Origin of the sequence: Desulfofundulus thermobenzoicus, from assembly GCF_009428905.1 — a bacterium.
Classification (GTDB): Bacteria; Bacillota; Desulfotomaculia; order Desulfotomaculales; family Desulfovirgulaceae; genus Desulfofundulus_A; species Desulfofundulus_A thermobenzoicus.
On sequence record NZ_WHYR01000025.1, the window covers coordinates 1 to 53,731 of the forward strand.

The 53,731-nt window shown below is 55.7% G+C and carries 55 protein-coding genes, 1 tRNA gene, 1 riboswitch and 1 other annotated feature; of the genes, 53 read left to right on the forward strand and 3 right to left on the reverse strand.

What is annotated here, in order from left to right; all coding sequences use genetic code 11:
• Together GFC01_RS10120 and GFC01_RS10125 are read left to right on the forward strand one after the other, a co-directional pair.
• Positions 1-594: MerR family transcriptional regulator (locus GFC01_RS10120; RefSeq protein WP_243137438.1), on the forward strand; the 594-nt coding region annotated here is incomplete at its 5' end.
• Positions 595-643: 49 nt separating this feature from the next.
• Positions 644-1,489, forward strand: coding sequence for a zinc metalloprotease HtpX (locus GFC01_RS10125; RefSeq protein ID WP_152946856.1), 846 nt, complete (start codon positions 644-646; stop codon positions 1,487-1,489).
• 232 nt (positions 1,490-1,721) lie between these two features.
• Here the strand turns inward: GFC01_RS10125 and GFC01_RS10130 are convergent, their stop codons facing one another.
• Entirely contained in the window at positions 1,722-2,846 is a 1,125-nt protein-coding gene (locus tag GFC01_RS10130; RefSeq protein WP_341473890.1) for a PRK06851 family protein, read from the reverse strand.
• A gap of 365 nt (positions 2,847-3,211) precedes the next feature.
• Positions 3,212-4,645 (reverse strand): type I glutamate--ammonia ligase, encoded by a 1,434-nt coding sequence (gene glnA / locus GFC01_RS10135; protein WP_341473891.1) that lies wholly within the window; start codon positions 4,643-4,645, stop codon positions 3,212-3,214.
• Between the two features lie 393 nt (positions 4,646-5,038).
• On the opposite strand from glnA (GFC01_RS10135), the gene GFC01_RS10140 reads away from it, so the two are divergent.
• The 28 genes from GFC01_RS10140 (at position 5,039) to GFC01_RS10275 (ending at position 31,061) form a co-directional block, all read left to right on the forward strand.
• Entirely contained in the window at positions 5,039-5,635 is a 597-nt protein-coding gene (locus tag GFC01_RS10140; RefSeq protein WP_152946858.1) for an ANTAR domain-containing response regulator, read from the forward strand.
• 231 nt (positions 5,636-5,866) lie between these two features.
• Positions 5,867-7,186, forward strand: a complete 1,320-nt coding sequence (glnA, locus tag GFC01_RS10145) for a type I glutamate--ammonia ligase (RefSeq protein WP_152946860.1) — start codon at positions 5,867-5,869, stop codon at positions 7,184-7,186.
• 323 nt (positions 7,187-7,509) lie between these two features.
• The gene (locus GFC01_RS10150) at positions 7,510-9,090 is read left to right on the forward strand and encodes an FMN-binding glutamate synthase family protein (protein ID WP_152946862.1); all 1,581 of its coding nucleotides are present in this window, start codon (positions 7,510-7,512) and stop codon (positions 9,088-9,090) included.
• Between the two features lie 236 nt (positions 9,091-9,326).
• Positions 9,327-9,908 (forward strand): ANTAR domain-containing response regulator, encoded by a 582-nt coding sequence (locus GFC01_RS10155; RefSeq protein ID WP_152946864.1) that lies wholly within the window; start codon positions 9,327-9,329, stop codon positions 9,906-9,908.
• A 111-nt stretch (positions 9,909-10,019) separates the two neighbouring features.
• Positions 10,020-11,351 carry a type I glutamate--ammonia ligase gene (gene glnA, locus GFC01_RS10160; protein WP_152946867.1) on the forward strand — a complete coding sequence of 444 codons (1,332 nt, stop codon included), beginning with the start codon at positions 10,020-10,022 and terminating at the stop codon, positions 11,349-11,351.
• Between the two features lie 307 nt (positions 11,352-11,658).
• The gene (gene glnA / locus GFC01_RS10165) at positions 11,659-12,990 is read left to right on the forward strand and encodes a type I glutamate--ammonia ligase (RefSeq protein ID WP_341473892.1); all 1,332 of its coding nucleotides are present in this window, start codon (positions 11,659-11,661) and stop codon (positions 12,988-12,990) included.
• 306 nt (positions 12,991-13,296) lie between these two features.
• On the forward strand, positions 13,297-13,743 hold the full coding sequence (locus GFC01_RS10170; RefSeq protein WP_152946869.1) for a 4Fe-4S dicluster domain-containing protein: 447 nt from the start codon (positions 13,297-13,299) through the stop codon (positions 13,741-13,743).
• Between the two features lie 107 nt (positions 13,744-13,850).
• A complete protein-coding gene (locus tag GFC01_RS10175) occupies positions 13,851-15,158 on the forward strand; it encodes an NAD(P)/FAD-dependent oxidoreductase (RefSeq protein ID WP_152946871.1) in 1,308 nt (435 codons plus the stop codon).
• The gene (locus GFC01_RS10180) at positions 15,139-16,278 is read left to right on the forward strand and encodes a class II glutamine amidotransferase (RefSeq protein WP_152946873.1); all 1,140 of its coding nucleotides are present in this window, start codon (positions 15,139-15,141) and stop codon (positions 16,276-16,278) included. Before GFC01_RS10175 ends, GFC01_RS10180 begins: the two co-directional genes overlap by 20 nt.
• Before the next feature lie 105 nt (positions 16,279-16,383).
• Positions 16,384-17,898, forward strand: a complete 1,515-nt coding sequence (locus tag GFC01_RS10185) for a glutamate synthase-related protein (protein WP_152946875.1) — start codon at positions 16,384-16,386, stop codon at positions 17,896-17,898.
• A gap of 4 nt (positions 17,899-17,902) precedes the next feature.
• Positions 17,903-18,754 carry a GltB/FmdC/FwdC-like GXGXG domain-containing protein gene (locus tag GFC01_RS10190; RefSeq protein WP_152946877.1) on the forward strand — a complete coding sequence of 284 codons (852 nt, stop codon included), beginning with the start codon at positions 17,903-17,905 and terminating at the stop codon, positions 18,752-18,754.
• Positions 18,755-18,875: 121 nt separating this feature from the next.
• A complete protein-coding gene (gene ilvN, locus GFC01_RS10195; RefSeq protein WP_341473893.1) occupies positions 18,876-19,394 on the forward strand; it encodes an acetolactate synthase small subunit in 519 nt (172 codons plus the stop codon).
• Between the two features lie 84 nt (positions 19,395-19,478).
• A complete protein-coding gene (locus GFC01_RS10200; RefSeq protein ID WP_341473894.1) occupies positions 19,479-19,748 on the forward strand; it encodes a CopG family ribbon-helix-helix protein in 270 nt (89 codons plus the stop codon).
• 9 nt (positions 19,749-19,757) lie between these two features.
• Complete coding sequence (locus GFC01_RS10205; RefSeq protein ID WP_152946946.1) at positions 19,758-20,108, forward strand: type II toxin-antitoxin system PemK/MazF family toxin; 351 nt, start codon at positions 19,758-19,760, stop codon at positions 20,106-20,108.
• A gap of 53 nt (positions 20,109-20,161) precedes the next feature.
• Complete coding sequence (locus GFC01_RS10210) at positions 20,162-20,881, forward strand: gamma-glutamyl-gamma-aminobutyrate hydrolase family protein (RefSeq protein WP_152946879.1); 720 nt, start codon at positions 20,162-20,164, stop codon at positions 20,879-20,881.
• 41 nt (positions 20,882-20,922) lie between these two features.
• Entirely contained in the window at positions 20,923-22,080 is a 1,158-nt protein-coding gene (locus GFC01_RS10215; RefSeq protein ID WP_152946881.1) for an amidohydrolase, read from the forward strand.
• A 425-nt stretch (positions 22,081-22,505) separates the two neighbouring features.
• Positions 22,506-22,916 (forward strand): response regulator, encoded by a 411-nt coding sequence (locus tag GFC01_RS10220; protein ID WP_152946883.1) that lies wholly within the window; start codon positions 22,506-22,508, stop codon positions 22,914-22,916.
• Between the two features lie 208 nt (positions 22,917-23,124).
• Positions 23,125-24,255, forward strand: coding sequence for a thiamine phosphate synthase (locus GFC01_RS10225; RefSeq protein ID WP_152946885.1), 1,131 nt, complete (start codon positions 23,125-23,127; stop codon positions 24,253-24,255).
• A 253-nt stretch (positions 24,256-24,508) separates the two neighbouring features.
• Positions 24,509-25,516 (forward strand): thiamine-phosphate kinase, encoded by a 1,008-nt coding sequence (gene thiL / locus GFC01_RS10230; protein ID WP_152946887.1) that lies wholly within the window; start codon positions 24,509-24,511, stop codon positions 25,514-25,516.
• 96 nt (positions 25,517-25,612) lie between these two features.
• Positions 25,613-26,095, forward strand: coding sequence for a tRNA (adenosine(37)-N6)-threonylcarbamoyltransferase complex ATPase subunit type 1 TsaE (gene tsaE, locus GFC01_RS10235; protein WP_152946889.1), 483 nt, complete (start codon positions 25,613-25,615; stop codon positions 26,093-26,095).
• Complete coding sequence (tsaB, locus tag GFC01_RS10240; RefSeq protein WP_152946891.1) at positions 26,076-26,780, forward strand: tRNA (adenosine(37)-N6)-threonylcarbamoyltransferase complex dimerization subunit type 1 TsaB; 705 nt, start codon at positions 26,076-26,078, stop codon at positions 26,778-26,780. Before tsaE ends, tsaB begins: the two co-directional genes overlap by 20 nt.
• A gap of 13 nt (positions 26,781-26,793) precedes the next feature.
• On the forward strand, positions 26,794-27,246 hold the full coding sequence (gene rimI, locus GFC01_RS10245) for a ribosomal protein S18-alanine N-acetyltransferase (protein WP_243137440.1): 453 nt from the start codon (positions 26,794-26,796) through the stop codon (positions 27,244-27,246).
• Between the two features lie 29 nt (positions 27,247-27,275).
• Positions 27,276-27,422: a hypothetical protein gene (locus tag GFC01_RS10250; protein WP_152946893.1), complete on the forward strand. Its 147-nt coding sequence runs from the start codon at positions 27,276-27,278 to the stop codon at positions 27,420-27,422.
• Between the two features lie 71 nt (positions 27,423-27,493).
• A riboswitch (cobalamin riboswitch) is annotated at positions 27,494-27,679 on the forward strand.
• A gap of 174 nt (positions 27,680-27,853) precedes the next feature.
• Entirely contained in the window at positions 27,854-28,108 is a 255-nt protein-coding gene (locus tag GFC01_RS10255) for a hypothetical protein (protein WP_152946895.1), read from the forward strand.
• Positions 28,109-28,195: 87 nt separating this feature from the next.
• Entirely contained in the window at positions 28,196-28,939 is a 744-nt protein-coding gene (locus tag GFC01_RS10260; protein WP_152946897.1) for an energy-coupling factor ABC transporter permease, read from the forward strand.
• Positions 28,940-28,942: 3 nt separating this feature from the next.
• On the forward strand, positions 28,943-29,254 hold the full coding sequence (locus tag GFC01_RS10265; RefSeq protein ID WP_152946899.1) for an energy-coupling factor ABC transporter substrate-binding protein: 312 nt from the start codon (positions 28,943-28,945) through the stop codon (positions 29,252-29,254).
• 98 nt (positions 29,255-29,352) lie between these two features.
• The gene (gene cbiQ, locus GFC01_RS10270) at positions 29,353-30,135 is read left to right on the forward strand and encodes a cobalt ECF transporter T component CbiQ (RefSeq protein ID WP_341473895.1); all 783 of its coding nucleotides are present in this window, start codon (positions 29,353-29,355) and stop codon (positions 30,133-30,135) included.
• Positions 30,132-31,061, forward strand: coding sequence for an energy-coupling factor ABC transporter ATP-binding protein (locus GFC01_RS10275; RefSeq protein ID WP_152946901.1), 930 nt, complete (start codon positions 30,132-30,134; stop codon positions 31,059-31,061). The genes cbiQ and GFC01_RS10275 overlap by 4 nt, the downstream gene beginning before the upstream one ends.
• 91 nt (positions 31,062-31,152) lie before the next feature.
• Here the strand turns inward: GFC01_RS10275 and GFC01_RS10280 are convergent, their stop codons facing one another.
• The gene (locus GFC01_RS10280) at positions 31,153-32,070 is read right to left on the reverse strand and encodes a polysaccharide deacetylase family protein (protein WP_194174892.1); all 918 of its coding nucleotides are present in this window, start codon (positions 32,068-32,070) and stop codon (positions 31,153-31,155) included.
• Positions 32,071-32,306: 236 nt separating this feature from the next.
• On the opposite strand from GFC01_RS10280, the gene GFC01_RS10285 reads away from it, so the two are divergent.
• From GFC01_RS10285 to GFC01_RS19385, 23 genes are all read left to right on the forward strand, one after another.
• Complete coding sequence (locus GFC01_RS10285; RefSeq protein WP_341473896.1) at positions 32,307-33,269, forward strand: L-lactate dehydrogenase; 963 nt, start codon at positions 32,307-32,309, stop codon at positions 33,267-33,269.
• A 332-nt stretch (positions 33,270-33,601) separates the two neighbouring features.
• Positions 33,602-33,676: transfer RNA gene (locus GFC01_RS10290), tRNA-Arg, on the forward strand.
• A 953-nt stretch (positions 33,677-34,629) separates the two neighbouring features.
• Positions 34,630-35,445 carry an IclR family transcriptional regulator gene (locus tag GFC01_RS19995; protein WP_341473897.1) on the forward strand — a complete coding sequence of 272 codons (816 nt, stop codon included), beginning with the start codon at positions 34,630-34,632 and terminating at the stop codon, positions 35,443-35,445.
• A gap of 326 nt (positions 35,446-35,771) precedes the next feature.
• The gene (locus tag GFC01_RS10300; protein WP_152946906.1) at positions 35,772-36,386 is read left to right on the forward strand and encodes a 4Fe-4S binding protein; all 615 of its coding nucleotides are present in this window, start codon (positions 35,772-35,774) and stop codon (positions 36,384-36,386) included.
• The gene (locus GFC01_RS10305; RefSeq protein WP_152946908.1) at positions 36,386-37,828 is read left to right on the forward strand and encodes a hypothetical protein; all 1,443 of its coding nucleotides are present in this window, start codon (positions 36,386-36,388) and stop codon (positions 37,826-37,828) included. Before GFC01_RS10300 ends, GFC01_RS10305 begins: the two co-directional genes overlap by 1 nt.
• An 81-nt stretch (positions 37,829-37,909) precedes the next feature.
• On the forward strand, positions 37,910-38,761 hold the full coding sequence (locus GFC01_RS10310; RefSeq protein ID WP_152946910.1) for a beta/alpha barrel domain-containing protein: 852 nt from the start codon (positions 37,910-37,912) through the stop codon (positions 38,759-38,761).
• Positions 38,762-38,816: 55 nt separating this feature from the next.
• Complete coding sequence (locus GFC01_RS10315; RefSeq protein WP_152946912.1) at positions 38,817-39,599, forward strand: 2-keto-4-pentenoate hydratase; 783 nt, start codon at positions 38,817-38,819, stop codon at positions 39,597-39,599.
• 69 nt (positions 39,600-39,668) lie between these two features.
• Positions 39,669-40,565: an acetaldehyde dehydrogenase (acetylating) gene (locus tag GFC01_RS10320; RefSeq protein ID WP_152946914.1), complete on the forward strand. Its 897-nt coding sequence runs from the start codon at positions 39,669-39,671 to the stop codon at positions 40,563-40,565.
• Positions 40,546-41,571 (forward strand): 4-hydroxy-2-oxovalerate aldolase, encoded by a 1,026-nt coding sequence (dmpG, locus tag GFC01_RS10325; protein WP_152946916.1) that lies wholly within the window; start codon positions 40,546-40,548, stop codon positions 41,569-41,571. Before GFC01_RS10320 ends, dmpG begins: the two co-directional genes overlap by 20 nt.
• Positions 41,572-42,036: 465 nt before the next feature.
• Complete coding sequence (locus GFC01_RS10330; protein ID WP_152946918.1) at positions 42,037-43,239, forward strand: iron-containing alcohol dehydrogenase; 1,203 nt, start codon at positions 42,037-42,039, stop codon at positions 43,237-43,239.
• A gap of 90 nt (positions 43,240-43,329) precedes the next feature.
• The gene (locus GFC01_RS10335; protein ID WP_341473898.1) at positions 43,330-43,791 is read left to right on the forward strand and encodes a 4Fe-4S dicluster domain-containing protein; all 462 of its coding nucleotides are present in this window, start codon (positions 43,330-43,332) and stop codon (positions 43,789-43,791) included.
• A 13-nt stretch (positions 43,792-43,804) separates the two neighbouring features.
• Positions 43,805-45,688, forward strand: a complete 1,884-nt coding sequence (locus GFC01_RS10340) for an aldehyde ferredoxin oxidoreductase family protein (RefSeq protein ID WP_152946920.1) — start codon at positions 43,805-43,807, stop codon at positions 45,686-45,688.
• A 268-nt stretch (positions 45,689-45,956) separates the two neighbouring features.
• Positions 45,957-46,190: a MoaD/ThiS family protein gene (locus GFC01_RS10345; RefSeq protein ID WP_152946923.1), complete on the forward strand. Its 234-nt coding sequence runs from the start codon at positions 45,957-45,959 to the stop codon at positions 46,188-46,190.
• 120 nt (positions 46,191-46,310) lie between these two features.
• Positions 46,311-47,213 carry a molybdopterin-binding protein gene (locus GFC01_RS10350; RefSeq protein ID WP_152946924.1) on the forward strand — a complete coding sequence of 301 codons (903 nt, stop codon included), beginning with the start codon at positions 46,311-46,313 and terminating at the stop codon, positions 47,211-47,213.
• Between the two features lie 277 nt (positions 47,214-47,490).
• Positions 47,491-47,799, forward strand: a complete 309-nt coding sequence (locus tag GFC01_RS10355) for a hypothetical protein (protein WP_341473899.1) — start codon at positions 47,491-47,493, stop codon at positions 47,797-47,799.
• An 80-nt stretch (positions 47,800-47,879) separates the two neighbouring features.
• Positions 47,880-48,650 (forward strand): sulfite exporter TauE/SafE family protein, encoded by a 771-nt coding sequence (locus GFC01_RS10360; protein ID WP_013821756.1) that lies wholly within the window; start codon positions 47,880-47,882, stop codon positions 48,648-48,650.
• Between the two features lie 158 nt (positions 48,651-48,808).
• The gene (larC, locus tag GFC01_RS10365) at positions 48,809-50,011 is read left to right on the forward strand and encodes a nickel pincer cofactor biosynthesis protein LarC (protein WP_341473900.1); all 1,203 of its coding nucleotides are present in this window, start codon (positions 48,809-48,811) and stop codon (positions 50,009-50,011) included.
• Positions 50,012-50,421: 410 nt separating this feature from the next.
• On the forward strand, positions 50,422-50,658 hold the full coding sequence (locus GFC01_RS10370; protein ID WP_243137442.1) for a hypothetical protein: 237 nt from the start codon (positions 50,422-50,424) through the stop codon (positions 50,656-50,658).
• Between the two features lie 78 nt (positions 50,659-50,736).
• Positions 50,737-51,342, forward strand: a complete 606-nt coding sequence (locus GFC01_RS10375; protein WP_152946926.1) for a class I SAM-dependent methyltransferase — start codon at positions 50,737-50,739, stop codon at positions 51,340-51,342.
• Positions 51,343-51,856: 514 nt separating this feature from the next.
• On the forward strand, positions 51,857-52,444 hold the full coding sequence (locus GFC01_RS10380; protein WP_194174893.1) for a Spo0B domain-containing protein: 588 nt from the start codon (positions 51,857-51,859) through the stop codon (positions 52,442-52,444).
• Between the two features lie 61 nt (positions 52,445-52,505).
• Positions 52,506-52,581, forward strand: a sequence feature (ribosomal protein L21 leader region).
• Positions 52,582-52,590: 9 nt separating this feature from the next.
• Positions 52,591-52,902 (forward strand): 50S ribosomal protein L21, encoded by a 312-nt coding sequence (rplU, locus tag GFC01_RS10385; protein ID WP_152946930.1) that lies wholly within the window; start codon positions 52,591-52,593, stop codon positions 52,900-52,902.
• A gap of 175 nt (positions 52,903-53,077) precedes the next feature.
• Positions 53,078-53,344, forward strand: coding sequence for a 50S ribosomal protein L27 (gene rpmA, locus GFC01_RS10390; RefSeq protein WP_152946932.1), 267 nt, complete (start codon positions 53,078-53,080; stop codon positions 53,342-53,344).
• A 183-nt stretch (positions 53,345-53,527) separates the two neighbouring features.
• Positions 53,528-53,731 (forward strand): hypothetical protein (locus GFC01_RS19385; RefSeq protein WP_243137444.1); only part of this gene is annotated, 204 nt, incomplete at its 3' end.

Genomic DNA, 53,731 nt, shown 5'->3' on the forward strand with positions numbered 1-53,731 from the left:
CCCGGGGCCGAGGTCTCTCTGTCACCCCAGGAAATATTTCCACGGAGGTGTAAAGCCTGGTCATGGGGAGGCCGCTTAACAAGAAATGGTACAGTGTATCAGGAATTGTTAAGTTATTTGAACCAGGTGATTCCCTTTGGGGAGTTAAAGCTTTACAAAATAGGTGAAATAGCCAAACTGGCGGGGGTGAGCAGACGGACCATAGACTATTACACCAATCTGGGCCTGTTAAAACCCGTACGGTCGGAAACAAATTACCGGTATTATTCTCAAGAAACCCTTTACAGGTTAAAGGTTATTGAAGATATGAAAAGGCAAAGGTTTACCCTCGAGGAAATAAAGGAGCAAATGGACCTCCTGGACGACCGGTTATTCGCAATGGGCAGGGAAAGGGAGGGCGGAATGCCCGGGGCCGGTTTTCTTAAGGTTCAGCTGAAGGAACTGGAAAACCAGCTTGACCAGTTGCATTCCATGGTGGCCAATCCGGATATCTCCGGTCAGGGCGCTTTGACATTAAGGCAGGTGCTGATCCGGAACCTGGCGCTTATCCAGGCGTTACTCCTTTATGTCAACGAAATAATGCCCCTCTTGTGAATAAATACGGAACCATCTTTTGGATTAAATGGGGGAGGTAGAATTTGGAATGAACACTCTGAAGGTCTGGGTGTTAATGGGCGCCCTGTCCATTCTGCTGGTATTGCTGGGCAACGCCATCGGCGGCCAGGCCGGGGCGATGGTATTCCTGTTCCTGGCGCTGGCGATGAACTTCTTCGGATATTTTTACAGCGATAGGATAGCCATTGGCATGACCGGATCATACCCGGTTTCCGAGGCCGAGGCACCCGAGCTTTACGCCATGGTCAGGAGGCTTTCCCAGCGGGCGGGTATTCCCATGCCCCGGCTCTTTGTCACTCCTTCGGAACAGCCCAATGCCTTTGCTACCGGGCGCAATCCCGCCCATTCGGCGGTGGCCGTGACGGAAGGGATTATGCGGCTGTTGAACAGGTCCGAGGTAGAGGGTGTGCTGGCCCACGAAATTGCCCATATCAAAAACAGGGATGTGCTGGTGGGTACCATTGCCGCCGTTCTGGCCGGCGCCATCACCATGATGGCCAACGCCTTCCAGTGGGCGGCCATATTCGGGATGGGCAACAGCGACGATGAAGAAGAAGGCGGCAGTATGGCGGGCGGTTTTCTCATGGCCATTCTGGCCCCCGTAGCGGCCATGATTATTCAGATGGCCATTTCCCGCTCCAGGGAATATCTGGCCGACGCCACCGGCGCCCGCATCGCCGGTACGCCCGACGGTCTGGCCAACGCCCTGGAAAAGCTGGAGTGGGCGGCCCGGCAAATCCCCATGAATGTTAACCCGGCCACTTCCCACCTGTTTATTGTCAACCCCCTTTCCGGCACTTCTCTGGTAAAACTGTTCAGTACCCACCCGCCCATTCAGGACAGGGTGGCCAGGCTCCGGAAAATGAAAGTTTAACGGGTTATTACCCGGGTTGATTTACCGGGCAGTGATGGTCAGCCTGCCCGGTCCATTTTTTATGTCCCTCATTAGGTTCAGTTTCCCCGGGTGGAGTTGACAATGTTCGACCGCTTCCAGCAAAACGTCGTCGAGCTGGTCAAAAACGGAGATATCGACTACGGTATGGCATTTGAATCTGGCATTCCGAATCCTCGTTAAACTGACGGGTACGGGTATGTTACCTGCAATTCTATCCCTGCCGCCCGTTCACCTCTTCCGCCAGCTCCAGGATCCTGTTCAGTACCTTCTGTCTTCTGGCCTCGATGTCTTCAAAGTTCATGTAGGGGATATAATAGGTTTCCATTTCGTCGTGGGTTTTCTTGGCCCGGTGGATGAAGTCGGTGGCTTCCTCCATGCAGCGCCGGTACATTTCCCGGGCGGTATCCCTTTCGGCCAGCAGCAGTTGTTCGGCCACCGGCTTCACACAGGTCATGGTGTCAATGACCACGTCACCGTTCTGGGGTTTATAATAGTGGGGCTCCACGGAGTTGACCACGGCCATGTCCAGGGCGGGAAAGACCAGGTGTTCAATGCGGGACGGGTCCAGGGCGCAGTGGTAGGCCTCCACGTCAAAGCCGCGCATTAAAGCGGCGTCCATGATCCGGCGTACCAGGGTGGTTTTGCCGGTGCCGTCGTCGCCGTTGATAATATAGCGTTTCTTCAGATGACCCACAATGGTGTCCAGGTAACTGACCGCACCGTCGGGAGTATTGCCGGTGGCAAAGAGGTGCCGGGCTTTGGGGTTGTCGGTCTGGCGTGGTTTGCCGATGAAAATGTCATGGGTCAGTTCCAGGGAAAGGCGGTCAAAGGCGCCCACGTTAAATGCCCCGGTATCCCGGTAATAGCTGCGCACTTCTTCCAGGAACAAATGTGCTGCCGCCAGGTAGCGGTAGGCCCGTTTGAACAGCCGGCCCACCTCCTGGTTTAAAGCCATGATTTCCTTCTTGTGTGCCCGCAGGCCTTCCTCGTTCCAGTGATCCCCCAGGTGAATGATTTCATCCACTGCCCCCGGGTTTTTGGGATCCACCATGTGGGGGGCGGTGCCGTCCAGCAATGCCACCCGGATGGCCCGGATGACCACGCCATCCAGGGAACCGTTATCCGAGGAGCAGCAGTGAAATTCCACGTCGTAGCCCCGTTCCAGCATTTCCTCGCCGATCTTGCGCATGAAGGTGGATTTGCCTACACCCGGGCCGCCTTTGATGACGAAAATGCGGGTGGCGTCCGGTTCAATGATGTAGTCGTAAAAGGAATAAAAGCCCTGACAGGTATTGTTGCCCGGAAAAACCTTTTTCAACCTGCCCTTTGTGCCCACTGACCGCAACCTCCTTTTCCGGAAAGGCTGGCAGAAGGAAGACGCCAGTGCGGCGAACCCTTTACCAGGCGCCCTCCCCCCAATCCTTGCTGTGCCGGCCCCGGTTTGCTCACTAGTGATTATATCGGGCCGCGTCCCTGAATATGACAACATATTGCCGGAATGGTGCTGTTTGGACAAAATTCGTCAGGTATAAAGGCCTCCCGGCCATGATGGCGTGGATTATTTCGCCGGTTTCAACCAGGGCTTAAAGGGAGGGATAAAAGGTGACCCGGGGTTTGCGGGTGAGGGCGGATGTGCCGGAACGGGTATTCAAAAAAGCAGGGAGCGGGGAAAACCCGCTCCCTGCTTTTGGCATTCATTTTTTAGATGTCGAAGTAGAGGTAGAACTCATAGGGGTGGGGTCTGGTGCGCACTTCGTCGATTTCCTTTTCCCTCTTATAATCGATCCATGTTTCAATGACGTCCGGGGTAAAAACGTCGCCCTTGAGCAGGAAGGCGTGGTCCTTTTCCAGGGCATTGATGGATTCTTCCAGCGAACCGGGGACCTGCGGGATTTCCCGGGCTTCTTCCGGTGGCAGTTCATAAATATCCTTATCCAGCGGCTGGCCGGGGTCAATGCGATTCTCAATGCCGTCCAGGCCGGCCATGAGCATGGCGGCAAAGGCCAGGTAGGCGTTGCAGGAGGGGTCCGGCGGCCGGAATTCAATGCGCTTGGACTTGGGGCTGGGCGAGTACATGGGGATCCGGATGGCAGCCGAACGGTTGCGCTGGGAATAAACCAGGTTGACCGGTGCCTCATAGCCGGGAACCAGCCGTTTATAGGAATTGGTGGTGGGCGCACAGAAGGCCATTAATGCCGGCGCATGTCTTAAAAGCCCGCCGATAAAATACAGGGCCGTCTGGGAAAGCAGGGCGTAGCCCTTGGGATCATAGAACAAATTTACGCCGTCTTTCCACAGGCTGATATGGGTATGCATGCCGCTGCCGTTGTCGCCAAAGAGGGGCTTGGGCATGAAGGTGGCCACCTTGTTATGCTTCCGGCAGACGTTTTTAACGATGTACTTGTACATCATCAACTTGTCGCCCATATTGACCAGGGAGTCGAATTTCATGTCTATTTCCGCCTGCCCGCCGGTGGCCACTTCGTGGTGATGGACCTCCACTTTAATACCTGCTTTTTTCATGGTTAACACGATTTCGCTGCGCAGGTCCTGCAGGGAATCGTGGGGGGGAACGGGGAAATAGCCCTCTTTGTAACGGGGTTTGTAGCCAAGGTTGGGGTTTTCCTCCCGCCCGGTGTTCCAGGCCCCTTCATTGGAATCGATAAAATAATATCCATAATGCTGGTTCTGGGCAAACCTCACGTCGTCCAGAATGAAAAATTCCGCTTCCGGCCCATAGTAACTGGTGTCGGCAATACCGCTTTTCTTTAAATAATCCTCCGCCTTTTTGGCCACATAGCGGGGGTCCCTGGTGTAAGGTTTTTTGGTCATCGGATCAAAAATGTCACAAATCATTGAAAGAGTGGGTACCTGGCAAACGGGGTCCAGGACCGCTGTGTTGGGGTCGGGGATTAAAATCATGTCGCTCTCGTTAATTTTCTGGAACCCCCTGATGGAAGAGCCGTCAAAGCCGACGCCTTCCACGAAAATGCTGTCCATCAGGTCATCCATTTCCGTGAGTTCTTCGGCAGGCATGGAAAAGTGTTGCCACAGGCCCGGCAGGTCGTTAAATTTTAAATCGATTATTTCAATATTGTTCTCTTTGATAAATTGCAGTACCTCATCAGGCTTCACAAAAACTCCTCCTTGAATGTGGGAATGGAGGGAACGATAGTTCCCAAGGGCAACTCCTTTGCAAAGGAAAAACAAAAAAGACGCTTTTACCGCCAGGTCTTCCTCGACCTGTGAAAAGACGCCTTTGTCGATGGGTATATGTAGCTTTAGCAATAATATGGGAAAACCGGGAAAATGATAGAAATCTGACTGACCCGCGGGGTTGCCCGGCGGTACCCTCCCCTTTGACGGCCTCCTCTTCCGGGCAGGGAGCGATCCCCTTCACTGTTTATTTTTTATCACAGAGGATTATGTTCTGTCAATAATAAATTAGCCTGCTCCCGGGGGTTACCCTTTTTATGTATACCCGTGTTATAATGAAAGTCAATGACGAGAAACGGGGTGTGGTCTTGCATGTTCAGGACCCGCATAATCATAGCCCACAGCGATAAAGATTTTACCCGCCGGTTAAAGGAGATTTTACGCCATGCCGGTTATATGGTGGTGGGGGATGCCGGGGATGGACGGGTTTTATTGCAAATGGTTTTTCAAACCACACCGGATCTGGTGATCATGGAAGACCAGCTGCCCGGTGGGGAGGGGATCAGCGTACCCGGAATTATCGAGGAGCACCGGGTGGCGCCGGTGGTTCTGACTACCGGTGCGCTGCATTACAATCCAGCGGAACTGGTCCGTGTTCCCGGGGTGTACGGTATACTGCCCGGACCGCTTCTGGAGGAAATGGTGGTTCCCACCATCGAAATGGCCCTGGCCCTCTTCGAGCGGGTTATGCGCCTGGAGAAGGAGATCGGTGCATTGCGCCGTACCCTGGAGGAACGTAAACTGGTGGAGCGGGCCAAGGGATTGCTTATGGAAAAAAAAGGTTTGGGAGAGAGGGAGGCGTACAAATACCTGCAAAAGTTGAGTATGGATCGCTGCCTGTCCATGGCACGGGTAGCCCGGGAGCTGATCGGCCGTCTGGAAAAGAAGAACCGCGACCCTCTGTCATAAATTCCTTCCGGCTCCGGGGGTTCGCCTGTTTCCAGGAAACTGGTTCTTGTTTTTAAAAACCGGGAATGTATGTATACAGTATTTCCTGTGAATAAATCCTTGATTTTTGTCGCTCTCCTGCTATAATTAACCTTGTACAGTTAGGTGCAGGGCAACGGCGTCCTGATTCAGATCCACGCCTGGTGGATCTGAGTTGGGGCGTTTTATTTTTTGACGAGGGAGGGATTGACCATGCCCACCCTGACCGGGGAAGACGTGCTCCATAAGGCGCGGGAATATAATGTTAAATTCATCCGTCTGCAGTTTACCGACATCTTTGGCGTATTCAAAAATATAGCCATTACCGTGGAGGAACTGCCCAGGGCACTGGAGGGCCGGGTTATGTTCGACGGTTCTGTGATTGAGGGGTTTGTCCGGAACCGGGAATCGGACATTTACCTTTTACCCGACCCGTCCACCTTTGTCATTTTTCCCTGGCGACCCCGGGAGGGAGCGGTGGCCCGTCTCATTTGCGATATCCTTGCTCCCCAGGGTGAACCCTACGGCGCCTGTTCCCGGGCCGTCTTAAAACGAGCGCTGGCCCGGGCCGGCCGGATGGGCCTGGAATTCCGGGTGGGTGCCCAGGTGGAATTTTTCCTTTTTCATACCGATGCCCAGGGCAAGCCCACTGTGGTTACCCACGACCGGGCCGGTTTCTGCGATTTAACGCCGGTGGACCTGGGTGAAAACGCCCGCCGGGATATGGTACTCACCCTGGAAGAGATGGGTTTCAATGTTTCTTCATCCCATCATGAGATTGCGCCGGGGCAGCACGAGATCTTTTTAAAAGAAGACGATGCCCTGGCTGTGGCCGATACCATGGCTACCTTTAAATTTGTGGTGCGTACCATTGCCCAGCGCCACGGCCTGCACGCCTCTTTCATGCCCCGGCCGCTGGCCGGTTGCAATGGTTCCGGTATGCACCTGCACCAGTTTTTATGGCGGGACGGGCAAAACGCCTTTTACGACCCGGCCGGGGAACACGGCTTGAGCGAGCTGGCGTACCGGTATATCGCCGGGTTGATTGCCCACGCCGGCGGTTTGACGGCCATCGCCAATCCCCTGGTAAACAGCTACAAAAGGCTTCTACCCACCGACCTGGCGCCGGTGCTGGCGGCCTGGTCGGAGGAAAACCGCAGCACCATGATCCGGGTGCCGGCCCAGCGGGAAGGGGGTACCCGGGTGGTTTTACGCAGTCCCGATCCCACCGCCAACCCTTACCTGGTTCTGGCGGTCTCCCTGGCGGCGGGACTGGACGGCATCGGGCGGGGTTTAATGCCGCCCGCCCCGCTGGCCGAAAATCACGCCCCGGTAAAAGAACTGATTCGCCGGATGGGGCTTCCCCGCAACCTGTTCGAGGCACTGCAGGCCCTGGCTAAAGACCCCGTCATCAGGGAGGTGCTGGGACCCCAGATTACCGGCCGTTTCCTGGAGGCCAAGGAGGATGAATGGGAACGCTACCAGTCCCAGGTGCACCAGTGGGAACTGGATGAGTACCTGACATACTTTTAGTCCGGTCCGGTGGGTCCAGGGCTAAAAGCCCGGGCACATGCGTTGAATAGCCAGTGTGTCAGAGAACCGTCCCCTGACACACTGCTGACACACTGACACATGACACATAAGGAGGTGGTGCCTGCCGAAGGTATATATCCATTGATTCCCCTTTGCGCTGTTCCCGAGCAACCACCGGAGAAAAGGGCGCCGGCCGGTCCAGATAGAAAGAAAAAGGGCACCGGTGAAAAGGCGCCCGGAGAAAGCCGGCCGTCAGGCAAACCAGGGCCGGCTCCCAAAGACCACATTATTGATTTTACCTTATTTTTCAGGAGGATGGAACCATGAGTTTTAGCAAGGGTATTAATGCCAGCGCGGCCACCATGACCCGGCTGCGCACCGGCGAGAGCCAGTGTCCTTTCAGCGGTATGTGTGTCACCTGCCTGGACGGCTGCCCCGGATTGTGCGAAGTGGGCAAGTCGGCCGTGCGGGGCAAGGAAGTGCTTTATCCCCAGCCCTTCGGCAAGACCACTTCCGCTTCCCAGAAGGATTATCCCGTGGACTACTCCCATTTCAACATCCTGGGTACCGCCGTGGGCGCCCACGGAATCGAAGCGGATCCCGATAAGGCCATTTTCCCGGCGGTGAATCTGGAAACCGCCGTGGGTGCCGGCGGCGACCTGAAACTGCGCCTGCCCATTGTGGTGGCCGCCATGGGTTCCACCAACGTGGCCGCCAACAACTGGGACCACCTGGCCGCCGGGGCGGCCATTTCCGGCGTGGGCATTGCCATTGGGGAAAATGTCTGCGCCATGGACCCGGATGTGGAAATTAAAGGCGGCCGGGTGGTGCATTCGCCCAACCTGGCCCGGCGGGTAAAAGACTTTCAGGACTGGTACAACGGCAGTGGCTTTATTGCCGTGCAGGCCAATGTGGAGGATACCACCCTGGGGGTGCAGGAATACGCCGTTGAAAAGCTGGGCGTGGAGGCCGTGGAACTCAAGTGGGGCCAGGGAGCCAAAGATATCGGCGGCGAAGTGAAATTAAACACCCTGGAGCGGGCCTTGCAGTTAAAGAGCCGCGGCTATATCGTCCTGCCCGATCCCACCGATCCCAGGGTGCAGGAGGCCTACCGCGCCGGTGCTTTCAGCGAATTCGAACGCCACTCCCGCATCGGCATGGTGGAATACGAATCCTTTATGGCCCGGGTGGAAGAGCTGCGCAGAGCGGGGGCCAAATATGTATTCCTGAAGACCGGAGCCTATCGCCCCGTCGACCTGGCCCGGGCGGTGAAATATGCCTCCGACGCCAGACTGGACCTTCTGACCGTGGACGGGGCCGGCGGCGGTACGGGCATGAGCCCCTGGCGGATGATGAACGAGTGGGGCGTACCCACCGTATACCTGCAGGCGCTGCTGGTGAAATACCTGGATAAGCTGGCGGCCAAAGGTGCCTATGTCCCGCCTGTGGTCATGGCCGGCGGCTTCGCCCTGGAAGATCATATGTTCAAGGGTCTGGCCATCGGCGCTCCCTATGTAAAGGCCATCGGCATGGCCCGCTCCGCCCTGTCGGCGGCCATGGTGGGCAAGACCGTTGGCGAAGCGGTGAAATCCGGCAAGGTGCCTGCTGAATACAAAAAATACGGTGAAAACCTGGAGCAAATCTTCATTGCGGCCAGTGAATTAAAAGAAAAGCTGGGTGCCGAAGCCTTTGCCCGCCTGCCCGTGGGGGCCATCGGCGTCTACACCTACTTCGAACGGCTGGCCCAGGGTCTGCGGCAGTTTATGTGCGGTGCCCGCAAGTTTGCCCTCTCCTATATCACCCGGGACGATGTGGCCGCCCTCACCAGGGAAGCGGCGGAAATCACCGGCATCAGGTATATTATGGACGTGGATGCCGAAGAGGTGGAACAGATTCTGGGTTAAAAACAAAAAAATCCTGTTGCCATGGGCAGCAGCAACAGTTATAATAAATACATCTCAGGTGGATATCCTATGGGTACAATGGTGTGCCCGTTTTAATGACAGGCAATGATGCCCTCGGCAGGCCTTTTACGGCCCCAAGAGGGCATTTTCTCTTCCCGGGAAGGGTGATAGATAGCTTCCAGGCAATCCGCAACGGCCGGCGGATTTTGTGAGGAACAATACAGGAGGAAATCTCCATGGCGGAACAGAGAATTGTGCTGGTCGACAGCGATGCCACCTGGAGAAAAACCATAAAAGGCATGCTCACCAAACTTGGTTACTGGGTGGTGGGAGAAGGGGCCGATGGGCTTTCCGCTCTGAAATTAATCCGCAGCCGGCAGCCGGACCTGTTAATTATCGATGCCGGCGTGCCGGGGATGGATGGGCTGGAAGTGGCGCGCATTCTCCATGAAGATAAACTGGCCCCGGTGATCGTACTGGTCAGCGCCATGAGCCCCGGTCTTCTGGATAAGGCCCGGGAGGCCCGGGTAGCCTCCCTGTTAACCAAACCGGTGGATGAAACTACCCTGTGGTCCGCTGTGGAACTGGCCCTGGCCAATTATCAGGAGATTGTCAAGCTGGAAAAACAGGTGGAGGAATTAAAGGAAACCCTGGAAACCCGCAAACTGGTGGAACGGGCCAAGGGGATTCTGATGGAAACCATGGGACTTTCCGAAGCCGAGGCTTTCCGGCGTATGCAGAAACAGAGCATGAACAAGCGCATTTCCATGCGCCAGGTGGCCGAGGCGGTGATTCTGGCCCACAACTTAAAAGTGTAAGTGCGGTATGATGATGTACCGGTTTGGGCAATGGCGCCCCTGCAGGAGAAAGATGAAGAATCTTCTTCCAGGGCGCCTTTTTAGTTTTAATCAGTGGAAGGTGGTTGCTTTATGGATGCGGCAGTAAAAAACGAAGTGATAAGCAGAGCCAGGGAACTGGGGGCAAAGTTCATCCGCCTGCAGTTTACCGATATCCTGGGCGTGCTCAAAAACATGGCCATCACCGTGGAACAGCTGGAAAAGGCCCTGGATGGAGAGTTGATGTTCGACGGTTCCTCCATTCACGGTTTCACCCGCATTGAGGAATCGGATATGTACCTGCGCCCCGATCCCAAAACCTTTGCCGTTTTCCCGTGGCGTCCCCGGGATGGGGCCGTGGCCCGGCTGATGTGTGATATTTACAATCCCGACGGGACCCCTTATGCGGGCTGTCCCCGCAACACCTTGAAAAGGGTGCTGGCCGAAGCGGCGGAAATGGGCTTTACCATGAATGTGGGGCCGGAGCTGGAATTTTTCCTCTTTCATGTGGATGCCGAAGGGCGTCCCACCCTGCGCACCCACGACAAGGCCGGTTATTTCGACCTCAGTCCCGTGGATCTGGGGGAAAATGCCCGGCGGGCCATGGTGCTCACCCTGGAGGAAATGGGCTTTGAAATTGAAGCTTCCCACCACGAGGTGGCTCCCGGACAGCACGAGATCGACTTCAAATATGCCGATGCCCTGGATTGTGCCGATAAAATCGTGACCTTCAAGTTTGTGGTGCGGACCATCGCCCAGCGGCACGGCCTGCATGCCACGTTCATGCCCAAGCCGGTTTTCGGCATCAACGGCAGCGGTATGCACACCAACCAGTCCCTGTTCCGGGGCAATGAGAACGCCTTTTATGATCCTTATGCTCCCGACGGGCTCAGTGATATTGCCCGGTACTATATCGGCGGCCTGATGAAACACGCCCGGGCCATAGCGGCCGTTACCAACCCCACGGTGAACTCCTACAAGCGCCTGGTACCCGGCTATGAGGCTCCCGTCTATATTGCCTGGTCGGGGCGTAACCGCAGTCCCTTGATCCGTATTCCGGCCAAGCGGGGTATGTCCACCCGTATTGAATTGCGCAACCCCGACCCGTCCTGCAACCCCTATCTGGCCCTGGCGGTGTGCCTGGCGGCCGGGCTGGACGGCATCAAAAACCGCATTGAACCGCCGGCGCCCTGCGACCGCAACATCTATGAAATGACGGCCGCCGAGCGGGAAGAACTGGGCATCGGCAGCCTGCCCGCCAGCCTGGAGGAAGCCTTGCGGGAACTGGAAAGGGATGAGGTCATCCGGAAAGCCCTGGGCGAAGATGTCTACGCCAAGTTTGTGGAAGCGAAACAAAAGGAATGGGACAATTACCGTATCCAGGTGCATCCCTGGGAGGTAGAGGAATACCTGAGCAAGTTTTAACTGGCCAATAATTTTGGGTTACCATCCTCCATCAACCCTGTCCGGTCTTTTGACCGGCGGGGCATTTTTTTCCGGCAAAAAATTTGACAAAAACCACTTTCTTTTTGGTATTCTTATGTTATACTATGATCTAGCTTTGATTATCCGCCGGAGGTGGCGGTCTGCACAATTTTTATCAGGGTACGAGGAAGTACCAGTTACCGGGGCAATGGGGCCCACGTGCAACAGGTTGGTATAACGCCCTCCTGGCAGCGTGGCCTTTTTTACTTCAAGCGGACCCCGGGGAAAGGGAGAGGTGTTCAGGTAAGTGGCTCAGTTGACTAACGATGACGTGCGCAACCTGGCCAGGGAACTGGGGGTAAAATTTATCCGCCTGCAGTTTACGGACATCTTCGGCGTGCTCAAAAATGTTTCCATTACCGTGGAGCAACTGGATAAGGCCCTGGACGGGGAGCTGATGTTTGACGGTTCCTCCATCGAGGGTTTCGTCCGCATCGAAGAGTCGGATATGTATTTGCGGCCGGACCCCGCCACTTTTGTAGTTTTCCCCTGGCGCCCCCGGGATGGTGCCGTTGCCCGGTTGATCTGCGACATTTACAATGCCGACGGTACCCCTTTTATTGGTGATCCCCGTTATGTACTGAAACGGGTTATCGGTGAAGCAAAGGAAATGGGCTATGGCATGAACGTGGGACCCGAGGCGGAATTTTTCCTCTTTCATGTGGACAGTGACGGGCGGCCCACCACCATGACCCATGACCGGGCGGGGTACTTCGACCTTACCCCGGTGGACCTGGGAGAGGATGCCCGCCGGGATATGGTGCTGACCCTGGAACAGATGGGCTTTGAAATCGAAGCATCCCACCACGAGGTGGCCCCCGGGCAGCATGAAATTGATTTTAAATATGCCGATGCCCTGGACACGGCCGACAAGGTGGTTACCTTTAAATTCGTGGTGCGTACCATCGCCCAGCGGCACGGGTTGCATGCCACTTTTATGCCCAAGCCCATCTTCGGCATTGCCGGATCGGGTATGCACTTAAACCAATCCCTGATGAAGAACGGGGAAAACGCCTTTTTCGATCCGGGTGCACCCATGCAGTTGAGTGAAACAGCCCTTTTTTACATTGGCGGTCTGATGAAGCACGCCCGGGCCATTACCGCGGTAACCAACCCCACGGTAAACTCTTACAAGCGCCTGGTGTCCGGCTATGAAGCCCCGGTGTACATTGCCTGGTCTTCCCGGAACCGCAGCCCGCTGATCCGGGTGCCGGCCAAGCGGGGGAATTCCACCCGCATCGAGCTGCGCAGCCCCGATCCGGCCTGCAACCCCTACCTGGCCCTGGCCGTATGTTTGAAGGCCGGCCTGGACGGCATTAAAAACCGTATTGCCCCGCCGCCTCCCTGTGACCGCAATATCTACGCCATGACCGAACGGGAGCGGGAAGAACTGGGCATCGGCTGCCTGCCCCAGAATCTCAAGGAGGCCATGGATGAGCTGGTGCGGGACGAGGTTATCCGGGAAGCGCTGGGCCCCCATGTCTTCGACCGCTTTATGGAGGCCAAGCAAATTGAATGGGACCGTTACCGCACCCAGGTCCATCCCTGGGAGCTGGAAGAGTATCTCACCAAGTATTAAGATTACCGGCAGGGCATTTTTGCCTGCTTGATGATATTTCCCGGGACTGCTGCCGTGATGGCCGTCCCGGGGTGCGGAGCGGCGGGGAAAGGACCGCCTGCCGCCCGTGGTTTGACCAAAATAACCCATAAAAATAACCTGTACCGGTCCAATGACGTACCGGTGGATGTGGGCAACGGAGCCCGCGCGCAGGTCACGCCTTCAACGGGGAAAGTGATTTCTTTAAACTGGACTTTACCCTCGACAGGCCTGCCGCGGGCTTTTTTTTACTCTTTTTGACTAGCCTTGCGGGAAGGAGAGACGGAAATGCCTCGAGTTGTGGTTAAGCCGGAAGTTTGTATTGGATGTCACCTCTGTGAGATCTGGTGTGTGGTGGCCCACTCCCGCAGTAAAAACATCCTTAAGGCCTTTCTCCACGAGAGGCCGCGGCCGGTGCCCCGGGTGGTGGTGGAAGAAAACCTGCCGGCCACCCTGCCGGTGCACTGCCGGCACTGTTTTGAGCCGTCCTGCGTGGACGCCTGTATCAGCGGGGCACTTTACAGGGACCCCCTTACCGGCCGGGTGGAGCACGATGCCCGGCGCTGCGTGGGCTGCTACAGCTGCGTCATGGCCTGTCCTTACGGCGCGGTGGCCATTGATGAAGTCAACCGCAAAGTGGCCAAGTGCGATCTGTGCACGGAACTGGGGGAACCGGCCTGTGTAAAACAGTGCCCCAACGGGGCGCTGGTTTATCAGGATTCGTTAACCAGTTAACATCCACTCCCGGCCAATAAGTTAAAAACACGTACCCGGTACATTTGACTTATTGGGAAAGGCGGTTGGTGGCGGTACACCAAGGAAGGTTAGCAAGGAGGAAGCTTATGGAGAGGTTTGATTATTTGATCATCGGTAACTCGGTGGGTGCCGTCGGTTGTATGGAAACCCTGCGCTCTTTTGACCGGGACAGCTCTGTGGCTGTGATTGGGGAAGAACCGCACCATGTTTATTCCCGGGCCCTGTTGCCCTATTACCTGGACGTGGAAGTGCCAGTGGAAAAAATGCTTTACCGCCCCGCCGGCTTTTATGAGCGCCTGGGGGTAACCCCCATACTCGGCCGGCGGGCGGTGAGCCTGGATGTGGCCGGCCGGGTGGTGCGGATGGATGACGGGCGGACCATCGCCTATGGCCAGTTGCTTCTGGCCACCGGCGGGCGGCCCGTTGTGCCCCCCGTACCGGGAATGGATCCGGATAAGGAAAACATATGCAACTTTGTGGCCCTGCAGGACCTCCAGCGCATCGGACGACTGCTTCCGGCGGCCGGGCGGGTGGTGGTCCTGGGGGGCGGCATTATCGGGTTAATGGCCGCCGAGGCACTGCATAAAAAAGGTCTGCAGGTCAGTGTGGTGGAACTGGCTCCCCGGGTGCTGGCCCCGGTGCTGGATGAAACGGCTTCCCGTCTGGTGGAGGAAACCTTCCGCCGTTCCGGGGTGGCCATTTATACCGGCACCACCTTCAAAGAAGTTATGGGCGGGGAGCGGGCCACCGGTGTGGTGCTTACCGACGGCACAACCCTTTCCTGCGACCTGCTGGTGGTGGCCGTGGGCGTGGTGCCCCGGACTGATCTGGCGAAGGAGGCGGGCCTGGCGGTGAACCGGGGTATCCTGGTGAGTAAGCGGATGGAAACCTCCGCCGCCGGCGTGTATGCCTGCGGGGACTGTGCCGAGGTGTACGATTTCCTGCTGGGTGACCGGCGGGTGCTGCCCCTGTGGCCCAATGCCTATGCCGGCGGCCGGGTGGCTGCATACAACATGCTGGGTATGGTGCGGGAATACGACAATGCCACCGCCATGAACGCCATGCATTTCCTGGATCTCAACCTGATCACCGCCGGCCTGAACACCATGGGTGAAAAGGACGGTTTCCAGGTGATCAGCAGGCATGACGGCAACTCCCGCAGCTACCGGCGTTTTGTGCTGAAGGACGACCGGATCTACGGGTTCACCCTGGTGACGGGCATTGCCCGGGCGGGCATTTTCCTTAACCTGATGCGCAAAGGTTGTGCAGTCACTGCCTTTAAAGATAAGCTGCTGGAAGAAAACTTCGGTTACGTGGACACTCCGGAAGCCACCAGGTGGGACTTACTCAGCTACGAGAAAGAGGTGGAACGGCATGCGGCCGCAAGTCAGTGAGCGTTACCTGCCCGAAAAGGATTCCCAGGCCTGTGGACTGTTTGGCGTAATGAATACGGCCGGGGAAAGGTTTGGCGGAGAAATGGCCATCAACGCCATGGTGAACATGAAGTGCCGGGGCAACGGCCTGGGGGGCGGCTTCGCCGTTTACGGCCTGTACCCGGAATACAGGGAATATTACGCACTGCACATCATGTTTGAGCGGCAGCGGCTGGAGGCCAAGGAAATGGTGGATGAGTTTCTGGCCTGTCATTTCCACGTGGTTTACGATGAAGAAATACCCACCAACAAACAGGCCACAGTGTTGAATCCACCGCTGGTCTGGCGCTATTTCGTCTCACCCCGCCAGCATCCGGAAGAGGATAACGGCCTGTCCGACGACGAGTTTGTGGTGGAAAAGGTGATGTTTATCAACACCCGCATCGAAGGCTCCTACGTATTCTCTTCCGGTAAGGACATGGGCGTTTTCAAGGGGGTGGGTTTCCCCGAAGAAATTGCCGATTATTTCATGCTGGACCGGCTGTACAAGGGATACATCTGGACCGCCCACAGCCGCTTTCCCACCAATACGCCGGGATGGTGGGGTGGGGCGCACCCCTTTTCCATCCTGGACTGGACGGTGGTGCACAACGGGGAGATCTCTTCCTACGGCACCAACCGGCGCTATCTGGAAATGTTCGGCTACTACTGCACCCTGTATACGGATACGGAAGTGATGGCCTATGCCGTGGACCTGCTCATGCGCCGGCAGGGACTGCCCATTGAGGTGGTTTCCCGGATCTTCGCCCCGCCCATGTGGGACATCATCGAGCATATGGACGAAAACCGCCGGCAGCTCTACCGGACGCTGCGCATGTCCTACGCCCCCCTTTTGATGAACGGTCCCTTTACGGTCATAGTGGCCCACCATAACGAAATGTTCGGCCTGACCGACCGCATCCGGCTGCGGCCCATAACCGCCGCGGCCGCCGGGGACCTGGTCTTTCTTTCGTCCGAAGAAGCGGCCATCCGGGCGGTGGCGCCACGGCTGGACCTGGCCTGGACGCCCCCCGGCGGAGAGCCGGTGGTGGCGCGGCTGCATACCAGCGACCACCTGGCCAGCCTGGCCCGGGCCGTGTAACACCCGTAAGTTAATGACCGGTGCCAGGCACCAGATTTATTAACTTAATGGCGGGCGTCTTCCGCCGGGTCACCAACAAGATCACATGATGAGGGTGAGATAAACATGTATTCCCATCTGCTACCCGAATTTCTGGTTGAACGGCGCAACGACCGGTGCATCAAGTGCCGGGTCTGCGAGCGGCAATGTCCCAATGAGGTGCACCGGTATGATCCGGAACTGGATCTTATGTTCAGTGACGAAAGTACGTGTGTGGGCTGCCAGCGCTGTGTGGTTTTCTGTCCCACCGGCGCCCTGACCGTATACCCGCACCCCACCACCTACCGGCCCCATGCCAGCTGGACCAGGGAAAAGATGCAGGATTTAAAAAAGCAGGCGGAAACCGGGGGGGTTATTTTAACCGGCAGCGGCAATGACAAGCCCTTCCGCATTTACTGGGACCACCTGGTTTTAAACGCTTCCCAGGTAACCAACCCGTCCATCGATCCGCTGCGGGAGCCTATGGAACTGCGCACTTACCTGGGGCGCAAACCGGACACCCTGCAGGTGGAAATGTGCGGCGATCATGTTTCCATTGTATCCCAGCTCTCACCCAATGTGCCGGTGGAAACACCCATTCTTTTTTCGGCCATGTCCTACGGCGCCATCAGCTACCAGGCCTTTGTATCCCTGGCCATGGCCGCCAGAGAAGCGGGCACCCTGTTCAACACCGGTGAAGGCGGCCTGCCCCGGGAAATGCGGGAAAAGTTCGGCAGGAACGCCGTTGTGCAGTGCGCCAGCGGCCGCTTTGGCGTGGACCCGGAGTACCTGAATGCGGCGGCCGCGGTGGAGATCAAGATCGGCCAGGGGGCCAAGCCGGGTATCGGCGGGCACCTGCCGGGAGAAAAGGTGGCGGCCAACATTGCCCTGACCCGGATGATTCCCGAGGGCACCGACGCCCTTTCTCCGGCGCCGCAGCATGACATATACTCCATCGAAGACCTGTCCATGCTCATCTACGCCCTGAAGGAGGCCACCAACTACGAAAAGCCGGTTTCCGTGAAAATTGCCGCGGTGCATAATGTGGCGGCCATTGCCTCCGGGATAGTGCGGGCCGGGGCGGACATTGTGGCCATTGATGGTTTGCGGGGCGGTACCGGTGCGGCGCCCAAGATTATCCGGGATAACGTGGGCATTCCCATCGAGCTGGCCCTGGCCGCCGTTGACCGGCGGCTGCGGGAAGAGGGCATCCGGCACAAGTGCTCCATCATCGCGGCCAGCGGCATCCGCTGCAGCGCCGATGTGATCAAGGCCATTGCCCTGGGGGCGGACGCGGTGTACATCGGCTCGGCGGCACTGGTGGCCATGGGCTGTACCCTGTGCCAGAAATGCTACACCGGCAAGTGCGCCTGGGGCATCTGCACCCAGGATCCCTACCTCACCCGCCGCTTGAACCCCGAAATTACCAGCCAGCGTCTGGTGAACCTGCTGCGGGGCTGGAGCCACGAGATAAAGGAAATGCTGGGCGGCATGGGTATCAATGCCATTGAAAGCCTGCGGGGCAACCGGGAACACCTGCGGGGTGTGGGGCTGGAAAGCTGGGAACTGGATGTACTGGGAGTAAAAGGAGCGGGGGAGTGATAGTATGGCGGTAACCTATGCCCGGTTTGGACTGCGGGAAATGTTTCTGGGCGGGGTCAGGTCCCTGGAGGAACTGAGAAGTCGCCTTACGGTAAAGGGATCGGAAGCGAAAATTGACGCCCGGGATCTGGTGCACAAGGAAATAAACGACCTGATCCGGGAAGCAGCCCTGGGTGGTGCGCGCAAGATCACCCTGTATAATGTTTGTGGTCAGCGTTATATCGGCACCCGCCTGTTCCTGCCGGAAAGGGAGGATAAAATAGAGATTCATGTTTATTCCACGCCGGGCAACGACCTGGGGGCCTTCCTGGCCGGGCACCGCATTGTGGTACACGGCAATGCCCAGGACGGGGTGGGCAACACCATGGACGACGGGGAAATCGTAGTCCACGGGCGGGCCGGTGACATTGTGGGCATGTCCATGCGCGGGGGTAAAGTATTTATCCGGGACAGCGTGGGCTACCGGGCGGCCATTCATATGAAGGAATACACCGGCAAGGTGCCGGTCCTGGTCATCGGCGGTACGGCCCAGGATTTCTTTGGCGAGTACATGGCCGGGGGTGTGGTCATCCTGCTGGGCCTGAACCTGCAGCCGGGGGAGCGGCACCATGCCCACTACATGGGTACGGGCATGCACGGCGGGGTGATTTACCTGCGGGGGGAAGTGGCCCCCTACCAGCTGGGAAAGGAAGTGGGCGTGCTGGAACTGGACGACAGCGACCGGCGGGTGCTGGAGAGACATGTGGGTGAATTTGCCGCCCACTTCGGCCAGGACGCCGCCGGCATCCTGGACGCCCGGTTTGTGAAGCTGCTGCCCGTTTCCAAAAGACCCTACGGCCGGATTTACGCCTATTAGGTTATGGTATTATTTGCAGCGCCTGGCATCTGGCGGCGCTGTTTTTTATTTCGTATATATGTTCACGGTAGGGTGATATATGTTAAAATAAAGCTATTCCAGTAGAACGGGGGGATAGGGTGTGAGACATACCTTAGCGGTGCTGGTGCTGAATAAGCCGGGGGTGCTGGCCCGGATTTCGGGCCTGTTGAGCCGGCGGGTGTTCAATATCGAAAGTATTGCCGCCGGATATACCGAGGAGCCGGACATCACCCGTATTACCATTGTGGTCAACGGGGACGACCGGGAACTGGACCAGGTGGTCAAACAGCTGTCCAAACTGGTGGATGTGATCAAGATCCAGGAACTGCAGACCAACGAATCCATAGAACGGGAGCTGGCCCTGATCAAGGTGAAGGCGGATCCGGCCCGCCGCTCCGATATAGTCGATATTGTGGAGATCTTCCGGGCCGGCATTGTGGATATCAACCGGGAGACCATGGTCATTGAATTAACCGGTGATGAAGAAAAGATTAATGCCCTGTGCGCGGTTCTGGAAGATCACGGCATCGTGGAAATGGTACGTACGGGCAAGATCGCCCTCCGCCGTGGTCCGGGGGCGGCCAAGCATCATCCGGGTCCGGTAAATAATGTTTTGTAACAGGTAAGTATTGACATATTCCCTGTAAAAAGGTATATAATATGTTGTAATAAAAGACTTGTGGTCGAAGGGGAGGATCTGGCCGTGGCCCAGGTAAAAAGGATCATGATTAGCCTGCCCGACAACCTCCTGGCCGAGGTAGACGGGATTGTGGCGGCGGAAAGGCTGAACCGCAGTGAATTAATCCGGGAGGCCATGCGTCTTTATATTGCTGAACGCAAGCGCCGGCAGTTGCGGGAACAGATGAAAAAGGGCTACCTGGAAATGGCCAGTATCAACCTTGCCCTGGCGGTGGAACAGTATCGCCTGGAAGCAGAAGTGGTACGACAGTATGAGAGGGCGGAGGTAAAATAGCACATGCCCATGCATGTCCGCCGCGGTGACATTTTTTACGCGGACTTAAGCCCCGTGGTGGGTTCTGAACAGGGGGGAACCAGGCCGGTGCTGATCATTCAAAATGATATCGGTAACCAGTACAGCCCCACCACCATTGTGGCGGCCATTACTTCCCAGATTGCCAAGGCCAAACTCCCCACCCACGTGGAAATGCCCGCCAGGCCCGGCGGGCTGGAAAGGGATTCGGTCATCCTGCTGGAACAAATTCGCACCATTGATAAGAGCCGCTTAATGGAAAAAGTCACTTCCCTGAGCAGTGAAGCTATGCAAAAAGTGAACCAGGCCATTGAAATCAGCCTGGGACTGGTGGAAATTTAAAAACCGGACAGGCACCTGCCAAAGGTGCTTTTCTGTTATTGGGGGTGGCATTGATGTCGCCCGTTATCGGCATTACCTGTGCCTGGGACGAACCGGCCGGCCGTTATTTTTTAAGCCGTTACTATACCGCGGCGGTGGAAGAGGCCGGGGGAAGGCCTGTATTGCTCCCCCACCCGCCGCCAAAAAGGAGCGGCATGGTTTTACCGGCCTTTCTGGACGGGCTGATTCTCTCCGGAGGTGGTGATGTGGACCCCTCATACTTCGGGGAAGAACCGCTGCCCGGATTGGGCGAGATTGCCCCGGAGCGGGACGCCTTTGAAATGGAACTAACCCGCCGGGCGCTGGCCGCCGGTCTGCCACTTCTGGGCATTTGCCGGGGTGCCCAGGTATTGAATATTGCTGCCGGGGGAGATATTTATCAGGATATAAAAAGCCAGGTTCCCGGGTGCCTGCAGCACGGCCAGCAGGGTCCCCGCTGGTTTCCCAGCCATAATATAACCATAGAGGGAGGTACCCGGTTGGCCCGGATTCTGGGCAGCGGAATCCGGCGGGTCAACAGCTTCCATCACCAGGCTGTCCGGCGGGTGGCCCCCGGTTTTAAGGTGGCCGCCCGGGCCACCGACGGCATCATTGAAGCCATTGAATACAGTGGTCCTGCCTTTGTGCTGGGAGTGCAGTGGCATCCCGAAACCATGTGGGAACGGGATGGAACCGCCCTGGATCTTTTTAAGGCCCTGGTGGAGGCAGCGGTTAATTTTTCAGGCGGCGCTTAAATCCAATGACTAACGACCATTTTTTAAGGGAGCTGATATTTATGCTGGCCATAACCGGCGGCCGGGTAGTGACCATGGCCGGGCCCGTGTATGATCCCGGGATGGTGCTGGTGGAAGGGGGCAGGATTGTCTCCGCCGGCCCGGCCACGGGGGTGCCGGCCGGGGCGCAGGTAGAGGACGTTACGGGGATGTGGGTATTGCCCGGATTTATTGATGCCCACTGCCATGTGGGCATCTTTGAGGAGATTTACCGGGAGGAGGGGGACGACACCAACGAATTCACCGATCCGGTCACTCCCCACCTGCGGGCCATCGATGCCATAAATCCGGCGGACCTGGGTTTTAAGGACGCCCTTTCCGGCGGGGTGACCACCCTGGCTACCGGTCCCGGCAGCGCCAACATCCTGGGCGGGGAAATGCTGGCCATGAAAACCTGGGGACGGGTGGTGGATGCCATGGTCCTGCAATCTCCAGTGGGGTTGAAGGCCGCCCTGGGGGAAAATCCCAAGCGCAGCTACGGCAAGGAGAAAAAAATGCCGGCCACCCGGATGGCCTCGGCGGCCCTTTTGCGGGAGAGTCTGGCCAAAGCCCTGGACTACGGTCGTAAACTGGACGCGGCCGCAGGTGGTAAGGGGGAAAGGCCGGACCGGGATTTGAAAATGGAATCCCTTTTGCGTGTATTGCGCCGGGAAATCCCCCTGCGTGTCCATGCCCACCGGGCCGATGACATTATGACCGCCCTGCGCATAGCCCGGGAATTTAACCTTAAGCTGGTGGTGGAACATTGCACCGAGGGACATCTGGTGGCCGGGGAACTGGCGGATTACGGAGCCATGGCCGTGGTGGGACCGGTGATTACCAGCCGGGTTAAAGTGGAGCTCAAGGGCATTTCCCTGCAAACGGCCCGGGTGTTGTCAGAAGCCGGTGTGACCATGGCCATTATGACCGATCACCCGGTGGTGCCTATCCAGTATCTGGTCCTGTCGGCCGGGTTGACCACCCGGGGCGGATTGTCCGAGGAAAAGGCCCTGGCGGCCATTACCCTGGACGCGGCCCGTATACTGGGCCTGGAAAACCGTCTGGGCAGCCTGGAACCGGGCAAGGACGCCGATATCACCATCCTGTCCGGGCATCCTTTCGACACCCGGACCAGGGTGGTAAAAACATATGTTAACGGTTATCCGGCATATCAATACTAATACAGGATAAACGCCCCATTTCCAGGCGGGTAACCGTTCATAAAACGGCTTCGGCAAATAGCAAAAGCAAGTCCTGTCAAAGGGAACGATGTTGTAGTAACCGGTGCGGGTCATGGGAGCAAGCGGGACAATATCGTGCCTGAAACGGACTGACAGAAATTATTACCCGGCAATTTCTGTAATAGTCATATCCTGTAGAACAAATGACCTGTTTCGACTGTGTAAATGATCCAATAGCGGCTTCACCTTACCGGCTTCAGACGGTCATAATTCCCCGCCGACAAGATTCGCCATCTTTTTTATGAAAATATATGGATCCTGCGGGAGGATTCAATTCCTTTGCGTCGAATGTATTACTCCTGAATAACGAGGAAAGATCATACTTCAATGTCAATTGATGTCTTTATTTGTCGGAGGTGCGGGGGTTGAGGAGAGATTGTCTGGATGTGCTGGTGGTGGATGACCAGCCAGGTGTCCGTTACCTGCTGGATATTTTGGTAAAAGAGGCCGGCCACCGGGTTCATACGGCCGAGAACGGGCTGGAAGCCATAGAGAAGGTGCGCCAGATCCGGCCCCATCTCATTTTTATGGATGTGCGCATGCCCCTCATGGGCGGACTGGAGGCTTTGGGACGCATCAAGAGAATAGTTCCCGAGGCGGAAGTGATAATTATGACCGCTTATATTTCCGATGAGACGGTGAACCAGGCGCTGCAAAAAGGGGCATTGTGTTGTATGGCCAAGCCCTTTGATATTGAAAAGGTCAAAAACCTGCTGCGAGACTTTGCCTGGCAAAGGGACAGGGAATATTTCCTGGCCGGCAGTTATGTCATTTAAAAGGACCCGGGGGCAGGAAAAGGTAACGGTTTTTTTTTTACGTAAACAGGTTATACTGCATACATTAAAGTGGTAATACCACGGTTTGCCTCCCTGTTCTACGGAACAGCGGGATTGCCTGGTACAGGGAAAGAAACCGGATAATTGCCGGTTTGAATACCAATCATTAAGTTATAAGGTTGGTATTTCTTTTGGAGGTTTGTCGCCGATGAACAAATATTACCGCATAATGGATGCCAACTTCAACCGCGCCCGGGAGGGGTTGCGGGTGGTGGAGGAGGTGGCCCGCTTCATCCTGAATGATCCCGGCCTGACCATGGAAGCCCGCGAATTGCGCCACCGGCTGAGCCTTGCCCAGCAATTCTTTCCCGGGGGAGGGGTTGCTTTTTTGCATGCCCGGGATGTGGCGGCCGATGTGGGTGCCGCTGCACCCCCGGCCGGGGAGGAAGAAAGGGATGTCATTCAGCTGGTGCTGGCCAACTTTAAGCGGGTACAGGAAGCGGCCCGGGTGCTGGAGGAATACGCCACCCTTTGTGATGGGGAAGGCCCGTTTAAAGAGATCCGTTACCGTGCTTACCGCCTGGAACGGCAGGTGGTGGAGCGGCTCCGGCAACTGGGGCCGGAGGATTCCGTTCCGCCGGAACGACCTGTGCCTGTACCGGCAGGGGGGTACCACTGTCACCGGAGTAGAGCTGTTTGCCGGATTGATTGTTCCCTTTATGTAATCACCGGGGATAAGTTCGGCCATGGTCGGCCCATTGTGGAAGTGGCCGTGGCGGCCATTGACGGTGGGGCCACCGTGTTGCAGTTACGGGAAAAGGACTTCACGTCCAGGCAACTGGTGGACGTGGGGCACCAGCTGCGCCATCTGACCAGGCAGCGGGGCGTGACCTTTATAGTCAACGACCGGGTGGACATCGCCCTGGCCGTGGATGCCGACGGTGTGCATCTGGGACAGGACGACCTGCCCGTTGGTATGGCCCGGCGCATTTTAGGACCGGGAAAAATCATCGGCATTTCCACCCACAGCCTGGAACAGGCCCTGGAGGCACAAAGACAGGGGGCCGATTATATCGGCGTGGGGCCGGTTTATGAAACCCATACCAAGGATGATGTGCTCCCCCCCGTGGGGGTGGATCTGGTCCGGCAGGTGTCGGCCCGGGTAAGCATTCCCAAAGTGGCCATAGGCGGGATCAAGGCCCACAATGTGGCCGAAGTGATGAAAGCAGGAGCCGATGGAGTGGCGGTGGTGACGGCGGTGTGGGCCGCCGGGGATGTATCCGGCGCCGCCCGGGAACTGCTTTCCCGGGTGCGGGAGGCGGGGGCTGGTAACCGGTGAAGGTAACAGTTCGCCGCTGGTCCGATGGCTTGCTCGCCGTGGTACTGTCAGCGCGGGGCACTGGAGTGAGCGTGGACAATACGGCGACAAAGTGGTTTTATTGATTATTTATACAGAACGCTGACATTACGGGCATCATCTTTCCGATGCCCCTTTTGTTTGGAACGCTTGATTTACCGCAGCCCGGCCAATTTTTCTTTTTCTTGTGCCGTGATTTTTTTTGGAGTATAATCCATCAGAGGAAGGGATAATCTTGAAGCTCCACGAGTTGGGGGAATTTGGCCTGATTAAGCGTTTGTCCGGGGATTTGCTCAGCCGGCCGGCGGAAGTGATCCGTGGGGCGGGGGATGATGCGGCTGTTTTGCAGCTGGACGGCTCCCTGTGGACCCTCTTGACTACGGACATGCTGGTGGAAGGGGTGCATTTTTCCCTGGAATGGGCCAGCCCCGTGCAGGTAGGGATTAAGACCGTAGCGGTAAATGTCAGTGATATTGCGGCTATGGGCGGCTGGCCGGCCCACGCGGTAATCTCCCTGGGATTGCCTGAAAGATCAACAGTGGAGGAAATTGATGAACTTTACCGTGGTATCCGGCAGGCGGCCGGGGAGTATGGTGTGAACATCGTTGGTGGAGATACGGTGAAAAGCCCGGACCGGCTGGTGATCAACCTGACCCTGCTGGGATATGTGGAAGCCGGCCGGGCGGTTTTCCGCAGCGGTGCCGGGGTGGGGGACCGGATTTATGTTACCGGTGGCCTGGGGGCTTCGGCGGCCGGTTTGTTTCTCTGCCGGCACCCGGCGTTGCCCGTGGATCCGGCGGTGGCGACCTGCCTGCGCCGTGCCCACCTGGAGCCCCGGGCCAGGCTGGCGGCCGGGAGGCTGTTGTCTGCAGCCGGGGTTACGGCCATGGATGATATCAGTGACGGCCTGGCCGGGGAATTGATGGAAATTTGCCGGGCCAGCGGTGTGGGCTGCCTGGTGCGGGAAGAGGCTATCCCGGTGGATCCCCGGGTGCGGGCGGTAGCCGACCTGGCCGGGGTGGACCCCCTGCAATGGGTGCTATCGGGGGGGGAAGATTTTGAGCTCCTTTTTACCGTGCCCCCCGGACTGGCCGGGCCGGTGGAAGTAAAACTGGCCGCCGCCGGAGAGAATTGTTACTGCATTGGCGAAGTGATTCCATCCGGCAGTGGTCTCTTGCTGGAAAGGGCCGGTGGACGGGTGGTTCCCCTGCAGGCCCGGGGTTACGATCATTTCGCCGGATAGGGTATTTGCCGGCCGGTCCCGGGCCGGGGATTTTACCGGGTGTCGGTTTTAAAAACCGGTATTCTATAACGTCTGAATGGAGATTGGTGTTGATCGATGGAACTGGTATGGCAAACCCGTTCCGCCGGGGAAACGGAAGATTTTGGCCGCCTGCTGGGCAATCTGCTGGCGCCGGGCGATGTTTTATGTTTGTACGGTGATTTGGGTGCGGGCAAGACGACCCTGGCCCGGGGAATAGCCCGGGGGCTGGGTGTCGGTGGTCCGGTGACCAGTCCTACCTTCAATCTGATCCATGAATACGACGGGCGGCTGCCCTTTTATCATATGGATGTCTACCGCCTGAGCGGGACGGAGGATATGTTCGACCTGGGCTATGAGGAATACTTTTACGGCCGGGGAGTGACCCTGGTGGAATGGGCCGAACGGGCAAGTGAAGTTTTGCCCGGGGAGCGGCTGGACATTTATCTGGAGGCGTATTCCGGTGAACCGGACTGGCGGGAAATACGGTTGTTTTCCCGGGGGAAACGTTATGAGGAACTGGTAAAGGAGCTGGATGCCCTTGTACGTACTGGGCATTGAGGCAGCCACACCGGTGGCGGCGGTGGCCGTGGTGGATGGGGAAAAGCTGCTGGCCGAACGGATGGTGCATAACCAGCGCACCCATTCGGTGAATCTTTTGCCCATGATCAAGGCGGTGCTGGAAGATGCAGAAGTAAAATATAACGTGTTGTCCGGTATTGCCGTTTCCGCGGGCCCCGGTTCCTTTACCGGCCTGCGTATTGGTATGGCTACGGCCAAAACCCTGGCTCAGGTGTGGGGACTACCCGTGGTGGGCGTCAGCACCCTGGAGGCTCTGGCTCACCCTTTGACCGGCCAAAAGGGGTTGATTTGCCCCATACTGAATGCCCGGAAAAACGAGGTATACGCAGCCATCTACCGGACGACGGACGGCCGGCTGGAGTTGCTGGACGGTCCTATGGCCGTAGAACCCGGGGAGTTGGCCCGGAATTTAAAGCAACGGAAAACACCGGTAACCATCCTGGGGGACGGGGTGCCCGTGTATGGCCGGTTTTTCCAGGCGGAACTGGGAACGCAGCTTTTTCTTGCCCCGGGCAGCGCCCGCTGGCCCCGGGGGGCGGCGGTGGCCGAACTGGGTTACCGGCGGTTGCGGGACGGGGGAGGCGTGGACCCCCTGGCCCTGCTGCCGCAGTATATCCGTCCCCCGGAGGCGGAGGTTAAATGGATGCAGAAAATAAAAAGATAAGCCGGTGGGCCGTATGGAACTTACCTTTAGGGATATGACCTTTGAGCATCTGGAGGAAGTGCTGGCCATCGAGCAGACCTCTTTCCCCACCCCCTGGTCCCGTTATGCCTTTTCCTATGAACTCCTGGAAAATGAATTTGCCTGTTATATTGTAGCTTTGCACGGTTCCAGGGTGGTGGGCTATGCGGGTATGTGGTTGATTCTGGATGAAGCCCACGTCACCAATGTGGCCGTTCACCCTGCCTGGCGGGGTCAGAGGGTGGGCCGCAAGTTGATGAAAGAATTGATCCGCCGGGCGGCTCTGCTGGGTGCCGTCCGGATGACCCTGGAGGTACGCGCCTCCAACCGGGTGGCCCGTAACCTGTATCAGTCCCTGGGTTTTGTGGAAAGGGGCCGGCGGCGGGGCTATTATACCGATACCAGAGAGGATGCGCTGATTATGTGGATGGACCCGCTAATTGTGTAAATTAAAATTGCTTGAGGGGGGTGTTGCCGGTGAGCGGTAGTTGGCGACTGGTCATCCGCCTGGGCGGGCTGGTACTGGTGGGCGGGGCGCTTTTGTCCGGATTGCCTTCAGGATGGGCCATTGGTCTGGTGGTGGTGGGGTTTGCCCTTTTTTTGCTGGCCGGCGGTGGAGGGTGAAATTGCTGACTCCGGTTGGTCAACCGTGAAAAAAATATGGACAGGGCCTACCGGTTATGTTATAATCTGACTAACTGAACAGGTGGACGGGTGCGCCTGCTGCAGGCAGGGTAGAGGGAAGTCAGTGTGAATCTGACGCGGTGCCGCCACTGTAAATGGGAAGCCATCCACAGGAGGCCACTGGCGCATTGAGCCGGGAAGGCGTGGAGAGGCGATGATCCATGAGCCAGGAAACCTGCTCGTTCCTTTTCACCGTTTGTACCTGCGGTTCATGGGGAGGTGAAGTGTTTTCGCGGAAAAACCCCCTGCATCCGTTACGGGCAGGGGGGTTTTTAGTTTGGGTACAATTAAATGGGAATAGGTGCCTTATCCCGAGGGATGGGGCTTAAATAAAAGTGGTGCGTTCCCTTTTGCCGGGGGAGTTCCTTTAAATGATCGAACTTAAAGGGGCAATGACCGGCCGGCAGAAAAGGGCGAGCCTATTCCACTCCTTGTGCCGGCGGACACCGGGGGTTGGTGTGGTTTGTCCTTTGGGGGAAGCGCTTTTTTTATCCACCCGGTGCGGACGGCAGGGAAGTTATCGCAGTTTGCCCGGCGTTGCCGGTGTCTGTGCTTGTTCCGTCACCGGCCTGCCTGTGCAGTGGCGGGGGCGGGCCCCCCCTGTGGCCGGGGGTAAGTACCGGTGAGAAGAAACAGGGGCCAAAATGTTTCTCCCACGGACGGCAGCGTGGGCATCACGGATTTATTAACCGTTCCGGTAGGAGGTTTTGTTTATGAAACACAGAGTTTCCCTCTTTCTTTTGCTGGCAGTCCTGTTGCTGTTCTTTCCCCAGCAAAACGCCTGGGCCATGCACATAATGGAAGGGTTTCTACCTTTAAGATGGTGCCTTTTCTGGTATGCCGTTACCCTGCCCTTTCTGGTGGTGGGAATATTCTCCATTTATAGATCCGTCAGGGCCAATCCGGGGGTGAAAATGCTTCTGGGGCTGGCCGGCGCCTTTGCCTTTGTGCTGTCGGCCTTAAAATTGCCTTCGGTAACCGGTAGCTGCTCCCATCCCACCGGGGTGGGCCTGGGGGCCATCCTTTTCGGCCCGGCGGCCATGAGCGTGCTGGGTTGTATAGTGCTGCTTTTCCAGGCGGTGTTGCTGGCCCATGGCGGTATAAGCACCCTGGGGGCCAATACCTTTTCCATGGCTGTGGTGGGGCCGCTGGTGGCCTACGGCCTGTTCCGGACCGGCCAGGTGCTGGGTTTGCCCCGGGGTTTGTCCATATTTCTGGCCGCCGCCCTGGGGGATCTGCTGACCTATGTCACCACGGCCTTTCAGCTGGCCCTGGCTTTTCCCGCCCCGGACGGAGGAGTGGTGGCCTCCCTGGTCAAGTTCATGGGCATCTTTGCCGTTACCCAGATTCCCCTGGCCATCAGCGAAGGTATTTTAACCGTGATCATTTTTAACTTCCTGGCCGCCCATAACAGGAACGAGCTGGAAGAACTAAAAGTGCTTTCCCGGGAGGCGTAGAACATGGGTACCGCATATAAAAATCTCTTGCTCATTTTACTGGTAGCGGCCCTGGCCGCTTTTCCCCTGGTTGTGAACCGGGGTGCCGGGTTCAGCGGTGCCGACGATCAGGCTGAGGAAGTAATCAACGAATTGCACCCCGGTTATCAACCCTGGTTCAGCTCCCTCTGGGAACCGCCCAGCAGTGAAATCGAAAGCCTGCTCTTTGCCCTGCAGGCCGCCCTGGGCGCCGGTTTTATCGGTTACTACCTGGGTTACCACCGGGGGCGGAAAAAGTTGATCGTGGAAGAGCAAAAGCTTGCGAAACCCCAATAAAAAAAGTACCGGAGTGTCGGGTTCCGGGGAGTGCCGGGCGGCTAAATCCGGTGGCCGGCCGCTAACGACCAACGACCATTTCTGGGGTGCAGTTACAGGTGTTTAAAATAGATCAATACGCCTATGCCAACAAACTGCGGCAGATGCATCCGGGGGAAAAATTTGCCTTTGCCCTGCTCACCATGACCATTTGCCTGGCGGCCCCGGTTCCCCTGGTGCACCTGGTGGTCATCATGCTTATGGCCGGGATGGTGGTACTGCGGGCGGGTATCCCGGCCCGTTTTTACTGCAAACTGCTGGCCCTGCCCCTTTCTTTTCTTCTTTTAAGCGTGCTGGCAGTTTGCGTATCGGTTACCAGCCATCCGGGCGTGCCGGTCTACGGTCCGGTCATCCACGGGTATGCGGTGGGAGTGACGCTGGCCGGGTTATATCAGGCGGGGTTGATTTTGGGCAAATCCCTGGCCGCCGTTTCCTGTCTGTACTTTCTGTCCCTGACCACACCGGTGGTGGAAATTATTTCCCTGCTGCGTCGGTTGAGGCTGCCATCGTTGTTTCTTGAGCTGATGGGGTTGATCTACCGCTATATATTCGTGGTTATGGAAACGGCAGACCGGATGTATATATCCCAGTCCTCCCGCCAGGGCTACGCATCTTTAAAAACAGCCTATCATTCCCTGGGGCAACTGGTATCCAATCTCTTTATCAAGTCCTACTACCGTTCCTCTGCCCTGTATACCGCCCTTTCCTCCCGGGGATATACGGGGGACCTGCCGGTGCTGGATAATTCCTTTCGTTTGTCCGGTCGCAATATTATCTTCATCTTCCTGGTGGAGCTGTTTCTGGCCGGTCTGGCCTGGCATTACTGGAGGTGGCCTTTTTGACACAATTCATTCTGGAAGCCCGGGACGTGTATTATAAGTATCCCGACGGCACGGAGGCGCTGCAGGGGGTAACCCTGGGCATTCCCGGGGGTGGCCGGGTGGCCGTCCTGGGTTCCAACGGGGCCGGCAAAACAACCCTCTTTTTGCATTTTAACGGCATTTTGCGTCCCCTTAAGGGTGGGGTGTTCTTTGCCGGTGAAGAGGTGCGTTACGACCACCGTTCCCTGATGCAGTTGCGCAAAAATGTGGGCATAGTGTTTCAGGACCCCGATACTCAACTCTTTTCGGCCAGTGTGGTCCAGGAGATTTCCTTTGGTCCTTTAAACCTGGGTCTTTCCAGGGAAGAGGTGCGCCGCCGGGTGGAGGAGGCCATGGCAGCCACGGAAATCGAGGATTTAAAGGACAAACCCACCCACCTGCTGAGCTACGGCCAAAAGAAACGGGTTTGCATTGCCTCCATACTGGCCATGGAACCCCGGGTGCTGATTTGCGACGAGCCCACCGCCGGCCTGGATCCCGCCCATGCGGCCCGGGTTATGGACCTTTTTCAACGTATCAACCGGCAGGGTACCACGGTTGTTCTTTCCACCCACGATGTGGATCTGGCCTATTCCTGGGCCGATTACGTTCTGGTGATGAGCCGGGGCACCGTGGTGGGGCATGGCCTGCCGGAAGAGGTTTTCCGTCGCCAGGAACTCTTGCGGCAGGCCGATTTAACCCGTCCCTGGCTGGTGGAAATACATGAGCACCTTTACCGGAAGGGATGGTTGCCTGCCGGATTGCCGGCGCCCCGCACCAGGGAGGAACTTTTTGATCTCATTCTCACCAGGGGAGCCGCCGGTCCCGGTGGCCTGGCCCCGGTGCATATTTTCCCGGGGGAAAATATGCGTCCCGAATGTGTTCTGTGTATTGCAGGGAAAAAATGACGGGCCACCGGTAGGCGGCCCGTTTTTGTGCGCCCCGCATAGACGCTGACCCGGTGGTGGAAGTCCACTGCAGGCGAGACAGCACCGGCCCTCACCAGGCCGGCGGGGTGTTTTCATCAACTACGGCAAATTGATAACCTTCGGACTGGAGGGTTTCAATGATTTTCGGCAGCGCTTCAATGAGGTGCTGCCTGGTTTGAATATAGCGGCCTGTGGGAGAATTGGCCGGCACCTCCAGGGTGGAAAGATCTGCCCCGTCGTGAAGCAAAATGATGGGGGACCGGTGTATTTTTTCTATTCTACTCACTCCGTTGATTACATTCCAGTAAATCTGATCCGTCGTAGCGCCACGGGAATCCGTATCTCCGCCCACCACGTTCCAGCCCACTGAATGATAGCCTGATTGTCTCAGCTTTTCCCGAAGGGGTTTGGACAGGTTTTCCGGTCCGCCGGGGGCGCGGAATATCTTTACCGGTTCACCGGTGAATTCCTGCAGCACATTACTGCAGGCCTGCAGATCCGCCAGAAAGGCGTCCGGGGAACGGTATATTTTTTTATAATCGTGGGAATAGGTGTGGTTGGCCAGGCCATGACCCGCAGCGATGATCCGCTGGATTAACTCCTTGTTTTGTTCAACGTTTTTCCCCACCACCATAAAAGTGGCTTTTACCTTATATTTAGCCAGGATGTCCAGGACCCGGGGGGTAAAGAACCGGTTGGGGCCGTCATCAAAGGTTAAATAAGCTAACTTACCAGTTGGTTGATATACGTTACCCGCTGTGGTTTCTTTGGCTTCGGCCCGGGGTATGGAGGCGGGAGCGGGCGATTTTCCATCCCGGGTGGAACTGGTGGACGGTTCCGGTTCTTTGCCGGAAGGCGGCTGGGTAGTGGCTTCCTGGTCCCCGGCGGTTGGGGAAAGGGTTTTTTCCATGGCCGTATGATGGGGAGACCAGGTACAACCGGCGAGGATCAAAAAAAATAGGGCCACCAGAATTAGCTTTTTGGTCATAACATTTTTACGGACCCTTCCAGTGGAAAGGCCGCCCTCCTTTTGGGATAGATGGATTTTCTCTGGCCATATTATACATTTTGTCGAAAGGGGGTGCAACGGCATTTTGGGCCATTGACACAGGTTGTCCAGGTCCCCCGGTAAACAGGATACCGGTTAGGCAGTATTTCCTTTTTTTTCTCCCGGAGAATAATTTTTGAACTATCCAGGGGAAAATAAGCCGGGAGGAAGATGATGTGCCTGTAAATGATAAACGTAAAATTGCCGTGGTTGGAGTGGGGGCCGTGGGTTCCGCCAGCGCCTACGCGGTTATGATGAGCGGTCTGGTCAGCGAACTGGTGCTGGTGGACATCAACCGGGAACGGGCCGAGGGGGAAGCCATGGACCTGGCCCACGGCGCATCCTTTATCAAACCCATCCGCATTTACGCCGGTGATTATGGGGATTGCCGGGATGCGGATATTATCATTTTTAGTGCCGGGGTCAACCAGAAGCCGGGGGAAACCCGTCTGGATCTGGTGCAGCGCAATTTTGCCATTTTAAAAGAAACCCTGCCCCACCTGTTGCCCCTGGCAGGGGACGGGATACTGCTGGTGGTGACCAACCCGGTGGACGTCCTTACTTATGCGGCCTTACGCTTAACCAACCTGCCCCCCAACCGGGTGATGGGTTCGGGTACGGTGCTGGACAGCTCCCGCTTCCGCTATCTGCTCAGTGCCTGCTGTCAGGTGGAGCCGCGGAACATCCACGCCTATGTGGTGGGCGAACACGGGGATACGGAGGTTCCCCTGTGGAGCCTGGCCAATATTGCCGGCATTCCGGTGCAGGAATTTTGTTGCTGGCGCGGCGTGCCCTGCATCAAAACCGATGATATTACCCGCCGGGTCCGGGAGGCGGCCTACGAGGTCATTGCCCGCAAGGGCGCCACTTTCTATGCCATCGGCCTGGCCGTTAAACGGATCTGTGAAAGTATTTTGAGGGACGAAAATTCCATTCTGACCGTATCCGGTCTGGTGGACGGCCAGTACGGTATTCAGGACGTTTGTTTCAGCCTGCCTTCCATTGTCAACCGGGAAGGACGTGCGCGGGTACTGTCGGTGCCCCTGGCCCGGGAAGAAGAGGAGGCCTTAAAACACTCGGCCGGTGTGTTGAAGTCCATCCTGGAGCACCTGGACCTGCCTCATGGCAATCTTACCTGAACGCATTGATACTATTACCCATCCATTTATCTGATCTCCCGAATACAGGTGCAGTTCAGCTCGCCACTACTGCTGCCGCTTTTTCCGCAGCCATCAGTGACGCCATGCTGGTGGGAGCCCCGTGGCTGCGGCCGGGGTGATCACTTCCCTGATCCGGGGTAAGTCTTTAATGCCAGCCGCTGCCGCGCCTCCGGCCGGCCGGGCTGAATCCCGGGATTCCAGGATCTGAAAGCTTGCCCTTTAACTTTTGCCGGGGGATTCCGGGACCAGAAGCATTTAACACTTGCATTTTTCTATGGTTTTGGTATAATAAGTGTTGCAATTGTTGGGATGCGCCTGTAGCTCAGGGGATAGAGCGCCGGCCTCCGGAGCCGGGTGCGCAGGTTCGATTCCTGCCAGGCGCACCAGGATAAGACCCGCAGGCCAGTTAAATCAAGGGTTTGCGGGTTTTCTAATTTTCCGGGGGAGGGCCGGGGGCGGCTTCGTGTGGTTCCCCTGGAACCCGCATGTTTCCTGGGGTTGCCTGAAGGAAAAACCTGGTGTGTCAGACAAAAATTCAGACTTTGCCTGACATTCCTTTCGAGGAAAGGAAACGGGTTCTGGCCGCGGTGCTGGCCCGGTACAGGGAGGACTTGGAGAAGGGCAGCATTATCACTGCGACCGAAAAACGTATAAGGGTGAGGAAACTTACCGCTGGATACTGAGTGTCATTTTCCAGGGAGAAAAGCCGGGCGTAATGCCCGGTTTTTTCTTGTGCGCCCGGCATGGGCGTTAACTTGGTGGTGAAAGGCAGGTGCAGGCGAGGCAGACGAGTCTGCCAGCCAAAGGCAAGGGTGTCCATCGCGAGGTGGAATCGGATCGGTGCGCCGGAGGCAAAACCACGGCCCGATGAACAAGAACCCCATAAGAGGCTAGACCGTTCGGATGAGCTGGCAAGACACAGCGAAATCCCAGGCTGCCAAGGGACGGTAGAGTAAATGGGGCGGGCGCGGGGTGAAGGTTAACGCTCTTACCCGGGGAGGCCTGCCGGATAAGCCAGGCTAAGCTGGACAGTTCCGCAGGGACCCCTTGATTTTTACGGGTTTCTCGAATCGGGCAGACAGACAGGCGGACAATAAACGGCAGGAGAAGAAGATCCAGTGACGAACTATAAATCGAGGGTTGCCGTTATTTTTTCACCAGCGGATAGGCTGTCGGTGTATCTCCAGCCCAAAAGGTGCTTCTGAAAACCCGGGCGAGGGGTTGAGGGAAGGGGTAAAAATTTAGCTTGAGAGTCCATATCTGTTAAATTTATAAACAGGATTCGGCATTATAAAATCAAGAAATGATTCAGAAGGAATAGCAAAGGAGGCGGCTATCTGTGGCAAGAACCAGGAACAAAAGTGGAACCGCGCGGGAAATAAACACCATTCAATCAGTGGAAAGAGCAATCAAGATCCTGGAGTATCTGTGTCGTGGACCGGTTTCCCTTTCTGAGCTCAGCCGGGAACTGGGGCTTCATAAGAGTACTGCCTTTGGATTACTGCAGACTCTGGTTAAACACAACTATGTGCACCAGGAGATTAAAACGGGCCGGTACCGGCTGGGTTACCGAGTTTTAGCCCTTGGTGGGGCTTTTCTCGAACACTGTGACCTGCGTGAAATTGCTTCTCCTTATTTGCAGCAACTGGTGGATGAACATGGGGAAACAGTGCACCTGGTGATTATGGACGACGGCCAGGTGGTTTACGTGGATAAAATTGACAGCCCGCAATCCATCCGCATGGTCTCCCGTATCGGGAGACGGCTGCCTGCCCATTGTACCGGCGTGGGGAAGGCCATTCTGGCCTACCTTCCCGAAGAAAAGGTACGGGCCATTGTTAGAAAGCGGGGATTGTCCAGATTTACCGCCAACACTATCACCACCTGGGAAGAATTGAATGTGGAGCTGGCACGGATCCGGGAAGAAGGGGTATCCTACGACCGGGAAGAAATTGAAGAGGGGCTACGCTGCGTAGCGGCCCCCCTTATCGGTTATGGTCAATATCCGGTGGGGGCAATCAGCGTTTCCGGACCGGCATCGCGAATGACGGAGGAGAAAATGTCCCGTATCGCCGGGTCCCTTAAAAAGGTGGCCGGGGAGATTTCCCAGCAGCTGGGTGCAGGTATGGAGCTCAATGGCAACATCCACATTTAGAACTGAAAAGTTGGATCTCGAAGGGCTGAAAACGATTTTGCCGGTTTTTGAGGGGGAATAAGCTTTTCCATTTCAGTACTTATTGCTCCCGACAATTTACCTCCCCGGGTTTGGCGGGCAGCGGCTTACGGACTGTTTGCTGGTTACCGTTCGGTGGTAGAATTGCTTGCCGCTTACCCCAGGGAGTTGATCCGGGTGGATTGAATTTCCAGTTCTCCTGGTGGAAAAAATTTTTTGATGATCAGAAGGAATTTAAAAGGAGAAGTAGTATATATTCTACAAAGACGTACTATATTTGACAATGTCGAACAAAGGAGGGATGGGCCTTGCGCGCAGTAACCTTGTGCGCGGTAGTAGATGTGGATAAATGTAAGGGCTGCACGCGCTGTGAACGGGTGTGTCCGGTGCTGGCCATTAAGGTGGAAAACAAAAAAGCAGTGGTAGACCCGGAAAACTGTCTGGGCTGCGCCAACTGCGAACAGCGCTGTCCGGAAATGGCCATCACCATGGCCCCCCTTGAACAGCCGCGGGTGGTACAGGAAAGTCTGGCGGGGGTGGATATGGCAGCTGTCGCCGACCTCTGCCGGAGGGCGCACCTGCACCCCAAACAAATTGTCTGCTACTGTACGGCAACAAGAGCCGGAGAAGTGGCGGCGGCGATACTCAAGGGAGCTAAGTCACCGGAAGAGATCTCCCGGCGTACGGGTGTACGTACCGGGTGTAAGGTGGAGTGCATCCAGCCGGTATTGCGGTTGCTGCATGCAGCGGGAATTGCACCGGAGCGGCCGGCCAGAGGTTATCAATGGTATGGCTTGACGCCTACGGTTTGGGAAATTCCGGAAGAGGTTAAGAAAAAATACGCTCAACGCGGGTTTTACTTCGACGAAGATCGCAAACTGCTGGATTCACTGGTTGGAGCCAGTGCAAAGGGGGGGGAATGATGCTACGAGCACCTGTTATGCCCTTGCCGCCGCGTCGTTCCCAGTACGGGGTGGCACCCGAACTGGTGCGCAAGCGGGCCGCAGAGCTGCCGGACATGGTTTCCGTGCTGGTACGGGATCTTTTCCCCGATGCAGCGCCGGTTATTTACCCTGGTGAAAAAGGCCTGGAGGTAATTCGGAAAGCCACCCGGGAACAGATGGAAAAAGTGGACCTGAGCATGATCAAACCCGGTGATTCGGTAAATGTGCTGGGCTCACACCACGGGTTCACCCTGCTGGGCGGAGCGCCATATGCGGAGATGCTCAGGACCATCCGGGACGTGGTGCGGGAACGCACGGGCTGTACGGATATACGCCTGCGGGTAGGTGTGGGGCTGCGTTTCCGGGAGAGCGAAGAATATATTAAGGCATTTGGCCTGGACGAATACTATGAAGGCAAGGCTGCCGGCGTGGCTCCGGTGGATGAGGGGATTGCCATCGATACCGAAATCGGCACTCTTTACGGCATCAAAAAAATATACGATGCCCGGTGGATCATCCACGCCCACAACAGTGACGTGCGGGAAGTTCACTTCCACCGTCAGGTGGACCGGGCGGTAAAACCCTTCGGCATGTCCTATGCGCGCATAGAAACCCGCTCCACTTATCACCAGAACCTGGGCCCGCGGGCGGCCAACTTTGTGGCCAGGGCAATTTTTGATTCTCCTTTTGTCCAGGAGAAATTTGCCTGCGCTGTATTTCTGATGATGTCGCCCAGCGGGGTGGTAGGGGTGGACGCGGACAACGACCTCTATGCGCTCAACGACCGGGTTACTTATTTGGGTTGCCGGGATTATGGCAAGATGATGACCCTGCTGGGCGAGATTGACGAGGCCATCACCATTCTGGACTTCCCCAGCCCGGTGCCATATGTATTTGCGGCGGGGGTCATTTTCGCCAACTTTGCCGGGGCTAACCGGGACCTTTTCGATTTGGACGATCCGTTGCCGCCGTACACCTGGTATACGGAGGCCTTCTACGGTGAAGACGGGCGGCCGCTGATCGAGGGGGTGCCGCCGGTAAATCCGGCGATTAAGGTAGTTATCCATAACTATGCCTGGGGTGGGTATCCCAGCGCCTTCTTTACCGAGCATATCCCGACCATTGTAGTGGGCCGGGAACAGGCGGAGCTGCTTAACCGGGACCCGCAGAACATAACCTACACCGGGAACACGTTGCTGGCGGAGGAATTGGACACGGCAGTGCGTTTTGCCAAACGGGTTGCGGGTACGGATAAGATCCTCGCCTATGACGGTGCTTCAGGAGCTTTGAACGTCAGCCGTTCCCTGGGCGAATACCTGCTGCAGAAAGCACCTCTCGTTTCACGTCGCGTAGACGGGGAGCTGCTTCCCAAATGGTTGAAGCAGAGGGGCATCGATCCGTCCCGATTTAAGATTTGTTAAGGAGTTGCCCATGGGAACATTGGTTCCCTCCATAAAGCATGAAAATCTATTTTCAAGGGAGCTGGCTGGAGGTTGGCTCAAATGGAAAAGCACATTCTCCCTCCCGGCGATATTCGCTTTTCCATCTTCAAAGGGATGGAAAATCGTATCTTCCAGGCCGGCGTGGTCTTTACCCAGCCGGCGGTGGTGGCCGGCCTGATCGAAAGTGAAAATGAAGCCAGTTCTCTGGGACTGGAGGTGCGGAGTCGGGTGCGGGAGGGAATGAGTGTGCCGGCCGGTCAGGCGGTACTCACACTTACCGGGCCGGCCCTGGCCCTGGCCGTAGCCGAAGATCGAGTGCTGGGCTGGATCGGCAAGGCTTCCGGCGTGGCCACCGCCGCCCGTTCGTTCCGTGAGATGCTTCCCGGCCGTATCCGGGTGGTGTGTGGAGGATGGAAAAAGCTACCTTTGCCCTGGCGGCAGAATTTGCGCCGGGCTGCGGCAGTGGGCGGTGTGGCTACCCGGATCCTTGATGATCCCTTCATCTACCTTGATAAAAACTATATCCGTATGATTGGAGGTATCTCCGGCACCCTGCAGGCGGTAGCGGCTCTGCCCGGTGAAAAGGTCATCCAGCTTCGCGGTGAGTGGGGCGACATTACCGAAGAGGCCGCCCAGGCGGTAACCAATGGAGCTGCCGTCTTAATGGTAGACACCGGCCACGTGGAAGATGTGACCAGGGTGGCCGGGTACCTGCGCGGGAGTGGATGGCGGCAGAGAGTGCGCCTTGCTTTTTCCGGGGGGATCACCAGGGAGGATCTGCCGGCCATTGCGGGGCTGGATGTGGACATTGTCGATATAGGGCGTTCGGTGCTGGATGCCCCACTGGCCGATCTGCGCTTTGAGGTTCTGGGGCCGGCGCAGGGTGCGGTACCGGACATAATGTCCTTCTAATTTTGGGTAATCCCAAAACATTGTTCTTCAGTATCAAATGGATGGGGTTGAGACCATGCCGCAAATCGAAGAGTGGGCCGGGCGGTTATTGGAGGCGGAAGAAACCGGAGTACCCATCGAGCCGCTGACAGCGGCCTGGCCGGAAATTGATATTCCCGCGGCCTATCAGATTCAATTGAAGGTAATAGAACGCAAGTGTGCCCGGGGCCAAAGGGTGGTGGGGATGAAGATTGGCCTGACCAGCAGGGCCATGCAACAGATGCTGGGGGTTTATGAGCCGGATTATGGTCATATTCTGGACACCATGGTGCTGTTCGAGGGTGAGCCGGTACGCCTGTCGAGGCTGATTCAGCCCAGGGTGGAAGCAGAAATAGCTTTCCTGCTGCGGGAGAGGCTAACCGGTCCCGGGGTTACCGTGGCCGATGTATTACGGGCCACGGCGGGAGTGATGCCTGCATTAGAGATTATTGACAGTAGAATCAGGGACTGGAAGATAAAAATTCAGGACACCATTGCCGACAACGCTTCCTCGGCGGCCATTATTCTGGGTGGGACGTTAATGCCGGTGGAAGGGTTGGACTTGCGCCTGCTCGGGCTGGTACTGGAAAAGGATGGGGAAGTCTTTGCTACCGGGGCGGGAGCCGCGGTACTCGGCCACCCGGCGGCGGCGGTGTCCTGGCTGGCCAACGCGGTGGCCCGCTACGGGTTGAGCCTGGAGCCGGGTATGGTGGTGCTTTCCGGTTCGTTCACCCAGGCAGTGGCGGTGAGTCCCGGCTCGGTGATCCGCGCTTCTTTCGATCGCCTGGGCACGGTAACCGCAAAATTTATTGGTGCTTAATCTTCAACCTCATTATATAGATGCATAATCTTTGAATGCATAATCTTCTATGTTGAGGAGGACGTTCTGTTGGAAAAAATAAAGGCAGTCATCGTCGGGCCGGGTAACATCGGTACCGACCTGATGTACAAGCTGTTGCGCAGCAAATACGTGGAAGTAGCAATGATGGTGGGAATTTACCCGGAATCCGAGGGCCTGGCCCGGGCCAGATCACTGGGCATTAAAGCCTCACACGAGGGGATCGACGCAGTACTGCGGGAACCGGAGATTAAGATTGTCTTCGACGCTACCGGAGCCAAGCCTCATCTCAAACATGCTCCCCTGCTGCGGGAGGCGGGCAAGATTGCCGTCGACCTCACTCCGGCGGCGGTGGGTCCTTACGTAGTCCCGGTGGTTAACATAGATCAGCATCTGGACGCCATGAACGTAAACATGGTCACCTGCGGTGGCCAGGCCACCGTGCCCATCGTTGCGGCAATTAACCGGGTGGCAGGCGTTCAATATGCAGAGATTGTCTCTTCCATTTCCAGTAAAAGCGCCGGGCCGGGAACCCGCCAGAACATCGATGAGTTTACCGAGACCACGGCCAGGGCCCTGGAAGTGGTGGGCGGGGCTCAAAAGGGCAAGGCCATTATCATCCTTAACCCAGCCGAGCCCCCAATCATGATGCATAACACCATCTACACTCTTGTGGAGCATCCGGATGAGGATAAAATTCGTGCTGCAGTGCTCGACATGGTACGGCGCATTCAGGAGTACGTTCCCGGTTACCGGCTCCGGGTAGAGCCGCTGGTGGAAGGAAAAAAGGTGACTACCATCATCGAAGTGACCGGGGCGGGGGACTTCTTGCCCACTTATGCGGGCAACCTGGACATTATGACTTCGGCTGCTGCACGGGTGGGCGAGTTGATGGCCATGCGCCTGCTGGGGATTTACAGTCGGAAGGATGTGGAAAGCTGTGCCTAAGATCAGAATTATGGACACCACCTTGCGGGATGGGATGCACGCCATGGCCCACCAGTTCACCCCGGAACAGATGGCCAGGGTGGCGGCCGCCCTGGATGAGGCCGGCGTGGACGTAATCGAAGTTTCTCACGGCGACGGGCTGGCCGGTTATTCATTCCAGTACGGGTTTGCCGCGGCTACAGACGAGGAGTATCTGCGCGCAGTTGCTCCAGTGCTCAAGCGGGCAAAGCTGGCAGCCCTGGTACTGCCCGGTATCGGCACTTGTAAGGACATGCAGATGGCGGTGAAAGCCGGGGTAAAGGTCTTCCGCATAGCCACCCACGTTACCGAGGCGGACATATCGGAAGAGCACATGGGCCTGGCCAAAGAGATGGGGGCGGAAGTGGTAGGCTTTCTGATGATGTCCCACACCGTAGACAAGGAGAAGATTGCCGAGCAGGCCAGGTTGATGGAAAGTTACGGTGCGGACGTGGTCTACGTGGTGGACTCGGCGGGGGCCATGACACCGCCGGAGGTTAAGGAAAAGGTTGGCTACGTGCGCTCCTGCCTGAAGATTCCGGTGGGTTTCCATGCCCATAACAACCTGGGGCTGGCCATCGGCAATACACTGGCAGCAGTGGAAGCCGGGGCCACGGTGGTGGATGGGACCCTGCGCGGCCTGGGAGCCGGGGCAGGTAACGCGCCTACCGAAGTGCTGGCGGCAGCCCTTAAAAAGGTTGGCTGTGAGGTAGATGTGGATCTCTATAGGATCATGGATGCTGCCACTGTCCTGGAGCCCATGATGCGCCGCCCCCAGGTGATCGATAATGCGTCCATCATGCTGGGTTATGCCGGCGTGTACTCCAGTTTCCTCCTGCACACCTACCGGGCGGCGGAGAAGTTTGGCCTGGATCCGCGGGACATTTTGATGGAACTGGGACGCCGCAAGATTGTAGGCGGTCAGGAAGACTACATTATTGACGTGGCTTGCGAGATGGACCGGAATAAACAGGTTGTGGCTGGTTGATAAACTGCTTGATATGCCATACGGCAATGGGGGTTCGGTTCCGAAGAAACCGGACCCCTGTAGCAGAACATCCTGGTATTGTCAGATGGTTTATAAAACATTTTAAAGCATAAATAAAAAAAGTTATTGAAAATTTCAAGGAGAATGGAAGGAGTTTTAAAGCTAATGTCGAAAAAACTACATTGGAGTCAAATAGTTGTGATAGTGCGAACAAGTATAAAGAGGGGTTAATGCCAAACATCCTAAAGGTATGTCTTTTTTCAAAACCATGCCGCCTTATATTTCGCAAACACAGAATGGTGTTCGATATAATCAAACATACCTACCTGGCTGGATTAACCTAATATCACAAATCCGGGGAGGTGAGTTCTGTGAAACGATAGCGAAGCGTTGCGCTGAAAGCACTGGTAGAGCTTGTGGTGTTTAAACCCCCCCAAAAAACGGCTTTAAGGAGGTTGTGTCATTATGTTCCCAATGCTCAAAGTGGTTCAATACTATACCCCTCAAAAAGTAGTGTTTGGTGTAAATGCCGTAGACAACATTGGCCAGTATATCAAAGAAATGGGCATAAGTGGAAAGGCTATTATTGTAACTGATCCCGGGGTGGCTCAGGCGGGGATCGCTGATCGGGTAGCTCAGGCCCTCAAGAAGGACGGATTTGAGGTAGCGGTTTTTGACCAGGGTAAACCCGAGCCGGATGATGTGGCCTGTGACCAGGCTGCTGAATTTGCTCGAAAAGAAGGTGGCAGCTTCGTAATTGGTCTGGGTGGCGGTAGTGCTATCGACATCGGTAAGGTGGCTGCACAGCTCCTGGCGCTGCCGGGTAAAACTGAGGATTATCTGGTTAACACCACCTTCCCCAAAAAGGGCGCACCGATTATTGCTGTTCCCACCACATCCGGAACCGGTACCGAATGTACGATGTATGCTGTAATCACCTTTGCTAAAGATGGTATTAAAGGCTTCTTCGCCACGCCGACCATCCTGCCGGATATGGCACTGGTGGATCCTACCCTGACTGTAAGTATGCCGCCCAAAGTTACTGCTTCCTCGGGTATCGATGCCCTCTCCCATGCTATCGAGACGATGATGGCCAAACAGGAAAACCCGCTTACTGATGCAATTGCTCTCAAGGCGATTGAGTTCATCGCAGAGGCCCTGCCGGTGGCCGTTTACGAAGGGGATAACCTGGAAGCCCGGGTCAAGATGGCTTATGCTTCCATGATGGCCGGCATGGCCTTTAATGATCCGGGAATCATAGAGGGACATGCTCTGGCACATACGTTGGGTTCCGTATACCATGTTCCGCATGGTGTTGGTTGTGCGGTTGCCCTGCCCTACGCGATGGAGTATAACATGGGTCACTGCATGGAGAAACTGGCTCGCATTGCCGTGGCTTTAGGTCAAAATACTGCTGGCATGAGTGTCCGCCAGGCCGCCCAGGCTGCTGTCTATGCGGTCAAACAGTTAACCGAAGATGTTGGTATTCCCACTACATGGGCACCCTTCGGTAAGAAGGAAGATATTCCAAAGTTAGCTGATATGATGGCTGAGAGCCCGTGGATTACCGCTTTTTACGGCTGGTCCAAGCGGCCGATGACCAGAGAGGCGGCGGTAGAACTGCTGACCAGAAGTTATGAAGGCCGTCTTGGGGATAAACTGTATTAAAGCCCGGGGCTTTGGGAGTAGGTGAGAAAATTTTTTGTCTCCCTACTCCCTTTCCCTGCGATGTTAATTACGTTCTGGAGGTGACCACGCGTGTCTAAGGTGCTGGTAGTGGACCCGTCTTTATGCACCGGGTGCCACCGTTGTGAAATGTGGTGCTCGCTAACTAAGTATGGTGAAATAAACCCTTCGCGCAGTAATATTTATGTGGTGCGCCGGGAGCCGGCGGTAGATGTGCCAGTAGTATGTATGCAGTGCGGTTTGTGTATAGATGTTTGCCCCACCGGAGCACTTAAGCGGGATGGAACCACTGATGCGGTGGTAGTGGATGAAAGTCTTTGTGCCGGCTGTGGTACCTGCGTGAAGGTTTGCCCTTATGGAGTGCTCAGGGTTGATGAAGAAACAGATGTCGCGGCCAAGTGTGACCTGTGCTCCGGTTCACCGGCATGTGTCGGCCATTGCCCGCATGGTGCTCTTCGATACGAGGATGCAGGTAAAACTGCGGCCAGACGCCGGGAGATTTGGGCTATGGCCCACGGAGTAAGGATCAGATAGGAGGTGCTGGTTAATGTGGTACGGATTTGCCGGTAAGCTGCTGCGGGTTAACCTGACCAGTGGTGAATTCAAGGTAGAAGAACTGGATAAAAACGAATTGCGCAAGTATATGGGTTGTGTTGGCTATGCAGCCAGGCTTCTCTACCAGGAAATGCCCGGTGGCATTGATCCTCTGGCTCCAGAAGCCAAAGTGGTGCTGGCCACTGGTGCTGTAACCGGGACCCTTTGTCCCAGCGGTGGAAGCTACGAGGTGTGCTACAAGTCACCTTTGACCGGCACCTGGAATCAGGCCCGGTCGGGAGGGGCTTTTGGTCCAAAACTCAAATATGCGGGGTTCGACTTTGTGGTCATTGAAGGTAAGGCAGAAGAGCCCGTCTATGTGTATATCCACGATGGCGGGGTGGAGATTAAACCCGCTAAACACCTGTGGGGGCTTAACGTTGAAGAAACTACAGATGCCCTGATTCGCGAACTTGATGATCCGGAAATCTCTGTGGCTACCATAGGGCAGGCGGGCGAAAATGGAGTTCTGTATGCAGCTCTTATGAATGATAGGGGACGGGCTGCCGGCCGCGGCGGTATTGGAGCAGTGTTTGGCAGTAAAAATTTGAAGGCGGTTGTGATGAATGGCCGTGGCGGTATTAAAGTGGCCCGCCCGAAGGAATTTGCGGAGGCTGTTGAGAAGGCGGAGCAATGGTTAAAGAATTACCCCTTCGGCAGCATTCCTTCTCTGGGTACCATTGGCCTGGTATCGTTGAACAACAGCCTGGGAATCCTGCCGACAAAGAACTTCCAGACCGCTCATTTTGATAAAGCCGATCAGGTTTCAGGTGAGGCTATCAACCGGAAATATCAAATTAAACGGCGGGCTTGTTATGGTTGCAGCTTCGCCTGTGGGCGTTATACTTCAGTGAATAGCGGAAAATTTGCTACCCCTCCCATGGAGGGTCCGGAATACGAAACTGTAGATATGTTTGGACCCAATTGTGGGGTTGCCGACGTGGAGGCTATTATTAGATGTAATTACCTGTGTAATATTTATGGTTTGGACTCAGTCAGCACTGGCATGAGCATTGCTTTCGCAATGGAGTGCTATGAAAAGGGATTGCTTACTGACAGGGATACGGAGGGAATACCTTTACGGTGGGGCGATGGAGAAGTAGTGGTAAAATTGGTGGAAAAGATTGCCCACCGGGAAGGAATTGGGGCTTTGCTGGCCCAGGGTGTAAAGCGTATGGCTGAACAGCTCGGCCCAGCTGCCGAAGAGGTAGCGCACCATGTTAAAGGACTGGAGCTCCCGGCACATGAGCCGCGTTCTGAGTCTAAGGTGCTCGCTGTGCAGTATGCCGTTTCTCCGCGGGGGGCCTGTCATATGCACCCCAACTGGGCAAGCACCTGGGACTTCGGTCAGCTTGATGGCGGCATGAAGGAATTCGGGTTGCCCTGGCCGCCAGCAGGGATACAGGATGAATCGCCTCAAAAAGGCATTGTTTACCGGTATGTGGCATTACAGGGTGAAATCAGCGAAATCCTGGGGGCATGTATCTTCTACTCGTGGGGTACTGAAGGCAGCTGCATCACGCCGCAGCTTTACGCCGAGATTGTCAGTGCTCTCACCGGGTGGGACGTAACAGCGGCAGAACTGGTGACGGCAGCAGAGCGTTCCTGGAATCTCAAGCGGTGTTTCAACGCCCGTGAAGGTTTCACCCGCAAGGATGATAAGTTGCCCGGGCGGTTTACTCAGGCCATCCCGGATGGGCCTTCCGCAGGGGCCAGGGTGGAGAATCTGGATGCTATGCTGGATGCGTATTATGAGGCCATGGGTTGGGACAGGCAGACCGGCTTACCTGCCCCTGAAAAACTAAGGGAGCTGGGCCTGGATTTTGCGATAAACTAACATGGAAAGAGTAGCTTCATTACCGCTGTCCCACCATGACATAGAGCGGCTGTGTATAAATTCGCCCTGAGTCCCGAAAAAGTAAAAGTTCAGTAAAACTGCCGTTAACTGCAAAGGGACGGCGTTGTCCAGAGCGAACGATTTTGCGGAGCGCCGGTAACAGCGCCCGGTGAACCCAGCACTCACCGGCAAAAGAGTAAGCGGGACAACGCCGTCCCTCAATTGGATTGACTGAAAACTTACCCGTAAAAAAGGAGTTTGGATAGAAATGCAGGTGACGGTAAAATTATTGGGTATTCTTTCTTTTTCTTACCCAGCCTTCGGCAAATTTCATCCTGTTCAACTAAAAGAAGGAGAGACAATCAGAGAGTTGCGGGAACGTTTAGGGCTGCCTGTGAATGAGGTTCGCTTTGTTTCCGTTAATGGGAAAATGGTGGGAGAAGAGTATGTGCTGGTTGAGGGAGATGAGGTTGTTTTCCTCCCGGCGGCCAGCGGGGGGTAAGAACTGTGGGAAAATTTCATGATACTTTGGACACCACTGCTGGCGCTTCTTGAGCGGCTATTTCTCCGGGTGAGGCATTTATCTTAACCTAAATTCAGCTTTATCAGGAGATGGTTATTCTTGGAACTCGACCTGCTGCAAAAAACCGAGCTCTGGATTACCGGTATTGAACTGCACGGGGCAAACCTTAACGAAATAGCCGCCGTTACCGCCCGTGTATTGGGATTACCTGCTGAAGCCGTGATGGTGATAGATGTGCGGGACCGGGTGATGGTGCTGGATATCATGCGGCGCACAGTGATGGCTGAACAAATTATGGGGCGGGAAAAAGAATTGCTTTCAGCCCTGAGTCGCGTGCCGGGGGTGCGGGCTACGTCCACTGCGGCTGTTCACGCCCAGGGCATATTGGGCCTGATTGCTGCCGATCCGGAACAGCGGGAGAAATTTTTGGAGCGTTCCACCCGCCTGGCTCAGCAGGTAAGGGCCGGTGTGGCCCGGCGGGGGGTGGTTTTTGCTTCCGGCCGGGAAGTCCAGGAAGGCCTGATTGAAGATACAAATTCGCCTTATTTGACCGGCCTGTTTGAGCAGCACGGCTACCGGATGCGTTTTGGAGGCATTCTGCCGGACGACCTGGATCTAATTACCGGCCGCCTCCGGTCGGCAGTGGCAGATGGCTACGGCCTTGTGATCACCACCGGCGGGGTTGGTGCGGAGGATAAAGACTGGATGGTGGAGAGCATTTCCCGGCTCGACCCAACGGCGGCGACCCCCTGGATCCTCCATTTCCACGCCGGAAAGGGACGCCATTTGAAAGACGGTGTGCGCATTGCAGTAGGCCAGGTGGAATTGACCACTCTGGTGGCTTTGCCCGGTCCCCACGACGAGGTGCGGCTGGCGGCTCCCGTCCTGCTGGAAGCGCTGGAAGCGGGTTGGGGCAAAGAAATTCTGGCCGGTGCGCTGGCCCGGGTGTTGCGGGAAAAGTGGCGCCGGGCGATGGCTCACGAGCACCATTCCGGGCGATGATCTCCGGTTAACTTTCCTTGAGTTTTTGTGTTGTTTTTACTGCATAAAAAGTAAGCAGGGACTGGTAGGTGGCATACCGGCACCGTTCTCATCTTTTGGGGGCGATGGTTTACGAACACCGTCAATGAAAGTGCGAGGAGTATCTTTGCCCCCTAAGTATTTTTGTTTCTAGTTAGCCAGGATTACATGAGTCAATGCTTTCCTTCCGGAATTTGTCCCAAAGTAGGGGAGTACCCTGCGGGTGCGGCGTGTAACAATCTGGCCGGGCGATTAGAGCGTGCCCAGTTTAACCACTAAATTTGTAGAATTTGTAGATAAAGACGTAGATATTTTTAACTCCGAAGATGTGGAGTGGGCCATTGCTACCCGCTGCCAGGCCGGTAGAGATGTGATCATAATTTCCGGAGCGCATGGAAACAAACTCGACCCTTCCAGCGATGACGGTATAAGTGATAAAATGGGCATTGATGCAACTGTGCCGCTTGGTGCCCCGGCGGAACGTTTCGAAAAAATTAAAATCCCGGATTTTGAAAAGATCAGGCTTGAGGATTACCTTGAGGACCATGAACAAAAAACGGTGTTATAATGTTTTATAACGTGTGACCTGGACCTCACTTGATTAACAGGCAAATTTAGGAGGGTAAAGGTTTTACTGGAGTAACAAAAATGATTAGTTTATTGATAGGATTAGCAGCTGGTTTCTTTGGGGGACTTGTGGGTCTTGGCGGCGGGGTGATCATGATCCCCCTTATGGTGGGCATCCTGAAGATGGGGCAGCATAAGGCCCACGGTACGAGCCTTGTAGCACTCGTTTTCACCGGAATTTCGGGGGCTGTCACCTATGCCTTAAATGGTTCGGTGGATATATTTGCCTCCAGCCTTTTGGCTTCCACGGCCATATTCACCGCCAGGGCAGGAGCGCGCTATGCCAATGCCCTTCCCGAATGGAAGCTCAAAAGGTCCTTCGGCGGGTTTTTAATCCTGGTCTCCCTGCTCTTGCTTTTAAAACCTTACCTGCCCCACGTATCCCGGCATATCACAGGTTGGTTAGAAATTCTTATCCTCTTATTAACAGGTATTTTTACCGGCTTCCTCTCCGGGATGATGGGGGTCGGCGGGGGTACGATAATGGTGCCTTCCATGGTGCTGCTTACCGGCTTCACCCAGTATACCGCGCAGGGTTGTTCCCTCCTCGCCATGGTTCCCGTGGGAATAGCCGGCGCTTATACCCACTGGCGTTTGGGGAATGTCAGCGCAAGCATCCTGCCGGGATTGGTACCGGGTATCCTGATAGGCACATATCTGGGTGGTTCCCTTGCCCATGTCCTGTCCGAAGGAGCTTTGCGTATCATATTCTCCGCCGTTTTGATCTGGACTGGTGTTAGATATTTGAGAACACCGAAGCCGCAGGCTGAAGAGAGGTTTAATTACAGCTGAACAGGGGGAAGGAGCGGGCAACCTCTCCTTCCCATTCATTTCAGCAATTCTATATCGCTTGGTAGTCTGAGTTTTAACTTAGAGGCTTTTTTAAGACCTGGCTATTTTAATTTTAACCGCTCCGTAAAGTTGATTCATAGGGGAAAGGAGCTGCGAAGGTGAAAATACTTTACCTGGACTGTTTCAGCGGGATCAGCGGCGACATGATGCTGGGTGCATTAATAGACGCCGGCGTTCCCCCGGCGGCTGTACAAAGCCAGCTGGATCTTTTAGGCCTGGAAGGCTATTCCCTGAAAATTTATCAAGATAAAACCCATGGTTTTCAGGGCACCAGGTTCCTGGTGGAAATGGAACAATATCACCACTCTCACCGGACCTGGGAAGATATCAGGCGCATCATTGAGGGTAGCGGACTGCACCCGCAAGTCAAACGTTGTGCCCTGGACATTTTTGAGAAGTTGGCCCGGGCGGAAGGCAAGGTTCACTGGGTTGAGCCCCGCCATGTTCACTTTCACGAGGTCGGGGCAGTCGACTCAATAGTGGACATCGTGGGAACGTCAATCGCCTTACGAGAAGCGGGCGTGGAAAAAGTTTATTGTTCTCCTCTACCCACCGGATACGGAACTGTCCAAACTCACCACGGCGTGCTTCCCGTTCCGGCACCGGCCACCGCCGAACTTCTCAAGGGTTTCCCCATTCGCCCCGTGGAGGTGGAAGGGGAACTGGTCACCCCTACGGGGGCGGCCATTGTTGCTGCCCTGGCCGGGGGTTTTGGGCCCCTGCCGGCAATGAAAATTGCCCAAATAGGATACGGGTTGGGAGCTAACGATTATGGGATTCCCAATTTTTTGCGGGTTTTTATCGGCGAGGAAATTGAACGGCAGCCAGCATCGGAACAGGAGATCTCCATCCTGCAAACCAACATTGACGACTTAAATCCGGAAATACTGGCTTATGTGACGGAAAAGCTGCTGGCATCAGGGGCCCTGGATGTCTGGTTGACCCCTGTCATTATGAAAAAGGGCCGCCCGGGTAATTTATTGACGGTACTCTGCCAGCCGGGAAAAGAAGAAGAGTTGATGCAGCTTATCTTTACGGAAACCAGCACCCTGGGCGTACGGAGGCGCCGGGAAAAACGTTTTTGTTTGCCCCGGAAACATATTAGTGTAGAAACGGAATTTGGGACGGTGCGCGTGAAAGTTGCCACCTGCCGCGATGATTCGGGCTGGCAAATGAGCCCGGAATACGAAGATTGCCGCCGTCTCGCCCTGGAAAAGAATGTTCCTTTAAAGAATGTATATATGTGTGCTATTAAGGCGGCACAGCTCAATAACCAACTTAATCTCGGCAATTTTTTATGATAACAGCCGGGTCTGGATGCCCGGGAAAAGTTCACCAATTTCATCCAGGAAAATATACCGAAATCAATCATAGGGTCTCACATTAAAGTGTTGTATCTTTCTTAGCAATATTGTAAAATGGGGGTGGTAAAGGCAGGTGGTGGCCATGCCGGAAGAAGCGATCAGGGAGATGGCGAACTAATAAAAATATACAAAAAGAGGAGTACCGGGATACCGGTACTTTTCTTTGCCGTTGTAATTATCCGGTAGATTTGCCGTTGCCGAGCGCATGAGAAGGAAGCTCCGCACCAAACAATCCTTTCCATTTTCCCGCTGATATGTTATAATGTGGTCACGGTGACCAAAATGGAGTTTGCAAGCGTAAGGGAGTTTAAAACCCACGCCAGCGATTTATCCGCCGGAAGAAAGCGGTGATGGTTTTCCGGAACGGCAGGCCCGCAGGCGTATTTATTCCCTGGGAGGATATAAACGTTGATGACGAAGTGCGCCGGGCGGCCCTGAAGGCCCTGGTGGCAAAGGTCGCCAGAGAAAGACAGGAAAGAAGGATAACAGAGGAAGAGGTGCTGGAGGACTTTGCAACTTTCCGGAAAGATCGCCTTGGACGCGAACATCGTGCTTTCGGCGCTGAGCGGCGGGAAAGCGAGTAAGGTGTTTGTTGAAGCGAAAACTTTAAAGTTTGTTACAACTGCCAGCGTGGTCAATAAGGTCAAGGAGGTAAAAACAAGATGACGATAGAGAAACGTTACAAGAAAAGATATGAAACCGGCGATACTCCTTGGGATATTGGCAAACCTGATTTCAACCTTATTCAGACTGTGACTACGATGGCCATAAAACCCTGTAAAGCACTGGATATTGGATGCGGAACTGGCGATAACTCCATATGGCTTTCCCAAAAAAACTTCGATGTGATAGGTATTGATACTTCGGAAATTGCAATACAGAAGGCTATAGAGAAAGCTTCAAAAGCTAATGTCAAATGTACCTTTATTGTGATTGACTTCCTTATAAACAAAATTGAAGGGGCGCCATTTGGCTTTGCGTTTGATAGAGGTTGTTTTCATTCATTAAATTCGGATGAAGAACGGAAGAGCTTTGCTGAAAATGTAGCTGCCCATTTAGAAAAAGATGGCCTGTGGCTGAGTATTGTTGGCAACGCCGATGAACAACGTGATGGCCCAGGTCCACCACAGCGGACTGCCAGAGATATTGTTAGCTCTGTGGAGCCCTACTTCGAAATCCTTTCGCTCGTTTCAAGCCATTTTGGATCTAACCGCCCAAACCCGCCTAGAGCCTGGGTTTGCCTGATGCGGAAAAGGCGTTTTGCATAAATGCTTGGCAAATCATTACATTAATGATTCACCATATAACCAGTCGCTGCACCTGACCGGTATTCCGCGGCGCTCCATGGCGGCAGGTGAGCTCTATCGTTGCGGTGGTGCTGCGCGCCGCCTGGCAACGAGATAGAAATTGCCTGTATAAGCGCGGCTTAAAACAGGGTGTTCTTGTCTACCAGAGGGAATTTACACCAGAATGCGGACTTGATCGAAAGGGGGCCGGATAAGGACGGCCCCTTCCATTTCGCCACCAATCCGGGAATACCTTTTTTCAAAGCAGGCCTTTGTCAGGAAAGGTCCGTCATTTTATATTGGATTAGGATTGTTTTGCCGGCCGGGATTGGACCGGGGTGGTGCCGCCGGGACGATGTGCTCCGGGTCTGGACGCCAGCTTGAATTGACAGATCTTTCTTTTAGACTTATTTTACCGATATAAGAAGGAATTTCCTCCTTTCTGGCGAAAATGATCATTATGAATCTGCAAGGATTTTTACGTGGAGGGAAACTTATGGAATTAAAGGCACTGCTGGAGGTTATTCAGGTTCAGAGGCACGACTTCATGAATCACTTACAGGTTATCTCCGGGCTGGTACAAATGAATAAGCCGGACCGGGTGCGGGATTACATCCGGGAGGTCAGCAGGGAAATAGAGTGCCTGGGTAAAATTATTCACCTGAAAGTGCCGGAAGCGACGGCGGCCTTTCTAGTGGCTCATAACGAGGCGGCCAAGGAACAAATTGAATTGGCATACCGGTTGCAGTGTAACCTGGCCCATTGTACCATACCGGGGCCGGAAATCGGTTACGCCCTGGAAGAAGCTTTTTCCCGGGCCATAGGGTACCTGGCTTCCTGCGGGTCCCCGGAAAGGCGTTTGGAGGTCCACCTGCAGGAATCCCAGCAGAGGTATACCTTCCGGTTGGTTTTTTCCGTACCTGCGGGATGTGCGGTCGTGGCCGCCGGGGACAAGATGACCGGCGTACACGAAAAACTGGCGGCTTATGGCGGCAAAGCCGGGCTGGTGATGGGGCAAAGTGAAGGGGAAATTTTCCTGGTGCTGCCCCGGCGGGCCTCCGAACTGGTCCAGTCCGGCACATAGATCAGCACTGGTATTTGCTTGACAAAATGGACCGGTATGATAGAATAACTTATTGCAGGCATATTCTTCTCAACCGCACGAAAGGGGTTTTAAAAGGGAATGCACCCTACCTGCTTTCGGCGAGTCCTGGAAAAGGGGGTTTTATTTTGTACGCCATTATTGCCTCCGGAGGCAAACAGTACCGGGTTCAGGAAGGGGATACCCTTTACCTGGAAAAACTCCCGGTGGAACCGGATCAGGTGGTGGAAATCGATCAGGTGCTGGCTGTGGAAAAGGACGGTCACCTGCGGGTGGGAACCCCGTGGGTAGAGGGGGCAAAGGTGGTTTTGAAGGCCGTCCGGCACGGCCGGGGTCCCAAGATAATTGTTTTCAAATACAAGCCCAAGAAAAATTACCGGCGTAAAAAGGGACACAGGCAGCCCTTTACCCAGGTAGTGGTGGAAAAGATCGAGGCTTGAAAGGTTCCGGCAGGGTTTCCTTTAAACGTCCTGGATGACTGTAATTGCCAAGAACTGCGATCGAGTATTCTTGTTTCATGCCGGTATCCATGATAATTTACCATAACCTGATAGGCTCCATTTCCTTAACGTTCCACCAGGCGTATGTGGTTTCTAAAACAGGAGGTGAAATTTTATGGCTCATAAAAAAGGTGTAGGCAGTTCACGAAACGGCCGGGATTCCAACCCCAAGTTTCTGGGTGTGAAGCGTCAGGACGGCCAGTTTGTCTCTGCCGGGAGCATACTGGTCCGGCAGCGCGGGACACGGATTCACCCAGGGCGCAACGTGGGTAAAGGGGGAGATGATACCCTGTTCGCCCTGATAGACGGTGTGGTCTCCTTCCAGCGCAAGGGCCGGGATAAGAAGCAGGTCAGCGTCATTCCGGTAGAGGCGGCATTGTAAAAAAGAATGTAAAAAAGGGCCAGCCCCGGGGCTGGCCCTTTTTGCAATAAGAGCTGCACATTACGCTAACCTGAACTTTGAAACCGGAAAGTGAGAAGCCCCGGTGTTACGGGCACCGGGACATTTGTGATTTTTTGATTTTTGGACAGCCCCAATAGTGCCCCGTGTGGAACCCGGTGGATAATGCTAATTGGGGAGATCTCCATAAAGGCCGGTTTTCCCGCCGGTGCCTTAAACCGGCCCCGGTCGGCAAATAATAATTACCGGGTGAAAAATATGTTTTACGATACGGCAAAAATTTACGTCAAGGGTGGCGACGGGGGGAACGGCTGCGTGGCCTTCCGCCGGGAAAAGTATGTACCTCTGGGCGGACCATGGGGGGGGGAC

What these genes read in the sequence shown, in the direction of transcription:
- GFC01_RS10125 (WP_152946856.1), top strand. Translation starts at nt 644, where the DNA reads ATGAACACTCTGAAGGTCTGGGTGTTAATGGGCGCCCTGTCCATTCTG.
- GFC01_RS10140 (WP_152946858.1), top strand. Translation starts at nt 5,039, where the DNA reads ATGTTCAGGACCCGCATAATCATAGCCCACAGCGATAAAGATTTTACC.
- glnA (WP_152946860.1), top strand. Translation starts at nt 5,867, where the DNA reads ATGCCCACCCTGACCGGGGAAGACGTGCTCCATAAGGCGCGGGAATAT.
- GFC01_RS10150 (WP_152946862.1), top strand. Translation starts at nt 7,510, where the DNA reads ATGAGTTTTAGCAAGGGTATTAATGCCAGCGCGGCCACCATGACCCGG.
- GFC01_RS10155 (WP_152946864.1), top strand. Translation starts at nt 9,327, where the DNA reads ATGGCGGAACAGAGAATTGTGCTGGTCGACAGCGATGCCACCTGGAGA.
- glnA (WP_152946867.1), top strand. Translation starts at nt 10,020, where the DNA reads ATGGATGCGGCAGTAAAAAACGAAGTGATAAGCAGAGCCAGGGAACTG.
- GFC01_RS10170 (WP_152946869.1), top strand. Translation starts at nt 13,297, where the DNA reads ATGCCTCGAGTTGTGGTTAAGCCGGAAGTTTGTATTGGATGTCACCTC.
- GFC01_RS10175 (WP_152946871.1), top strand. Translation starts at nt 13,851, where the DNA reads ATGGAGAGGTTTGATTATTTGATCATCGGTAACTCGGTGGGTGCCGTC.
- GFC01_RS10180 (WP_152946873.1), top strand. Translation starts at nt 15,139, where the DNA reads ATGCGGCCGCAAGTCAGTGAGCGTTACCTGCCCGAAAAGGATTCCCAG.
- GFC01_RS10185 (WP_152946875.1), top strand. Translation starts at nt 16,384, where the DNA reads ATGTATTCCCATCTGCTACCCGAATTTCTGGTTGAACGGCGCAACGAC.
- GFC01_RS10190 (WP_152946877.1), top strand. Translation starts at nt 17,903, where the DNA reads ATGGCGGTAACCTATGCCCGGTTTGGACTGCGGGAAATGTTTCTGGGC.
- GFC01_RS10205 (WP_152946946.1), top strand. Translation starts at nt 19,758, where the DNA reads ATGCATGTCCGCCGCGGTGACATTTTTTACGCGGACTTAAGCCCCGTG.
- GFC01_RS10210 (WP_152946879.1), top strand. Translation starts at nt 20,162, where the DNA reads ATGTCGCCCGTTATCGGCATTACCTGTGCCTGGGACGAACCGGCCGGC.
- GFC01_RS10215 (WP_152946881.1), top strand. Translation starts at nt 20,923, where the DNA reads ATGCTGGCCATAACCGGCGGCCGGGTAGTGACCATGGCCGGGCCCGTG.
- GFC01_RS10225 (WP_152946885.1), top strand. Translation starts at nt 23,125, where the DNA reads ATGAACAAATATTACCGCATAATGGATGCCAACTTCAACCGCGCCCGG.
- tsaE (WP_152946889.1), top strand. Translation starts at nt 25,613, where the DNA reads ATGGAACTGGTATGGCAAACCCGTTCCGCCGGGGAAACGGAAGATTTT.
- rimI (WP_243137440.1), top strand. Translation starts at nt 26,794, where the DNA reads ATGGAACTTACCTTTAGGGATATGACCTTTGAGCATCTGGAGGAAGTG.
- GFC01_RS10255 (WP_152946895.1), top strand. Translation starts at nt 27,854, where the DNA reads ATGATCGAACTTAAAGGGGCAATGACCGGCCGGCAGAAAAGGGCGAGC.
- GFC01_RS10260 (WP_152946897.1), top strand. Translation starts at nt 28,196, where the DNA reads ATGAAACACAGAGTTTCCCTCTTTCTTTTGCTGGCAGTCCTGTTGCTG.
- GFC01_RS10265 (WP_152946899.1), top strand. Translation starts at nt 28,943, where the DNA reads ATGGGTACCGCATATAAAAATCTCTTGCTCATTTTACTGGTAGCGGCC.
- GFC01_RS10280 (WP_194174892.1), bottom strand. Translation starts at nt 32,070, where the DNA reads ATGACCAAAAAGCTAATTCTGGTGGCCCTATTTTTTTTGATCCTCGCC.
- GFC01_RS10305 (WP_152946908.1), top strand. Translation starts at nt 36,386, where the DNA reads ATGCTACGAGCACCTGTTATGCCCTTGCCGCCGCGTCGTTCCCAGTAC.
- GFC01_RS10310 (WP_152946910.1), top strand. Translation starts at nt 37,910, where the DNA reads ATGGAAAAGCACATTCTCCCTCCCGGCGATATTCGCTTTTCCATCTTC.
- GFC01_RS10315 (WP_152946912.1), top strand. Translation starts at nt 38,817, where the DNA reads ATGCCGCAAATCGAAGAGTGGGCCGGGCGGTTATTGGAGGCGGAAGAA.
- dmpG (WP_152946916.1), top strand. Translation starts at nt 40,546, where the DNA reads ATGTGGAAAGCTGTGCCTAAGATCAGAATTATGGACACCACCTTGCGG.
- GFC01_RS10330 (WP_152946918.1), top strand. Translation starts at nt 42,037, where the DNA reads ATGTTCCCAATGCTCAAAGTGGTTCAATACTATACCCCTCAAAAAGTA.
- GFC01_RS10340 (WP_152946920.1), top strand. Translation starts at nt 43,805, where the DNA reads ATGTGGTACGGATTTGCCGGTAAGCTGCTGCGGGTTAACCTGACCAGT.
- GFC01_RS10345 (WP_152946923.1), top strand. Translation starts at nt 45,957, where the DNA reads ATGCAGGTGACGGTAAAATTATTGGGTATTCTTTCTTTTTCTTACCCA.
- GFC01_RS10360 (WP_013821756.1), top strand. Translation starts at nt 47,880, where the DNA reads ATGATTAGTTTATTGATAGGATTAGCAGCTGGTTTCTTTGGGGGACTT.
- GFC01_RS10375 (WP_152946926.1), top strand. Translation starts at nt 50,737, where the DNA reads ATGACGATAGAGAAACGTTACAAGAAAAGATATGAAACCGGCGATACT.
- GFC01_RS10380 (WP_194174893.1), top strand. Translation starts at nt 51,857, where the DNA reads ATGGAATTAAAGGCACTGCTGGAGGTTATTCAGGTTCAGAGGCACGAC.
- rpmA (WP_152946932.1), top strand. Translation starts at nt 53,078, where the DNA reads ATGGCTCATAAAAAAGGTGTAGGCAGTTCACGAAACGGCCGGGATTCC.